28 protein-coding genes and 2 pseudogenes (2 of these 30 cut by a window edge) are annotated in these 57,671 nt (G+C 74.3%); 5 read left to right on the top strand and 25 right to left on the bottom strand.

The genetic code is table 11. The features are described from left to right. On the top strand, positions 1-753 hold the final stretch of the coding sequence (locus OG294_RS38910; protein WP_327071296.1) for an AfsR/SARP family transcriptional regulator. Its footprint begins 2,136 nt before the window's first position; only the last 753 of its 2,889 coding nucleotides appear in the window; its start codon lies beyond the left edge, outside the window; it ends in the stop codon at positions 751-753. Here the strand turns inward: OG294_RS38910 and OG294_RS38905 are convergent. The 7 genes from OG294_RS38905 to OG294_RS38875 all read right to left on the bottom strand — a co-directional run bounded on the left by OG294_RS38905 (position 656) and on the right by OG294_RS38875 (position 9,492). Next, on the bottom strand, positions 656-1,345 hold the full coding sequence (locus OG294_RS38905; protein ID WP_327071295.1) for a response regulator transcription factor: 690 nt from the start codon (positions 1,343-1,345) through the stop codon (positions 656-658). The genes OG294_RS38910 and OG294_RS38905 overlap by 98 nt on opposite strands. A 46-nt stretch (positions 1,346-1,391) precedes the next feature. Next, positions 1,392-2,117 carry a hypothetical protein gene (locus OG294_RS38900; RefSeq protein WP_327071294.1) on the bottom strand — a complete coding sequence of 242 codons (726 nt, stop codon included), beginning with the start codon at positions 2,115-2,117 and terminating at the stop codon, positions 1,392-1,394. After that, entirely contained in the window at positions 2,114-2,839 is a 726-nt protein-coding gene (locus OG294_RS38895) for a hypothetical protein (RefSeq protein ID WP_327071293.1), read from the bottom strand. The genes OG294_RS38900 and OG294_RS38895 overlap by 4 nt, the downstream gene beginning before the upstream one ends. A gap of 14 nt (positions 2,840-2,853) precedes the next feature. Further along, entirely contained in the window at positions 2,854-4,374 is a 1,521-nt protein-coding gene (locus OG294_RS38890; RefSeq protein WP_327071292.1) for a hypothetical protein, read from the bottom strand. A 21-nt stretch (positions 4,375-4,395) separates the two neighbouring features. Then, the gene (locus OG294_RS38885; RefSeq protein WP_327071291.1) at positions 4,396-4,671 is read right to left on the bottom strand and encodes a hypothetical protein; all 276 of its coding nucleotides are present in this window, start codon (positions 4,669-4,671) and stop codon (positions 4,396-4,398) included. Continuing rightward, positions 4,671-9,083, bottom strand: coding sequence for an FtsK/SpoIIIE domain-containing protein (locus OG294_RS38880; protein ID WP_327071290.1), 4,413 nt, complete (start codon positions 9,081-9,083; stop codon positions 4,671-4,673). The genes OG294_RS38885 and OG294_RS38880 overlap by 1 nt, the downstream gene beginning before the upstream one ends. Before the next feature lie 109 nt (positions 9,084-9,192). After that, positions 9,193-9,492: a WXG100 family type VII secretion target gene (locus tag OG294_RS38875; protein WP_327071289.1), complete on the bottom strand. Its 300-nt coding sequence runs from the start codon at positions 9,490-9,492 to the stop codon at positions 9,193-9,195. A 432-nt stretch (positions 9,493-9,924) separates the two neighbouring features. Here OG294_RS38875 and OG294_RS38870 point away from each other — a divergent pair, with 432 nt between their 5' ends. Beyond that, positions 9,925-11,292, top strand: coding sequence for an RICIN domain-containing protein (locus tag OG294_RS38870; RefSeq protein ID WP_327071288.1), 1,368 nt, complete (start codon positions 9,925-9,927; stop codon positions 11,290-11,292). Positions 11,293-11,421: 129 nt separating this feature from the next. Here OG294_RS38870 and OG294_RS38865 read toward each other — a convergent pair whose 3' ends face one another. The 8 genes from OG294_RS38865 to OG294_RS38830 all read right to left on the bottom strand — a co-directional run bounded on the left by OG294_RS38865 (position 11,422) and on the right by OG294_RS38830 (position 23,675). After that, complete coding sequence (locus tag OG294_RS38865; protein WP_327071287.1) at positions 11,422-13,101, bottom strand: beta-1,3-glucanase family protein; 1,680 nt, start codon at positions 13,099-13,101, stop codon at positions 11,422-11,424. Between the two features lie 299 nt (positions 13,102-13,400). Then, a complete protein-coding gene (locus tag OG294_RS38860; RefSeq protein ID WP_327071286.1) occupies positions 13,401-13,904 on the bottom strand; it encodes a hypothetical protein in 504 nt (167 codons plus the stop codon). Positions 13,905-13,948: 44 nt separating this feature from the next. Beyond that, positions 13,949-18,442 (bottom strand): LamG domain-containing protein, encoded by a 4,494-nt coding sequence (locus OG294_RS38855; protein WP_327071285.1) that lies wholly within the window; start codon positions 18,440-18,442, stop codon positions 13,949-13,951. A 286-nt stretch (positions 18,443-18,728) separates the two neighbouring features. Next, complete coding sequence (locus OG294_RS38850) at positions 18,729-19,166, bottom strand: large conductance mechanosensitive channel protein MscL (RefSeq protein WP_327071284.1); 438 nt, start codon at positions 19,164-19,166, stop codon at positions 18,729-18,731. Positions 19,167-19,196: 30 nt separating this feature from the next. Continuing rightward, on the bottom strand, positions 19,197-20,600 hold the full coding sequence (locus tag OG294_RS38845; RefSeq protein WP_327071283.1) for a copper resistance CopC/CopD family protein: 1,404 nt from the start codon (positions 20,598-20,600) through the stop codon (positions 19,197-19,199). Between the two features lie 5 nt (positions 20,601-20,605). Then, entirely contained in the window at positions 20,606-21,088 is a 483-nt protein-coding gene (locus OG294_RS38840) for a hypothetical protein (protein ID WP_327071282.1), read from the bottom strand. A gap of 90 nt (positions 21,089-21,178) precedes the next feature. Then, positions 21,179-21,892 (bottom strand): hypothetical protein, encoded by a 714-nt coding sequence (locus tag OG294_RS38835; RefSeq protein ID WP_327071281.1) that lies wholly within the window; start codon positions 21,890-21,892, stop codon positions 21,179-21,181. Between the two features lie 451 nt (positions 21,893-22,343). Next, positions 22,344-23,675: a threonine/serine exporter family protein gene (locus OG294_RS38830; protein WP_327071280.1), complete on the bottom strand. Its 1,332-nt coding sequence runs from the start codon at positions 23,673-23,675 to the stop codon at positions 22,344-22,346. Between the two features lie 280 nt (positions 23,676-23,955). On the opposite strand from OG294_RS38830, the gene OG294_RS38825 reads away from it, so the two are divergent. Beyond that, positions 23,956-25,662 (top strand): carbohydrate binding domain-containing protein, encoded by a 1,707-nt coding sequence (locus OG294_RS38825; RefSeq protein ID WP_327071279.1) that lies wholly within the window; start codon positions 23,956-23,958, stop codon positions 25,660-25,662. A gap of 83 nt (positions 25,663-25,745) precedes the next feature. Here OG294_RS38825 and OG294_RS38820 read toward each other — a convergent pair whose 3' ends face one another. Further along, positions 25,746-26,813 (bottom strand): chitinase, encoded by a 1,068-nt coding sequence (locus OG294_RS38820; RefSeq protein ID WP_442789392.1) that lies wholly within the window; start codon positions 26,811-26,813, stop codon positions 25,746-25,748. Positions 26,814-26,915: 102 nt separating this feature from the next. After that, positions 26,916-27,467 (bottom strand): annotated as a pseudogene (locus tag OG294_RS38815) (carbohydrate binding domain-containing protein); the annotation flags it as partial. 584 nt (positions 27,468-28,051) lie between these two features. On the opposite strand from OG294_RS38815, the gene OG294_RS38810 reads away from it, so the two are divergent. Then, positions 28,052-29,596, top strand: a complete 1,545-nt coding sequence (locus tag OG294_RS38810; protein ID WP_327071278.1) for an FMN-binding glutamate synthase family protein — start codon at positions 28,052-28,054, stop codon at positions 29,594-29,596. Positions 29,597-29,779: 183 nt separating this feature from the next. Here OG294_RS38810 and OG294_RS38805 read toward each other — a convergent pair whose 3' ends face one another. Continuing rightward, positions 29,780-30,325 carry a hypothetical protein gene (locus OG294_RS38805; protein WP_327071277.1) on the bottom strand — a complete coding sequence of 182 codons (546 nt, stop codon included), beginning with the start codon at positions 30,323-30,325 and terminating at the stop codon, positions 29,780-29,782. 260 nt (positions 30,326-30,585) lie between these two features. Next, positions 30,586-30,951 (bottom strand): hypothetical protein, encoded by a 366-nt coding sequence (locus tag OG294_RS38800; RefSeq protein WP_327071276.1) that lies wholly within the window; start codon positions 30,949-30,951, stop codon positions 30,586-30,588. A gap of 334 nt (positions 30,952-31,285) precedes the next feature. On the opposite strand from OG294_RS38800, the gene OG294_RS38795 reads away from it, so the two are divergent. Continuing rightward, positions 31,286-32,782, top strand: coding sequence for a S53 family peptidase (locus OG294_RS38795; protein WP_327071275.1), 1,497 nt, complete (start codon positions 31,286-31,288; stop codon positions 32,780-32,782). A gap of 390 nt (positions 32,783-33,172) precedes the next feature. Here the strand turns inward: OG294_RS38795 and OG294_RS38790 are convergent. The 6 genes and pseudogenes from OG294_RS38790 to OG294_RS38765 all read right to left on the bottom strand — a co-directional run. Beyond that, positions 33,173-33,406, bottom strand: a pseudogene (locus OG294_RS38790) (serine hydrolase); the annotation flags it as partial. 96 nt (positions 33,407-33,502) lie between these two features. Further along, complete coding sequence (locus tag OG294_RS38785) at positions 33,503-34,780, bottom strand: MFS transporter (RefSeq protein WP_327071274.1); 1,278 nt, start codon at positions 34,778-34,780, stop codon at positions 33,503-33,505. Continuing rightward, a complete protein-coding gene (locus OG294_RS38780; protein WP_327071273.1) occupies positions 34,777-35,325 on the bottom strand; it encodes a GNAT family N-acetyltransferase in 549 nt (182 codons plus the stop codon). The genes OG294_RS38785 and OG294_RS38780 overlap by 4 nt, the downstream gene beginning before the upstream one ends. 96 nt (positions 35,326-35,421) lie before the next feature. After that, entirely contained in the window at positions 35,422-35,625 is a 204-nt protein-coding gene (locus tag OG294_RS38775; protein WP_327071272.1) for an MbtH family protein, read from the bottom strand. Positions 35,626-35,705: 80 nt separating this feature from the next. Next, the gene (locus tag OG294_RS38770) at positions 35,706-55,667 is read right to left on the bottom strand and encodes a non-ribosomal peptide synthase/polyketide synthase (RefSeq protein WP_327071271.1); all 19,962 of its coding nucleotides are present in this window, start codon (positions 55,665-55,667) and stop codon (positions 35,706-35,708) included. A gap of 13 nt (positions 55,668-55,680) precedes the next feature. Beyond that, a protein-coding gene (locus OG294_RS38765; protein WP_327071270.1) for a non-ribosomal peptide synthase/polyketide synthase crosses the window boundary here: on the bottom strand, positions 55,681-57,671 show its 3' portion. Its footprint extends 15,781 nt past the window's final position; 1,991 of the gene's 17,772 nt are visible here — the last part of the coding sequence; its start codon lies beyond the right edge, outside the window — the gene reads right to left on this strand; the stop codon is at positions 55,681-55,683.

The following is a 57,671-nucleotide window of genomic DNA, read 5'->3' as shown; positions in this document are numbered from 1 at the left end:
CTCCTGGTCGCACTGCGCAGCGCCGAGCTGGCCGGGAACCGGCGGGCCCAGGCGCTCCTGCTGGGCGACCTGGGCGTGGCCCACACGCGACTGGGCCGTCACGGTGCCGCGGTGGACCGGCTCCAGCACGGCCTGCGCCTGCTGGCGGATCTCGACGACGACGTGCTGCGCACCGGTCTTCTGAGCAGTCTGGCCGCCGCGCTTCGGGGGGCGAAGGACTACACGGCCGCGCTGCCCCACGCCCGAGCGGCCCTGGACCTGGCGCACCGCGTCGGGTCGGGGTACCACGAGGCGCGCTGCCTCGACGTCCTGTGCGAACTGCACGCCGAAATGGGTGAGTTCGATGAGTCGTTACGCTGTGGCAGGCCCGGCCTGACCGCGGCGCGCAGCGGGCGCAACGTGCCGGCCGAGGCCAACATCCTGATCAGCCTGGGCGTGGCGGAACACGGGCTCGCCAACACCGGGAAGGCGCTGCGGTACCTGACGGACGCGCTCTCGCTGTCCGAGTCGGGCGGCGACCGCTACCACGAGGCGCTGGCCCTGTTCGCGCTCGCCCGGGTGCACCGTTCGGGCCCGGCCCGGCGGGCGACGCGCGGCCTGGCGGGCCGGGCGCTGCTGCGGCTGCAGGAGCTGGGGGCCGAGGAGACCGCCGAGGTCACGGAGTTCCTGCGGGTGCTGGATGCCGATCCCCCACCGGTGACGGCCGGGCGTCCGATGCGTCGCGCCGGGGATCGGGTGCGTCGCGCCGGATAGTCCCGCCTCGCCGGTGCTGCTGCCAGATCAGCACCGCCTCGACCCGGTTGCCCGCCCCCAGGGCTCGGAAGATCCGGTTGACGTGGTTCTTCACGGTCTTCTCGCTGACGTGCAGTCGCGCGGCGATCTCGGCGTTGCGCGCGCCGCGGGACACCAGGGCCATCACCTCGTGCTGACGCCGCGACAGCGCGGCCACCGGGCTGTCGGCCCCGGTGTCCGGCAGCGCGGCCAGGCGGGGCCGGGTCTCGGGGGCCGGGTCCTCGGCCACCGACCGGCCGCCGACCTCCACCACGCTCAGCCGGTACTCCGCGCACAGCCGGCGAGCGGCCCGCACACCGGCCGGGGCGACGGGGCCGGCCACCCGCTCCGGCGCGGTCGCCACGGCGGACCGGCCGGTGGCGGCCACGGCGACCGCTGCGACCGGCCCGGGTGCCGGTCTGACGGTGACCTCGACGTAGGGCATTCGGACGATGTCGACGGCCAGGTTCTTGCTGGCGAACACCTGCCGGATCTGGGCGAGGATGTCCGGGCTGGTGATGGCGATCCGCACGCAGGTGGAACCGGCCGGCACTGGGGTGGCGACGAGTGTCATACGCCCAGCGTGGCGGAGCCGGGTTCAGACATCCTTCAGGACCGGTTCAGACGGCGTTGGGGCTCGGCTCGCCGGACGGCGCGCCCTCCCCCGACTGCTGGGCCGCTTCGGACACCTGGGCGGCTTGGGCGACCTGGGCCAGCTGGTCGAGCACCTCGTCCTCGGTGGGGACGTCGGTGCGGTCCGCCCAGCGCAGCGTCGCCACGATCATGTCGAAGAGCAGCACGACGGCCTGGACCGGCTCGGCGGCGACATCGCCGTCGGTCAGCACGGTGAAGGTCAGCAGCCCCCACACCCCGGGCGCGTCGGGGTTGGACACGTAGTACGAGACCCGCCAGGACGGTGCCTTGCGCCGGACCCGACTGCTGTCGACGACCGAGGCCACCCGCACCGCCGGAGCGCCGCCGATCTCCAGATAGGTCCCCTCGGTCCCCGCGTCGGCGAGGATGGAGGCCAGCAGCTGTTCCGGGTCCTCGCTCTCGTCCTCGCCTTCGAGGACGGTCACCAGCATCGATCCGGGCAGCCGGATGCCGCTGAACTCCTGCAGCGGCAGGAACACCGAGCGAGCACTCTGCCGGGCGGCCTCGTCGGTCGCCTCGGTGAGCTCCTTGCGCAGCATCCGGCGCCACGGACCCGCCTTGTCCCGCGGCAGCGAGTCGGGCAGGTGGTGGCGGATCACGTCGTCGATGATCCGGCGGCGCAGCGTGGTGGTGTCCGGTGTGGTGGGAATCTGCACCCAGCCGTCGGGGAGGACGAGTTCGAAGTCGATCACGGCGCTCCCCCTTCGGCGGCAGCGACGAAGCCGAGGCGGGCCGGGCTCGCGTCGGCGGGAGCGCATTCGTCGGCGATCTGCTGCATCAACTGCTCGACTCCATTGCCGATCAAGGCCATCAGTCCCATCTCGAAGACGAGCGTGGTCAGCAGGACGTCGATGCCGACGCCCGGCGCGCCGCCGGTCGGCGGCACGTCGAGGCGGAGCGCGGCGTTGACGCGCGCGTAGGCGGCGCCCTCCGCGCTGCGGCACAGCGCGAACACCCGCAACCCGTCACCGATCGGGGTGGTCACGTAGTCGACGGCGGGCTCGCGTGCGTCGCCCTCCGTGCCGCGGGCCCCGACCAGGTGCATGAGGTAGTTGGGATCCCCCGCCACCGGCCCGGAGAAGTCCACGACGACCGGGACCGGCGCCCACCTGGGCCGGCCGCCCACGAACACCGCGCCCCAGGCCAGCCGGGACCAGGCGGGCAGCTGGTCCGCGCGTTCCAGCAGCCAGCGGGCGGCGTCCCGTCCCAGCAGGTCCGAGGTGAAGGGGAACTCCGCCCCGGCATCGGCCGGCCAGGCCGCGCGCGCGGCGACCAGGCCCTCGCCCGTCCACTGCTCGAACAGCGCCACCAGGTGCTCGGTCCACGTCTCGCGCTCCGGCTCGCCCGCTCCGAGGGCCGGCACCCACTCCCAGTGCCACGGCAGCCGGGTCAGCGCCAGCAGATCGTCGTTCATCGTCCCTCCCTCACTCACGTGGCGGGCACCTGGCCCGGCGGGTTGACCGCGGGGATCCAGCCCATCAGACGCCCGCCGGTGTAGATGAATCCGGCACCGATGCCGAACGCGCCGTTCAGGCCGCCCCAGGCGAACCAGAGCGGCGAGATGCCCCCGAGGCCGCCCGCCTTCATGATGGCCGCGAGGTCGAGGGGGCCTTTCAGACCGGTGATGATGCTCGCGAAGTCCTTGCCGAACTTCGCCGGATCGGTCAGCAGGGTGGCCCACATGTCGCCGGCGCCCTTGAGTTGGGCCCAGGCCGAGGCCCAGAACCCGGTGTCGGGGGTGATGACGCCGAGCTTGCCCAGCACCCAGTTGGTGGCCGGGTTGTTGAACCAGTCCGACAGGTTCTGCCAGTCGCTGGCCGCGTTCGGCGCCGGCTTCGGGAGCGGCCTGGAGAAGTTCGGGACCGGGCGGCCCGGCACGTTGCCCGGCGTGTTGCCCGGCTTCGGGAGCGGCCTGGAGAAGTTCGGGATGGGGCGCGGCGTGTTGCCCGGCCCGAACGGCCGGGAGAAGTTCGGGACACCACCGCCACCTCCGCCGCCGCCGGGTGGCCGCAGCGGCACCATCTGGATGTTGTTGCCCCCCTGGGTCACGATCGGCTTGGGCGTCTTGCCGCCGAGGGCGGCGGCGGCCTTGGCACCGGCGGACAGCCCCTTGCCCACCAGCGAGACGACGGCGCCGAGGCCCGCCATGCCCAGCCCGATCACCCCGAGGACGACGTCGACGACGCTGCCCTTGCCGTCGTGGTAGAGCACGACGTTGGCGATCAGCGTGACGGCGCCGGCCACCACTCCGGCGATGACCAGCACGTCCACGCCGGGGATGAGGATCGCGAGGGCGCCCAGGATCATGCCGATGATGGCGAAGATCTGGCTGATCTTGGCCATCACGGCGTCGAGCTTGTCCTTGTAGGAGTCGGTCAGCCCGTCGTCGTACCTCCTGGCGCTGACCGCGTCGCCGAAGCGCTTGCCGGCCACGTTGAGCGCGTCCAGCGCGTTGTTGAGCCGCGTCTTCGCCGCCGTCATGCTCGCGTTCGCGTCGGACTGGGCCTTGCTCTTGTCGGTGCCCTTCTGCTGCTCCGCGGGGGTGGTGGTGCCGTCCGAGCTCTTCTGCGGATCCGGCATGCCGTTCGCCTTGGTCTGGGCGTTCTTGGCCGCTTCGGCGTCCGTCAGCGCACCGGCGGTCTCGCTGAGCCCCTGGTCCAGGTCCGGCTCGTACTTGTTGATCTCGTTGGCGACGTCGTGGTACCGCACAGCGGCCTTGCTGAGTCTGTCGTTCAGCGAACTCGCCTCGGACTTCAGCCCCTGGACGTACTTGCCGGCGAGGCTGTCGCTGTTGGTACTGACGATCTGCTGCAGCTTGGCGGTCGCGTCGTCGATGGTCGTGGCGATGAGGGCGTAGCGCTTCTGTGCCGCGACCACCACGTCGGGGTCGGCGTGGACGGGGTCCGAGTCCCGGTCCAACGGCGACCAGTCGAGATGCCTGATGCTCATTCGGTCCTCCTTCCCGGCTCGTCAGCTCTGGAACGAGTCCAGCAGCTGCTGGTCTCCCTGCGTCCACGCGGCGTCGATCTTGGTCACCTTGTCGCGCAGGGTCTTCATGTCCTTGACCATCGCGTCGCGGTGGACGGTCCAGTTGTCGGCGAAGTCGCCCATCGACAGGTTGGCGTTGAGCTGACCCCAGAGCCCCTTGTCGTCGTTCTGGAAGTCCAGCGCCCCCTCGAACTGGCCGATCAGCGAGTTGAGGTCGTTGACCAGGTCCTGCAGGTCCTTCACCACGAGGTCTGCCATTACTGCTCCCGGTTGTCGTGGACGGGGTTGTCGTGGGCAGGATGGGCGGGCGGCGCGGACGCCGGCAGCGGGATCCGGGCGGGCAGCAGGCTGCCGCTCCCCAGATGCACCAGGGCCGCGCCCGGCACGACCCTGGCGGCGGTCTGCGAGCGGGACAGCCGCACACCCACCAGATCGCCGTCGCTCATGTTGGGCGGCGACAGCAGCACGCCGCGCCGGTTCTTCTTGACCTCCGCCTGCCAGCCGGAGAAGCCCGTCGCGACCGAGGCGACCTCGCCGCCGATGATCAGGCCCCGCCTGCTGCCGGAGGCCTTGCGGACGTAGGCCTTCAGCCAGTCCCGGCAGCGCAGTTCGCGCCAGGCCTCGGCATCGTCGACCACCAGCACCACCGGACCGTCGCCGGGGTCGAGCAGCTCGGCGAACTCGCTCTCGGTGGGTTCCTCGCTGGTGATGACACCGCGCACGCCGGCCCGCCCCGCGAAGCCGCGCAGCGGGGAGTTCATCGGGGCGCCGATGACCACCTCGGCCCCGCCGCGCAGCAGCGACTCCGTCATGACGCCAAGTGCCGTGCTGCGCCCGGACCGCGAGGGCCCGGCGACCAGGAAGGTCGGCTGATCGCCCAGCAGGTCGGCCCCGACCGGCTCCAGGTCGTCGCCGGCGACCCCGATCAGCGCCCACATCGGGGCCGGCGTCCCGACCATCTCCCACGCCTGCTCGAACGGCAGTTGGGTGGGCAGCACCGCGATCCGGGCCGGCCGCGCCGACTTCGCCACGCCCGCCTCCCGCTCGACGAGCCGGGCCGCCAGCGCGTGCACCGCGGCGACCTGGGCCGGGCCCGCCGGGTCGGCCGCCACCAGCGCGACCTGGGTCTCGACCGCGCTCACCGCGCGGTAGCCGCGCCCCGGCGGCAGGTTCTCCGGGATCTTCCGCGAGTTCAGCCCGGCCAGACTCGCATCGGTGCGGTCCGACAGCCGCAGCACCAGCTTGTCCTCGCACAGTGAGCTCATCCGGCCGCTCAGCAGCATGTGGTCGCCGGCGATGACCACGTGCACACCGGCGCTGGCGCCCTCGCGGTGCAGGATCTGGACCAGGTCGGTCAGCGCCCCGCTGTCGTACTCGCTCAGGGTTCCCATGAACCCCTCCCAGCGATCCAGCAGCAGCACGATGTGGGGCAGCCGCTCGCCCTCGTGCCCGGCCGCGCGCTGCTCGGCCAGATCGGCGAAGCCGCCCTCGCCGAGCAGTCGCTGACGGTTCTGCACCTCGGCGTGCAGGCGCTTGAGCAGCCGGGCGGCCCGTTCGGTCTCCGAGCGCTGCACCACCGCGCCGCAGTGCGGCAGCCTGGTGAGCGGGAGCAGGGCGCCGTTGCCGCAGTCGAGCCCGTACAGGTGCAGGTCGGCGACGCTGGAGGCGCTGGCCGCCGCCGCCGCGAAGGTGCGCAGGGCGGCGGAGCGCCCGGAGCGCGGGGCGCCGATGATGTGCAGGTGCCCGAAGGTGGCCAGGTCCACCGTCACCGGCTCCTGGCGCTGCTGCGCGGGCAGGTCCTGGACCGCCCAGGAGAACGACGGATTGCCCCGCGCACCACCGACCGGATCCACCGCCAGCTCGACCACCGGCGACAGCGGCAGCGGCGGCAGCCACGGCCGGCGCTGCGGGGCGATGCCCAGCAGGTCGTTGGCCTGCCTGATCGCCGTCACCAGGACCGACAGGTCGGTCACCTCGTCGGTCTCGGCCGCGCTCGGCGGGCGCTGCGGCGCGGGCAGTCCGAGGTCCAGCCACGAGACGGGCTGCAGGAACGGCGGCGCCGCCGCTGCCGCCCGGTCGGCCAGCGGGCGACGGCCGCCCACCCGGCCGGTCTGGAACGGGATCAGCGAGCTGTGCCCGAGCCTGGCGTAGGCCCGCCCCGGGGTCGCCGCCGAGATGCTCGCGGCCTCCCGCGCGTCGATGACATCGGTGCTCTCGCCGGCGTCGGTCACCCGCAGCGCGACCCGCAGGTTGGTGTTGGCACGGATCTCCGCCGAGACCACGCCGGAGGGGCGTTGCGTCGCCAGGATCAGGTGGATGCCCAGCGAGCGCCCGCGCTGGGCGACGTTCACCAGACCGCTGACGAAGTCGGGCAGCTCGCGCGCCATGGACGCGAACTCGTCGATGACGATCAGCAGGCGCGGGATGGGGGCCAGTTCGGGCCGGCGGAGGGCGTAGTCGAGGTAGTCCTCCAGGTCCTTGGCACCCGCGGCGGCCAACAGGTGCTCGCGATGGGTCAGCTCGGCGCCCAGCGAGGTGAGGGCCCGCTCGACCAGGTGCGTGTCCAGGTCCGTCACCAGGCCGACGGTGTGGGGCAGTTCGACGCAGTCCTTGAACGCGGCGCCGCCCTTGTAGTCGACCAGGACGAAGGTCATCGCGTCGGGGCGGTTGGCCACGGCCAGGGAGGCCACCAGGGTCTGCAGGAACTCCGACTTGCCCGAGCCCGTGGTGCCCGCCACCAGGCCGTGCGGGCCGTGGTTGACCAGGTCCAGGGCGAACGGGCCGTTGAGCGAGTAGCCGACCACGGCCTTGGTGCTGCGGCTCGACGAGCGCCACCGGGTGGAGATCGCGGCGGCGCTCGGGTCCTGGAGCCCGAGAACCTCCAGCAGACGCGCGGAGCCGGGCAGCGCGGCCTCGCCCTGGTTCTCGCTGACATCGCGCAGCGGCGCCAGCCGGCGCCCGGTCCCCGCGTACCAGCTGTCCGCCACCTCGTCCGCGAGGATGCCGTCGATCTGCGCGGCGCGCTGCCGGCGCAGGGCGGCCGGCCGCCCCTCGGCGCCGACGATCACGGTCGCGCACTCCTCCGGCAGGGTGCGCTCGTCGGCGTCCACGCAGATGCTGTGGACCCCGACCGCGGGCCCCTCCTGCAGGACCGTCACCACTCCGGGCAGCGCCCGCAGCCGTCGGGCGCCGTCCATCACCACGATGACGTCCGGGTCGGCGAGGGCGGCCCCGGCGCCGGCGTTGAGCCGCACCTGCTGGCGGGCGCCGATGAGCTCGACCAGCTCGGCGACCCGGTGGCCGAGCGTCTCGGCGTCCGCGCCCACCAGCGCCAGGGCCTGCTGCCCCAGCAGCGGACGGGTGTGCGGCAGCCAGGCCGCCCACTGCCACAGGGGCTCGCCCGCCGGGTCGGTCAGGATGTACAGCTGCACGTCGCGGGGGCTCTGCAGCACGGCGAGCTGGCCGACCAGCCAGCGTGCCATCCGGCGCGGCCATCCGTCCGGCCCCGCGACGCCGACGACTCCCGTCTGCGCGATGGAGAAGGCCACCGGGACGTCCGGCACCGCCCGCAGTTCGCGGTGGCGCTCGGTGCCTTCGCCCTCCTCCACGACGATCCGGGTGGGCAGGTCGGCGATGCCGACCCGGACCAGCAGGTGGTCCGGGTCGGTGCGGCGGCGTTCCCAGAGGCGGGCGCGTGGGCCGGTCGCGATGACGAGCAGTTCGGCCGGGTCCGGGCTCGCGGCGCGGCAGTCCAGGCGTTCCTGGTCCAGTGCCGCCGCGATCTCGGCCTCGGTGGCCGCCAGCTGGGCCTGGTACTCGGTCAGTTGCCGCCGGTACCCGAGCCGGCCCTGACGCCGCCCGGTGAACCAGTTCGCGACCATCATGACCGGCGACATCGCCGCCATCATCAGGAACATCGGGTTGTGCGTCATCATCGCGATCGCGCCGCCGCCGACGGCGGGCAGACCGGCCGCCACCCACGGCAGCGCGTTCTGGGCCGACGGCCTGGGCTGGACCGGCAGGCGGAACGCGGTGCGCTGCACCGGGGGGAGCAGCCGAGGGGGGCGGTTGTAGTCCAGGTACTCGCCGTCGTGCGAGGGTTCGACGACGGCGTCCGGGCGCAGCACCCGGTGCGCCTCCATGATGGTGTCCCCGACCAGGAGTTGGACCGTCTCCCGCCAGGGGACCTCATGGTCGGGCAGTGGGGCGCGGCCCAGCAGGGCGGCGGGGGCCAGAGCGCGAACGTGCACCGTGGCGTCCAGGGTCACCCGGACGACGGCGACCGCCGCCGCCGGGTCACCGCCCTTGGTGACCTGGGCACCGGAGCGGATGCGGTGCTCACCCGCGCCGAGGTACCAGACCCGTCCGGCGCCGACGCCCGCCACCACCCTGATGGTGACCAGGCCCGCGCGGCGGCTCGGCGCCGGGCCGGGCCGGCCGAGCCACAGGACGGTCCCGTCGTGGATCCCGCTGCCCGCCAGGGGGTGGGAGAGGTCGAGCAACTGATCGGCGAGATAGACCGCCGTCCTGGCCGGGTCGCCGGTCGGCAGGGCCTGCGACACGTCGACGCTGTCCAGCAGGTTCTTCACGACGTCGCGCAGGAGCGTGGTGGGATCGGCGTCCACGACCACGTCGGCCGACCAGTCCGGACGCCGGGCAATGGTGATCATCATGGGCATGGTCCCAACCCCTCAAGAGTCCAGGCGCCCCGCGCCGACGGCACGGCCGGCGCGGGGCGCGCGTACGGTGCCGGCCGGCTCGGAGCCGGCACCGGGCCGGCTACTGCTGGTTGAGGGAGCCGGAGAGCTGGGTGTCCATGTCCTGCATCGCGGCCACGGCCTTGTCGAGCCACTGCGAGAGCTGGTCCAGGGTCTCCATCGCCTGAGTGGCCGAGGTGTTGAACTCGGTGTGCACCTCGTCGAACTTGCCCGACGCCTGCTCGGTGACGAAGCCGTTGGTGGTCAGGTTGTCGACGATGCTCTTGCACTGATTGAGCTTGTCGTCGATGTCGGCCTTGTTGTTGCGCATCGTGGTCGCGGTGTCCGACATCTCCTGGTAGGTGACGTTCAGATTCGCCATGGTGTGTCCCTTCTGGTGTCGCCGAGCGTCCCGGTAGGCATCGACACGTTCGGCACGGACGTTCTCGATGCTAGGAAGGCACCCCGTGACGGTCCAGAACCCCCGCTGCGGCCGTGGGCCCAGGGGCCCACGGCCGCCAGGTGTCCGGCGTTGACACCTCCCTGACGGGTAGCCAAGGTTCGGGGAACACACCGAAAGGCCCCACCCGGCGGTCGGCGTGCGGCGTCTCCCGACGGGCCGGACACCGCCGTGGGGGCGGGGTGTCCACGACCACGACCGGCCACCCACAGCCGAGGAGACATGGTGACACTGCCGAGCCGATCCGCCGATCGCGTCCCTCGCCGCCGCAACTGGCTTGCCAGGATGATCAGTTCGCGCAGGGTTAAGCCGCGGTCGGCGTCGACCCCGCGGGCCGATCACGGTCTGTGGACCGTGGACCGGGTCGTGCGCGTGCTGGCCACCGCCTGCGACCGCGAGAACCGCGGCGTTCCGGTGGCCCACGTGATCGTCGTCGGGCCCGACACCGTCCGACTCCACCTGAAGACCCCCGACGAGCGGCCCCCCGCCGGGTGGACCGCCGGTCCCGACGGCCTGACCTGGCAGGCCCAGCTGCGCGGGCTGCAGAGCGCGAGCGTGGCCGAGTCGCTGCAGGAACCGTATCCACGGCTGGTCCCGCTCGGCACCACCCGTGAGGGCTTCGTGCTGCTCAACCTCGGTCAGGTGGGCGGGATCATCAGCCTGGAAGGCGACGCCCGACGGGCCAGGGCGCTGGCCGAGGACTGGACCCGCGAGCTCACCACGAGCCCGTGGTCACGGACCGTGCAGGTGGTCCGCATCGGGTTCACCTCCGGTAGCGCGGAGCGGTTCCGGTCGAGCGAGACGCCGGCCCTGGTCGACGGCGAGGCCACCCTGGCCGACCAGGACGGCGGGGTGGCGCTGCTGGCCGGCCTGCCCCGCGGCCGGGACCGCGAGGCCGTCTACCGGCTGGCCGACGATCCGCAGGGGCGCTGGTCGGTGGTCGTCCTCGGCCGGGTCGAGCATCCGCGCTGGCGCTTCACCATCGACTCCACCGGCGCCGTGGACACCGGCCTGCTGGACGAGCCCGTGACCCCTCGCCCGGAGTCGGCCTGGGACGCGCCCGCCCAGGAGGAGGCCGAGGCCGTCCCCCGTCCGGCCCGCTCCCCAGCCGGCGCGAGCGCACCCGAAAGCCCCCGGCGCGAGCGGCGGTTCACCCGCCGGTGGGCCGTCGTCGCGTCGGTGGTCGTCACCTGCCTGGTGGGCGGTGCGCTCGCGCTCACGCTGAAGGGCAACTCGACGCCCACCGCCCCCGTGGCACAGGCATCGGACAACCAGCGGGCATCACGCGGGACCACCACGCCGAAGCCGACGAAGAGCGCTGCGCCAACGGGCAGCGCCAACGCGACGGGCAAGGCAGGCAAGGCGGGCACGCTGGTGAACCCCGCCACCGGCAAGTGCCTCAGCGGATCGGCAGGGACGGACGGCACCCCGCTGGTCCTCCTGGCATGCGATGGCGACGCGAACCAGCAGTGGGACGTCGCCGCGGACGGGACGATCCGCACGAAGGGCCTCTGCATGGACGCCGCCTGGGGCGCCGCCACGGCAGGCACCGTCGTGCAGATCGCGGTCTGCAGCGGCAACCCCGCCCAGCAGTTCGCCCCCAAGGGCGACACCGTCTACACCACGCACGCCAACCTGTGCGTGGGCGAGGTGAACGGCGGCACGGGGATCCAGCTGCTCCCCTGCGACCAGAGCGGAGCCGAGGTCTTCAAGCGGTCCTGAACCGCCGCCCCACACCGCAGCCGAAGCCGATCAGGAGCTGCGCAGGGCCCCGGTCGATCCGGCCACCGGCGAAAAGCCCAGGGGCACGCCGGCCCAGCCTGCTGGGCCGGCGCACGGCGCCGCAGGGCCTCAGGTTGCGGAGAAGGTGAACCAGTGGATGTTGACGAAGTCGGAGGGCGAGCCGATGAAGGTCAGGTAGACGTCGTGGACCCCCGTGGCGGTGCCCGTCAGGTTGATCGGGACGGTCTCCCAGGACTGCCAGCCACCGGTGTCGGCGAGGTCGATCTCGGCGATCTTGGTTCCGGTCGGACTGTCCAACCGCACCTCGACCCCGCCACTGATCCCGGCGGCCGCGCCGGAGGCCAGGCGGGCCAGGAACCGCCTGGGTGAGGCCGCACCGAAGTCGAGGCCGGTGTAACCGAGCCAGCACCCGGCGTGGATCCAGCCGACGTCCTGGCCGCCCCCGGTGTCCGAACACGCCTCCGTCCGGGTGCCGTTGTGGGAGGTGCAGGAGGCTGCCTGGATGGTGCCGTAGGCGCTGACCGTGGAGCCGCCACCACCGCCGCCTCCGCCGCCGCTGGACCCGCCGCCGAAGGTGACGGTCCACGAGGTGGGTGCCGGGTCCTGGAGGTGGCCGTCGACCGGCGCACTGCCCGTCGGGCCCACGTCGTCGTAGGGGAAGGCGTACCCGATGCTGGCGTTGGCGTGCACCAGGCGGGCGTAGTGGTTGGTGATCGCGTTCTGGTAGTACTGACCGGCCGTCACCCCGCTGGGCTGCTGGGCGCCGTCGGACAGCAGCAGCGTGCTGCGGTTGAGCGCGGCGGACAGGCGGGCGGCGACCGCGCCGCGGGCGTCGCCGCCGGAGTTGTAGAGCGGACCGCTGGCGCAGCTGAAGATGTCGTCCGTGCTCGGTCTGGTGAACGCCACCCCGTCGGTGTTCAGGCCGGTGAAGGTGAGGACGTCGTTGCCGACCGTGCCGCTGAACGAGCCGAAGGCCGGGTTCTGGGTGTCGATGGTCAGCGGCGTGGACTGGAAGCGGGACCAGACCTGGTCCACGTAGGGGCCGAAGTAGCTGCCGAAGGAGACCGGCGTGTGGGTGGGGGCGAGCACGCGCAGGACGGTTCCGCTGCCGTCCTTCACCACCAGCTGGTCCCAGGGCGCACCGTCGACGGCGTGCTGCGCGACCAGTCCGCTCGCGAGGGCGTCCAGGGCCCCGGCAGGCAGCGGGCTGACCGCCTGACTGCCGGCCGCGCCGGTGCTCGCCATCGAGATGGGGGCGGCGACCAGGTCGACGTAGCTGATGTTGGCGTAGAGGTTGGCGGAGTTCCAGGTGAACTCGCAGAACGACCAGTCGGTCAGCCAGTTGGGGTCACTGGTACTGAACCCGGGCTCCACCAGGCCGGGTTGGCCACCGCCCACCGCCGGGTTCACGAAGAACTGGATCTTATTGCCGGAACTGAACCAGACCCGGCCGCCGCTGATGTACTGCGACAGCGCGAGGGTCACGCCCGCACCGCCCGAAACCCCCAGCGGGATGGAATAGTCGGGCACCGGCGTCAGGTTGGCGGCGGGATCGGCCAGCGCCTGGAACACGCCGTCGGGGCCGACGAACCCGGGGCGGTTCGAGCTGTCGGCGCCGGTGACGTAGGCGTAGACGGTGTCGCTGCCGGAGGTGTTGCGCAGCGTCAGCGGCAGGGTGGGGCCGGCCGCGGAGGCGACCGTGCCGAGTTCGGAGATGAGCAGTGGGGCGCCGAGCAGGGCGGCGGTGACCGTCCCCGTGGCAGTGAGCAGCTTGCGACGCGAGATCATCTGGATATCCCGTCCGGGGCAGGAACGACGTGGAGGTCGGCGACGGAGGCCGGCCGTCGCGGATGCTGCAGCGGCGTTCAATATGGCCCGGTGGCCCAGACCAGTCAAGTACAAGAACTGAAGATGCGCCAGGGAGTACGGTGGCCCGAGCTTCCATTGTTTGAAGTGTCATGCACGTCGATGGCGCGGCGTGGGCGCCGCGACAGACTCCTGCCTCCGTGCCTCCCCGGCCCGTCCCGGCCCCTCGGTCACCCCGAGCAGGAGGCCGCGGCACGAGGCCGCGGCACGACTGCCGATGGTCACGGACACAGGTGGACAGATTCCACCGCGAATGCGCTGTGGAGCGGGGCGTCCAGCTGGTCGGGGGTTTCGTCGGTGGTGAAGGTGAAATGCACCGAGACGCCCGCGAGGCCGGCTGGTTCGGTTTCGACGGTGAATTGCGGGAGGCTGTGCTCCTGGGGCAGGAGGCGCCAGGGCAGGCCCGCCTCGGAAAAGGCGGCGCGGAGCTCGCGGAAGGTGGTGGCGGGAGTGATGGTGCGGATTTCCCCGGAATGGGCGTCGGGGATTCTGATGGTGTCGTACCAGGTGCGGATGGAAACCTTGGTGATGACGTGGCAGGCGCAGGTCTCGACCACCACGTCGCCGTAGCTGAACCATTGGGGCCACGGCTGGTCGTCCGAGATCCGGCCGGATTTCCCGGGTGGACCGAGGCGGTCCGTCACGTCCGGGAACGAGCCCAGCGGGTGGATTCCGGCAATGCCGCCCAAGGCGCCGAATTCTGTCAGTACGGCCAGCATGTGCATGCGCCCATGATGCCACAGGGCATCATGGGCGCATACGCGCCGGGTCACATACTCTGAATGGCCTGGATCAGCTGTTCCAATTCAGCCGCTCGATTGTTGGCGCAGCCCCACGGGCCGCCCCAGGTGCCCGCCTTCTTTCCGGGGGTGTTGAACTGTTTGATGGCCTCCCGGGCGACCGCGACGATCTGGTCGCGTATTTTCCCGTCGGACTTGATGGCGTCGATCGTGGCGTTGATCTCGGCCGGGGTGGCGTCCTGCGGGGCGGGCCGGCCGACGATGCCGATGAGCTCGCCGGCGGCGTCGGTGAGCAGGCTGACCTCGGAGCCGTTCTTGAGGTTGATGTGCATGCCCTTGGCGCAGAAGTCCGCGTCCAGGACGGCCACCCGCTTGATGCCGCAGAACTTGGACTTCTTGGCGCGCGGTGCCATCGCCGCTGCGAAGGACTGCGGGTGCGCCGCCGCGCCGGCGACGGCTTCCACCGCGCAGTCGCCCACCTTGGCGGCGTCGATGATCTCGCGCAGCCGGTCGATGGTCAGGCGGGCCAGCCGGACCTCCTCGAGGAACTTGGTGATGCCCTCGGTGATCCGGATGATGGCCCGGCTGACCGCCGGGATCTTGCCCGCCACCTCGATCAGGGCGGCGACGTTCACCGCCGTCCACAGGCAGCTCTCGACGTCGCCGGAGCTGAAGCACTTCTCGGCGTCGGAGACCCCGAGCACGTCGAGCAGGATCTGGCCGCCGTTCTGCTTGACCCAGTCGAGGACGTCCTCGTTCGACAGCGCCATCGCCTGGTTGTAGTCGTCGACGCAGTCCTGACCGCACTGCGCCTGCAGCGCCGCCACCTCGTCCGGGGTCAGGCCCGGGACCTGGGTGGTGGGGCCGTTGACCTCGGCGGCGAGGGCCGCCTGGTCGTCCTTGCGCTGCTGGTCCTCGGCGGCCTTGGCGTCCGTGTCGGCCTGGGTCGCGAGGTTCTGCGCGTTGGCGGCGGACTGCTCCGCGGCAGTGGCGTCCTTGTCGGCCTGGGTCGCCGTGCCGCGGGCGGTGGCCGCGTTGCCCTCGGCCGTGGTGGCTGCCGCACGGGCCGCCGCCGCGTCCTGCTCGGACTGGGTCGCCGAAGCCCGGGCGGCGCTCGCGTCGGTGTCCGCGTTGCTGGAGGCCGCACTTGCGGCCATGGCGTCGGCGGCGGCCTGGTTGTTGTACTGCGCGGTGGCGGTGTCGGCCGCCTGGGCCGCGGTGGCCTCGGCCGCGGCCTGCGCGGCGGACTCCCGCGCCTGCTGCACCGAGACCGCGGCCTTCGCGGCGTCGGCAGCGGCGTTGGCGGCGAGCTGAGCGGCGGCCTTGGCATCGGCCTTGGCCTTGTCGGCCGCGGCCTGCGCGTCCTTGGCCGCCTTGGCGGCCTCGTCCGAGCGGGCCTTGGCCGCGTCCGCCTGCTGCTGGGCGATGGTCTTGCTGTCCTCGCCGACCAGCACCGCGAGCCCCGCCGAGACATCGGTCGCCCGGTAGGGCGTGCCGAGCGCGACGGCGGTGTTGCCGGCGTCGACCGCGGCGCTCGCCGCGTCGCGGGTGGCCGCGGCGTACTGCGCGGCTGCGTACGCCTGGCCGGCGGTACGGGCGCTGTCGGCCGCGGCGCGGTCCGCATCGACCCGGGCGGTGAGCGCGTCCTTGCGGGCGCCTGCCGCGGCGGTGACCGCGTTCTGCGCCTGCTGTTCGGCGTTCTTGACGTTCTGTGCGGCGGCGGCCGAGGCGTTGATCGCATCGGCGGCGGCCGCGTGGGCGGTCGCGGCGGCGGCGCTGGTGGTGGCCGCGTCCGCCTGGGCGGCGTCGGCTGCCGCACGGGAGCGCTGGGCCGCTCCGGTCGCCCGGGTGGCGTCGGCCCGGGCCGCGATCGCCGCTTGGCCGGCCTGGTCGGCGGCCGTACGGGCACCGCTCGCGGCGTCGGTCGCCTGGCCGGCCGCCGTGTCCGCGTCGTTGGCCGCCTGGCGGGCGTCCTGCGCGTCCGAGGTGCCCTGCGCGGCCGTGGCCGCGGTGTCCAGCGCCTTCTGCCGGGAGAGCGCCGCATCGCGCGCCTGCTCGGCGTCCGCCGCGGCGTCACGGGTGGCGGCCGCCTGCGCCTCGGCGTTCCGGGCGGCGCTCGCCTTGTCGGCCGCGGTCTGCTCGTCGGCCTGCGCCGCGTTCATCGCGGTGGTCGCGGCGGCCTGCTGCTGCTGGGCCTTGGCCTCGGCGGCCTCGGCATCCGCCCGGTGGGAGTCGGCCGACTGCCGGGCGGAGGCCGCGGTGGCGGCCTCCTGCTGGGCGACGGCCAGCTTGGCGTCGGCGTCCGCGGCCGCGCTCTTCGCGGTGGCCTCGGCCTGCTCGGCGGTGATCCGGTCGGCCTTGGCCGTGGCGGCGTTCTGGGCGGCCTGGCCGGCCTGCACGGCAGCGGCGGCGGCGGCATTGTGCGCCTGGTCGGCGGCGGCCTGCGCCGCAGCCCGCTGGAACTCCGCCTGGGCGGCGTGCGCCTGGGTGTCGATCAGGGCGTAGAGCGCCTTGGAGTCGGCCTGGCCGGTCGAGACCGCGTTCAGGGTGGCCTCGATCGCCTTGGCCGCCGACTGCGCGGCAGCCGCCGAGGCGCTGGTGACCTGCGCCGACTGCAGCGCGTAGGTCAGCCCGCGACCGTACGGCGTGCCGTTGGCCAGCGCGGTCTTCCCGGCGTCGGCCTGGGCGGCGGTCGCCTTGTCGGCCTGGGCCTTGGCGGAGGCGGCGGCCTTCTGGGCGATCGTCAACTGCGCCTGGATCGCCTTCTTGGCGGTCGCCATGGCGGCGGTGGCCTGGGGGAACTTCTCCGGCTTGGGGTAGAAGATGTTGCTCTTCGGCTGGCCCTGCCAGTACTTCTGGAAGAACAGCATCCGGCCGACGATGTACGCCTGACCCTGGGCCTCGTTCATCGCCGCGGAGGCGGTGCGCACGTCCTGGTAGGCCTGGGCGTCGGCGGCCACGATGTCGGCGCGCTGCTTGGCCATGGAGCCCTGCTCCGCCTGCCACTCGGCGCTCGCGGTGGCGACCACCGCGTCCAGCACGTGGTTCGGGTCGATCGGGTCCTGCGAGTCGCAGGCGGCCCACTGGGTCTTGAGGTCCTCGACCTCGGTGCGGAACTCGACCGAGCCGCTCGCCGGGGCCTGGGTCGGGAAGCCGCCGAACCGGATGAACCGGGCGATCTCGTACGCCGACCAGCTCTTGACCGCGCCGTCGCCGGCGTAGAAGTGGTAGAAGCCGTACGGGCTCTGCTCACTCGCCTGGTGCTGGTGGGCGATGCTGAGCGCCTGGTTCAGCGCGTCCTGGGACGGGCCGGGCGGGGGCGGCGGGTTGAAGTTCCGCTCGCCGGTGTCGAGCAGGAACTTCTGCATCGGGTCGAAGTAGTTCGGCGGGTTCAGGAAGGCGGTGTAGTCGTCGCCGAAGATGCCGTCGCCGAACGGCTTGGTCACGGTGCCCCAGGCGCCCGGGCGGGCGTTCTGGGCGCTGTCGACCTTCTGCTCGTCCTCCTTGTCCTGCTCCCGGGCGATGGGCAGCGGGCCGTAGCCCATGTACTGTCCGGCGTCCTGGCGCAGACCGGGCCGATCGCTCGCCAGGGCCTTGGCGGCCAGCGCCTTCACCTGCGGGCCGCCGGCGTGCAGCCAGCTGCCCGCGGTGCAGACGTCGTCGCGGTTGACGCCGTCCGGGATCGCGACGTTCGCGGCCTCCAGGTCGGGCAGCGCGCGCTGCCAGATCCGCACCTCGGCCATCTTGCCCGGGAAGTAGTCGGCGCCCTGGCCGGCCGTCAGGCCGCGGCCGATCTCCAGCTGCCCGGCGGCCTTCCAGCTCGCGGTGTGCGGGACGTCGGCGACCTTCACGCCGTTCACGTACAGCCGGATCTCGCCGGCCTGGGCGTCGAAGACGCCGGTCAGGTGGGTGTAGTTCCAGTCGTTGTTCGACGGGACCGGCACAGGTCCGCGGGCGGTGTCCCAGGTGGCCTGGTCCGCGTCGCTCTGCGGCATGGCGAACACCGGCGTGCCGTTCGGATCGATCCGCAGCGAGAAGCCGGAGGTCCGGCTGCCGTCCTCGGTGATCACCGACTCGGCCGCGCCGGCCTTGTTGGGCAGCACCCAGGCGGAGACCGTGAACGACTGGTCCGTGGGCAGCGTCAGCGGGACGGAGGCGTACTGGCTCCTGCCGTCCAGCTGGACGGTGCGGTGGGTGCCGCCGGGAAGGCCCCAGATGAGGGTGTTGTCGGTGCCGGGGTTGGCCGCGGCACCGTTGTGGTACACGGCGTTCGGGCCGCCGGTGATGCGGTTCGGGGCGGACTGGTCGGTGCCGTAGTCGAAGTCGTAGTGCGCCACTTCCCCGTTGACGGCGTAGCCGGGGCCGGGCGCCGGGTCGGCGCTGGTGGCGGCGGGGGCGGGCGTCGGTGCGGCCTGGGCCACCGACATGGTCAGCGAGGTCGCGGTCACCAGCGCGGTGAGCGAGAACACCCGGGCCAGGTTCCTGCGCGCCCGGGCAGGGCGGGGCGGAACTCTTCTGTGCATGTTGCTTGCCAACTCCTGGATGAATGGTCTCGGCGCCCAGGAGGAGGCCAGGTGTTCACCACGTGCACGTCGTCGTCCGACGCGCCGTCAGTTCATGGTCCGAGCAGGAAGGTACCGCCACCCCCGTAGGCGACGGAATCCTCCCACGTTCGCATACGTCCATGCCCCCGCCGGTCGACGGGGGCGCCACCCCCGCCGATCGGCGGGGGCAAGGGGAGGTCATGCACGCGGAAAGCGGAGGGCAGGCCGAGGGCGTGCCGTGCTCTGCGCAGAGCGGTGCATCCGCTCAGGCCGGGGCGCCCGTCGGGTTCAGGTCGGTGGCGCAGTGCCAGCAGCGGGTGGCGCCTTCCGGCAGGTCCTCGCAGAGGCACGCCGGGCAGGTCTTCAGCGGCTGAGGGGCCCCGAAGACAGGGACGCCCCGGCGGGCCTGGACGTGCTTGTACGGGACGACGATGAGGAAGTAGACGACCGCCATGAAGATGACGAAGTAGACGAGCGCGGCGATGAAGGCGCCGAAGTCCACGTAGGTCGCGGTGTTGCCCGCTTGACCGAGCTGGACGCCGAGGCCGACCGACTTGCCGCCCTGCGCCCGGGTGATGATCGGGTTGATGACGCTGTCGGTGAACGCCTTGATGAGCGTGCTGAAGGCGAGCGCGATGATCAGTCCGACAGCCACGACGACGACGTCGCCGCGCATCAGGAAGTTCTTGAAGCCCTTCAGCATGTGTGCCTCCTCGGCGTACCCGTGGTGTCGTCAAGGCCAGCTGATGGGATGCCCGGGGCGGTCACAAGCCCTGTCACCCGGACGGGTGACGGGCGGGCCCCCGGGCCCCGGACCTCGGGGACACCCCGCCACCCCCGCCGTCCCCGCCGCGGCAGCCGGGGTGTCACTGCCCGCCGGGGAGCGGGCCGGGGCGGTTGCGAGCAGCAGCACGGTGAGGAGGAGCAGCATGGTGACGCCGCCGAGTTCCAGCAGGAGCGCCCGCCGCAGGGCGAGCGGCCGGGTGGTGAGCCGGCGGCGGGCGAGGGCGGCGATCGCGAGGACGAGGGCCAGCACGGCGGCCTTGGCGATGAGCAGCCGGCCGTAGGAGGTGCCGGTCAGTGCGGCCGGACCGCTCACCTCGCGGAACGCCTGGTAGAGCCCCGTGGCGGCGAGCAGGCCCACCGAGCCCAGGGCCAGCCGGGAGAAGCGGCCGGCGACCGCCGTCAGCTCCACCCCCCGCGCGCCCAGCACGGCCAGCGTGAACAGCCCGCCCGCCCAGACCGCCATCGCCGCCACGTGCACGGTGGTGACCGCCAGGGCCAGCGGCACCAGCGAGCCGCCGGCCGCGTGGCTGGTCTGCGCCCAGGTGAGCGCGAGCAGCAGGGTGAGGACGGCCGCGCCCGCCGTGGCGGCCGCACCGCCGCGCAGCAGCGGCCCGCCCAGCGCCGCGACGAGCGCGAGCAGCAGGATCCGTGCCACCAGCGTCCGGCCCTCGTGGCTGGAGAGAGTCGCGGAGAGCAGCTCCCGGTCCGCGAGGCGGTCGAGCGACTCGCCCTGGGTGGCGGGCCCGTACGCGAAGAGCTGGAGCACCGTCCCGGCGAGCAGCACGGCCCACCCGGCGGACGCGGGCCAGCTCAACTCCCGCGCCCGCGCCGGGGCGTCGGCCGGCAGGCAGCGCAGCCGGACCGCCGCACAGCCGACCATGGCGGCCAGGCCCGCGAAACCGAGCCAGACCGCCAGGTCCTGCACCGCGTCGGTGAGCCGGTCCTCGCCGCCCCCGCCGAGCGCGGCGTTGCGGCTGGGCGCGCCGACCGAGAAGACCACCGCGCCGGCGGTGGTGTGCCCGTCGTCCACCGCGCTGACCCGCCAGTCGACCACGTAGCTGCCCTGCGGCCCGCCCGGGGCCAGCGGCACGGTGAGCGTGGTCCCGGTGGCCCGCACCGGACCGCTGTCGGCCCGCCGCCCGTCCGGGGCGATCACCCGGATCGAGCTCAGGCGCAGCGTGACCTCTTCGCTGAACTCCAGCTCCACCTGGCGTGGTTCGCCGCTGAGCACCGCGCCGTCCGAGGGCGTGGCCGCCACCAGCGCGGCGTGCGCGGCGGCCGGCCCGGCGACCCCGAGCAGCACCGCGACGGCGAGCAGGCCCGCCAGCAGCAGGCGGCGTACCCAGGCCATGGGGGTCAGTGGCATGAGCCGGCAGCCCGTCGCGCGGTCACGAGCCGGTCGACACCCGTACGGTAGGCGGTGAGCGAGGCGGCGTCCGGCACGAAGCGCCAACTGCCCAGGGTGTACACCACGGTGTTGCTCCCGCGCTGCGACCCTTGGCGCCAGTCCACCCGCACCGTGTCCTGGTCCACCTTGTCGCTCTGGTCGATCACGTACGGCACCCCGAGCGCGGGGCGGCACTCGGTGTTCAACTCCACGAAGTCGGCCTGGGTGATGGCCTGCTGGCCGGAGCTGTCCCAGAGCGACCAGGCCTGCGCCCAGCCGCCCCCGGCGAGCAGCCCGAACTCCTGCCTGGCCACCGACTCCGCCTGGAAGCTCTGCGGCACCGGCGGCGTCCCGGCCCGGGCCGGGCGCGCCGGTCCCGCGGAGCACCCGCCGACGGCGGCCACGGCCAGCCCCACCCCCAACAGTCGTGCGCACCAACGGCGTCCCACCATCGGCTGCCTCCTCGCTGATCGCAGGTCGGGGCCGGGTCCGGGGCGGGCGGACGCCCCGCCCCGGACCCGGCCCGTCGAACCGGACCGGTGTCAGTTGGTCAGCCGGTTGGTGCCGTAGTGCTGGATCAGCGCCTGGTTGGCGCTGAGGTCGAGGTCGGCGGTGAACTTCAGCGAGTCCCGGATCTGCGTCAGGGAGATCGCCGAGCTCGGGACGCCGCCGAGGCTGTAGGTGAAGGACTGACCCGGCGAGACCTGACGCTGCGTCAGGGGCACGTCGTGGAAGTCGATCCGGGCGATGTAGAAGGACGTCCCGTCACCGCGCGGCACCTCCAGGTAGTCCTGCTGGGGGTGGCCGTACTGCTGGGTCGCGGTGTAGCCGTGGTTGTCCGAGCCGGACGGCGCACGGAAGACCAGCACCGCGCAGTCGGTGGACAGCACCTCGTTGCTGGTGTTGGTGAAGACGAAGTTCCAGTTGCCGTAGTACTCGTTGCCGCTGAAGTCGACGGACTCCGACAGGCCCACGTTGCTGGTGAACTGGGTGGTCAGCGGCTCGCCGAGCACCGGGTTGGCGCCGCTCAGCGGGTAGTTGACGCCATTGGCGCAGCGCTCCAGCGGGGCGCTGTACTGGGAGGGCTGGCCGGTGGGGACGGCCTGGGTGAAGGTGGCCGGGCCCGCGCTCACCGCGGTCGTGGTGTTGGCGTCGGCGCTGGCGGGGCTGCCACCGGCGAACGCGGCGATACCGGTGAGCAGGAGGACGGTGCCGAGCGCGGCTCCCAACCCCTTCTTCGCGGACTGTCTGTGCATGGTGGATCGATCCCTTCGGTCGCGAAACGAGGGCGAACGACGACCCACGGCGTGGTGCCATGCACCGAGGGGCGCACCGGGGCCGCGGCACGACGGCCGTGACCCGGAACGACCTTGCTGCGCACCGGCTCGGAGCAGTGGGGGAACGCGGAGACGGCACGCCTTGGGACAGCCCGCCGGGGGCTCGCCTGTACGGTGGCACTCACCCGTTGCGCCCGTCAAGGGTCTGGACCATTGAGGTCCAGACCATTGGGTCTAGACCTCTCCAGTGAGACGGGCGACTCGCCCAGGGAGACCGGATTCCGGACAACTTCCGCAGAGATTCCATACGTCGACCTGAAGGTCGGCGCGTCAATCGAACGTTCACTCACGACCTGCGCCGACGTCCTCACCATCGGCCGGCCCGCGCGCATGACGCCGGGCCGGCCGGGCCGCTCGGGCCGCGAGGCGGTCAGGACGGCCGGTGCGGCCCCGTCCGGGTGAGGGCCGGCAGCGGGATCCGGCTGACCACCGACCCGATCAGGGTGCCGATCGCCACCCCGAAGACGGCGGAGGCGGCCGTGACCAGGGAGTGGGTGGCGTTGCCCACCTCGATCTGGGCGCTGTGCAGCAGGCCGAAGGAACCGGGGACCACGATCCAGAAGGCGGGCAGGTAGGCCACCCGCCAGGCCGGGCCGCCCGGCAGCCAGTGCGCGACGGTGGCCGCCGCCGCGGCGGTGACCGCACCGGCCAGTCCCCCGACGGCCGGGCCGTCCGAGCTGCCGACGGCGATCTGCACGGTGGCGGTCACCGCGACCACGGCGACGATCCAGGCGACGGCCCGCGGCGGCACGTGCACGTTGATCACGATTCCCAGCACGGCCAGGGCGACCCCGAGCGAGACGACCCACCAGCGCGCCGCCGGGACCGGGACGTCGGCGAGAACGGAGGTCGGCGTGCCGGTCGCCGCGGTGGCCGCCACCACCCCGGTCAGGAAGAGGGCGAGCTGCACCGTCCCGGAGACCAGCCTGGCCGCTCCGGCACTGGCGGCACCGGCGGCTATCTCCGAGAGCCCGGTCACCAGGAGGCTCCCGGGCAGCAGGATCGCCAGCGTCGCCACGATCGTGCGCAGCGGACCGTCGAGCAACGAGGCCCGGGCGGCCAGCAGCACCAGCAGCGCCACCAGGAAGCCGGCCGTGACCGGCAGCAGCGGTCGCAGCAGCGGCGCTCGGCGCGCCAGCATGGACAGCCCCGCCACGACGAGCGACCCGAACGCGGCAGCCACCACGTTCGCCGCCACCGGCTGCAGGTAGAGGCAGATCCCCACCCCGACCGGCAGCACTCCCAGGTCCGCGACCCAGGCCGGCCACCGGGCGGGCGTCCGGCGGATCCCGTCCAGGGCGGTCAGCGCACCGGGGCCGTCGAGCGCGCCGGCCCGCACGCGCTGCACCACGTCGAGGACCTCCGCCGTCTGCTCGAACCGCAGCGCCGCGCCGACCGGCTCGAACGCCGTCCCCTCGTCCGGGTCCATCGCGATGAAGAGCCCGGTCGTGAGGGCGGCGACCCTCACCTGCGGAGCTCCCAGCGCCCGCCCCAGGGCGGAGAGTTCCTCCTCGACGTCGTGCACGGGCACGCCGCCGCTGAGCAGCGCCGCGCCCAGGTCGAGCAACAGGCGCCGACGCGGATCGGCGGGAGGCGAGGAGCCGGCGGCGAAGGCGGGCAAGCCGGCGGCGAGGGCGGGCGGGCCGGCGGCGAAGGCGGGCGAGCCGGCGGGAGGGTGGGGATGCGGTGGTGCGCTGAGCATGGCGCATATCGTCCCATTCGTGGAGTCCGGGCCGCGAGGCGGTCCCCCCCCCCGTTACCTTCCCGCGCACGGTCGGCAGCGGGGCCGGCGCTCCCTCGGGGAGAGGGCGTGAAGAGTGTGGATACCAGCGGTGTTGTCCGATTGGAGCTGGTCCAGTCCTCTTGACGTCGCCCAGGGCAGGCGGTTTGGTATGTACCAACTCAGGCTCTGTCTGCGTTTCTCCTCCCCCCACCCCACCCCCACAGCGCCCGACGGGCGTTCCCGAAAGGGGTCCACTGCCATGCGTGTGGCAAGAATCGCCGGTTCCGTCTGCGCCCTCGCGCTGGCGGCCACCGGCTCGGTGGTCGCGCTGGCCCCCGCCAGCAGCGCGGCCGGCGCCACCAGCGTCTACTCCGTAGCGCCCTACGTCGACATGTCGAACAGTCAGGAAGGCCTGCTCGACACCGCCATCACGGCGCACGGCCTCAAGGCCTACACCGCGGCCTTCGTGCTGGGCACCGGCTGCAACCAGGTCTGGGGAGACACCCTCCCGATCGGCGCCGACTCCTTCACCGACCCGCTGATCGCCAAGGCGAAGTCCGAGGGCGCCTCGCTGATCGTCTCCTCCGGCGGCGCCTCCGGGGAACCGCTCGCCTGGACCTGCACCACCCAGAGCAGCATCGACGCCGGCTACCAGGCCATCATCAACGACTACGGCGTCACCCAGCTCGACTTCGACATCGAAGGCGCCGCCATCGCGGACACCGCCTCGGTGGCCCGCCAGATGCAGGCGATGAAGGACCTCAAGGCGGCCAACCCCGCCCTGCAGTTCTCGATGACGCTCCCGGTGCTGGCGAACGGCCTGACCGCGGACGGTGTCAACATCGTCCAGGCCGCCAAGAACGCGGGCATCAAGATCGACGTGGTCAACATCATGACCATGGACTACTACACCGGCAGCGGCACCGAGATGGGCCAGGGCTCGGTGGCCGCCGCCCAGGCCACGCTCGCCCAGATGCAGTCGGTCGACCCGAGCTACACCTACGCCAACCTCGGGATCACCCCGATGATCGGCAAGAACGACGACGGCTCCACCTTCACCCTGGCGGACGCCCAGACGGTGGAGAGCTTCGCCGCGCAGCACGGCGTCGGCCGTCTCGCGTTCTGGTCGATCGACCGCGACCAGCCCTGCAGCGGCACCGCCAACTCCCTGTCCACCTGCAGTGAGATCGGCCAGAGCAACCTGGCGTTCACCGACGCGTTCGTCCCGTACGAGGGCAGCGGCGGCGGGGGCGGCGGGACGACGAGCAGCGACTTCTCGCTCGCCGTCGCCCCGGGCTCGGCCTCGGTGGCCCAGGGCGGCTCCACCACGGCGACCGTGTCCACCGCGGTCACCGCCGGCAGCGCCGAGCCGGTCACCCTCTCCGCCTCCGGCGCGCCCTCGGGCGTGAGCCTCGCCTTCAGCCCGGCCTCGGTCAGCTCCGGCGCCGGCTCGACGCTGACGGCCACCGTCGCCTCCTCGGTGGCCGCCGGCTCCTACCCGATCACCGTCACCGGCACCGCGAGCACCGGAAGCCACAGCGCGACCTTCACCCTCACGGTCACCGGCAGCGGTGGCGGGGGCGGGGGCGGCGGCGCGCTGGCCAACGCCGGCTTCGAGACGGGCGCTCTGGGCCCGTGGACGGGTGGCGGCACCGTGGTCTCCAGCCCGGTCCACTCCGGCAGCTACGCGCTCCAGGTGACCCCCACCGCCGGCAGCACCGGCGAGACCGACCAGACGGTCACCCTCGCGCCCAACCACAGCTACACGCTGACGGCCTGGGTCCAGGGCCCGTACGCCTACGTGGGCGTCTCGGGCGGCGCGACGGCCAGCGCCTGGTCCAACGGATCGACGTGGAACCAGGTGACGGTCCCCTTCACCACCGGAAGCAGCGGCACGGTCACGGTCTACGTGCACGGCTGGTACGGCCAGGGCGCGGTGGACGCCGACGACTTCAGCCTGAGCTGACCCGCCCGCTGCCCGGCCGGCCGCCCCGGACGGGGCCGGCCGACCGGGGCCGGCCGACCGGGCGGCGGAGAGTCGACGGGACGTCAGCGGCCCTGGAGCGACTTGACGTTGTCGCCGAAGGTCCAGCCGAGTGAGCCGTCCCAGTTGAGCGACCACGTCATGAGCCCCTTCAGCGAACCGCCGAAGGCGTTCCACGACTGGCCGACCAGGCTCGGCGCCATGTAGCCGCCACCCGCGCCGGGTTGGGCCGGCAGGCCGGGCACCTGCTCGTCGTAGGGCACCTTGATGGTGGTGCCCTGAATGGTCAGGCCGTTGTTCAGGCAGGTGGTCTGCGCGGTGAAGCCCTGCACGGTGCCGGCCTCGTAGGAATCGCCGGAGCAGCCGTACATGCTGCCGTTGTAGTACTGCATGTTCAGCCACCACAGGTGCCCGTTGTCGGCGTACTTCTTGACGATCGGCAGGTAGGCGCCCCAGATCGACCCGTAGGTGACGCTGCCGCCGGTGACGTAGGCGGTTTCGGGGGCCATCGTCAGGCCGAAGCCCGCGGGCATCTGGGACAGCACGCCGTCGATGATCCGCTCCAGGTTGGCCTGCGAGGCGGAGAGCGTGTTGATGTCGCCGCTGCCGGCGAGGCCGGTCTCGATGTCGATGTCGATCCCGTCGAAGTTGTACTCCTTGAGGATCGGGACGACGGTCGCCACGAACCGGTCGGCGACGGTGCTGGAGCTCAGGTCGATGCCCGCGGAGGCTCCGCCGATCGACATCAGGATCGTCGCCCCGGCCGCCTTCGCCTGGCACATCTCGGCGGGGGTCGGGACCTTGACGTTGGTGTCCATGCCGTCCTGCCACTCGACGGTGCCGTCGGAGAGGATCACCGGGAAGGCGGCGTTGATGACGTTGTAGCCGTTCACGGCGATCCGGCTGTCCGTGATGGGGATCCAGCCCATGCCGGGGTGGACGCCGTTCGCGGCGCCGTCCCAGTTCTCCCAGTAGCCCTGCAGGACCTTGCCCGACGGCTTGGGCTTCGTGGGGCAGGTGCCACCGGTGGGAGGCGTCGTCGTCGGCGGCGCGGTGGTGGGCGGCGGCGTGGTGGGCGGCGCGGTCGTCGGCGGCGGCGGCGTGGTGGGGGGTGGCGGCGTGGTCGGCGGCACGGTCGTCGGGGGTGCCGTGGTGGGCGTGGGGCTGCTGCCGCCGGGGCCGGTGAGCGACACGTCGTCCGCGTAGTACGCGGGCTGCCCGTACCAGCCGTGCAGGTAGACGGTCACCGAGGTGGTGCTCGGACCCGTGGTGAAGGCGACGCTCAACTGACTGTACGCGGGGCTGTTCGGCGTCCAGGTGGACGGCGCGCTGGTGATGCCGCTGCCGGTGGCACCCAGGTAGACGTAGCTGCCCTGGACGTAGGCGCTCAGCGTGTAGGGGGAGTTGGGCTGCACGCTGACGGTCTGGGAGCACTGGGCGGTGTCCTGGCCGGTCGGCGTGGCCTGGAGCGCGGCGGCACCCGAGTGGACCGGACTGCTGACGATCGTGGCGGACCCGCTGGAGCACGTCCAGCCCGAGAGTCCGCTCTCGAATCCGGGGTTGGTCACCAGGTTGGCCGTGGTGGCGGCCCCGGCCGTGACGGAGCCGGACGCGACGACGCCCGCACCGATGACGGCGGCGGCGCTCACCGCGGCGAGGGAGCGCCGCCGGACGGCCGGCCCCTGCGCGGCGCGGCTGATCCGGTTCACCTGCGCCGCGCGCCCCAGGGCCGCCTGCCGGGGGCGGACATCGCCCGACGGACGTGGCGCGGTCGGCGCGGGCGACATGGGTGGCATGGGTGGCGTGGGCGGCGTGCTTGGCGCAGGTGCAGCGGGTGGAGCGGTCGGCGCGGGTGGCCTCCGACGGAACATGCTGGGCTCCCTTCCCGCCGAGCGCCATGGACAGGACCGACGCGTGGGGGCGTGACGCCCGGCTCTGGGTAAGGTGGGGACATGTGGGGCTGTGCCGGACCGGATCGTAGGAGCGACGGCAGAGCCCGTCAATAGGTCTGGACCACTGCGAGGGGTGCGCCCCCGTCGGGCAAGGGTGATCACCCCCGGTCGCCGACGCGCCGCGCCACGCCGAGCAGTCCGCTCCGGGGCGCCTGGACCCGGGTCGGTCGCGGCGTTGGCGCAGCGGCGGGCCGGGTGCGCGGGCGGGGCGCCGCGGACAGTCGCCCAACAGTTGGGACGCCCGGCCGGATCCCGGACCGGCCCCCTGATCACGGGCCGGTCCGGGGGGCCTCCTACTATCAGTTCGCATTCTTCGACGGACACTGATGCCCGCTTGGTCGTGTGCCGCCGTCCAACGCCCGACACGACACAGCGGCTCCACCGATGACGATGGGGTCGTGCATCCAGGAGGAACGTTCATGCACGCCCGGAAGATCGGCACGGCAGCCGCAGCAGCGGTGGCGGTTCTGGCAGCCCGCGACCTCATCCAGAAGAGGCACGCACTGCTCCGGAACTTCCCGGTGATCGGGCACGCCCGGTACCTGTTGGAGACGATCGGGCCGGAGCTGCGGCAGTACATCGTGACCTCCAACGAGGAGGAGCGCCCGTTCAGTCGTGACCAGCGCAGCTGGATCTACGCGTCGGCGAAGGAGGAGAACAACTACTCCGGGTTCGGCACCGAGGTCGACGTCGAGCACGTGCAGGGGCACGCCTACCTGAAGCAGCGCACGTTCGCCGGCACGCTGCCCGACGCGCACGACCCGCAGGCACCGCTGCCCTCGGCCAAGGTGCTGGGCGGACCGCGCGGGCGGGCCGAGGCGTTCCGGCCGGCGAGCGTGGTGAACGTCTCCGCGATGAGCTTCGGATCGCTCTCCGGCGCGGCCATCACGGCGCTCAACAAGGGTGCGGCGCTGGCCGGCACGATGCACAACACGGGCGAGGGCGGCCTCTCGCCGTACCACCGCAACGGCGGCGACCTCGTCCTGCAGATCGGTACGGCGTACTTCGGCTGCCGCAACGAGGACGGCACCTTCAACCTCGACAAGCTCAAGGACGTGGTCGCCGGCGCCCCGGTCAGGGCGATAGAGATCAAGCTCTCGCAGGGCGCCAAGCCGGGGCTGGGCGGGATGCTGCCGGGCGCGAAGGTGACCGAGGAGATCGCCGCCATCCGCGGCATCCCGGCCGGCAAGGACTGCGCCTCCCCGTCGCGGCACACCGCGTTCAGCGACGTCGACTCGATGCTCGACTTCGTCGAGCTGCTCGCCGCCGAGACCGGGGTGCCGGTCGGGGTCAAGAGCGCGGTGGGAGACCTGGGCTTCTGGCAGGAGCTGGCCACGCTGATGGCGCGCGGCGACCGTGGCGTCGACTTCGTGACGATCGACGGCGGCGAGGGCGGCACCGGGGCGGCACCGCGGATGTTCGCCGACTCGGTGTCGCTGCCGTTCCGGATGGGCTTCTCCCGGGTCTACGGCACCTTCGCCGAGCTGGGGCTGACCGACGACCTGACCTTCATCGGCTCCGGCAAGCTCGGCCTGCCGGAGAACGCCGCGGTCGCGTTCGCGCTGGGCGTCGACATGATCAACGTCGCCCGTGAGGCGATGCTGTCGATCGGCTGCATCCAGGCGCAGAAGTGCCACACCGACAAGTGCCCCACCGGCATCGCCACCCAGAACCCGTGGCTGGCCCGCGGCCTCGACCCGGCCTCGAAGGCCACCCGGGCCGCCGTCTACCTGCGCACCCTGCGCAGGGAACTGCTCAAGGTCTCCTCCGCCCTCGGCGTCGCCCACCCGGGACTCATCACGCCCGACGACATCGAGATCATGAACGGCGACTACGAGGCCCGCACCCTGGCCGGCGTCTACGGCTACAAGGAGGGCTGGGGCGAGCTCGGCCCGCACCTCGCCGACGAGATCACGGGACTCCTCTCCCCGAAGCCGGCCACCGGCTGGGCGCCGGCCGTCTGACGCGCCGACGGCGACGAGCCCCAGTGCTGCCCTGTGCTGCCCTGTGCTGCCCTGTGCTCCCGCGGGAGCACAGGGCAGCACAGGCGGTCGCGCCGATCGACCGGCTCGGGTGGCCCGCCTGCGGAGGCCTGCTCCCAGGGGCGCGGTAGGCGTTCCCCCCGTGCCCGCGCGGGCCGCTGCCCGTCAGTCCTCGATCGCCTCGGACAGGGCGTCGGTGATCAAGCGGGTGGCGAAGTCCCGGTCGTCGCCGGCGATCCGGTTGATGTGCTCCGCGAGCAGGACGGTGGTGGCCTCCAGGGGGTTCATCTCGGCCTCGGTCCAGGCTCCGTACTGCGCGCGCCACAGGTTGGGGCTCAGGCCGGTGCCGGCGGCGACGAGCAGGCCGACCATGGTGGGGATGACCTCGGGGCGGAACGTCCTGGGCATCATGCGCATCGTGGCCACCAGGGTGGGCACCACGTGCTCGACGATGTCCTGCTCGTGCTCCTCGCAGGCTCTGCGCAGCCAGCTCATGTACATGAAGATCAGCGTGCAGGCACCGTCGAGCAGGTCGTCGAACCCCGCCGGCCCCATGGACGCCGCGAACTGATCGATCATCCGCCGGTGTTCGGGGTCCGTTTCGGTCCGGCCCTCGTAGACGGCCTTGAGCCGGGAATCGATCACCATGAGCGCCGCGGCCACATCGCCGACAGGAGCGAACTCGGGGTCACAGGACGATGGCGAAGACACAGGACTCCTCCTCACGCGGCCACATTCGGTAGCGCGGCCTGTTCGTAGCGTAAGGCGCGGGGCGCCGGAGATCCGGCGAATCCCGAAGACGGCCCGTGCACCAACCACGCCCCCCGACCACGGCGCGGGAGGTCGGAGGACCAGGCCGCCACCCGGCGGCCCCCGCCACCGGACGGAAGCCAAGGGGTGGTCCCACAGCCCCCGTTGCGCCCCACACGCCCCCCGAGTGGCGAGTGGGGCTCGCTAGCGACGGGCGGCGCCTATCCGTCGAGGTAGTGGCGGTCCGCACCGGCGGAGGTGATGAAGAGCCGGCCCTCGCGGACCTGCCACTCGCTCGTCCCGTCGACTTCGTGGCCGACGAGGAACAGACCCCGGACCAGGTCCCCGTCGTCGTCGGACGCCGGGATCCGGGCGATCTCTCGGATCTGCTCCGCGAACCAGTCCAGGGCCGACGCGCGGATGTCGGCGCCGTAGAAGATGTAGCGGGTCCAGTTGATCTGCCGCCGCGGGGTGCTCCATCCGTCGAAGTAGTGATCGTCCGCGTGGGACGCCAGGACCTGCTCGACGGCGACGAGTTGCTTCTCGTCGCACTCCAGCCATCCTCTGACCGACACGTAGACGCCCATCGACCTGCCCCTTTCCGTCGTCGCCGGTCCTGCTGCGACAGCCTATGGGGCCACCCGGGAGGCGGGCGGCCCGAGGGTGCGCCGCGGGCCGGGCGATGGCGGCCGGGCGGCCGATGGCTGGCGGGCAGGGCTGTCGAAGGGTCAGGTGAGCGCTTCCTTAGGGAACTCTGTGGAAGTCCGTGATGTGGCATTTGCGCGTTTCGGGCTACCTAGGATCGGGCCAGGAGTCCCGGTGATCGTCCGAGCCCGGGCAGCTCGTACCTCTTTCCCGTCGACAGGTGGCACCGCTGCGGTGCCGCGTCGCCGGGCGACCCATCCGGCAAGGAGAACCGTTTTGTCGCACGCTCAGACGCCACCCAGCAAGCCCTCCCACCGGCGCTCCGCACTCAAGCGCCGCCTGCGGGTGGCCGCAGCGGGCTCCGGCGCGGCTGCCGTGATCGCCGGCAGCGTCATCGCGCTCAACGCCAACGCGGCGGTCACCGCCGGGAGTTCCCCGCACCGTGTCGCCCTCGGCACCGAGCAGTACCGCCAGGCCTGCCCGCCCGCCTCGCCCGGCCGCTACTCCTGCAACGCGCTGGTGCGCACCGACATCAAGCCGCACCTGGCCCGCGCCGGTGCCTCCCGGGCCGCCGGCAGTGTCGGCGGGTACGGACCGGCGGACCTGCAGTCCGCCTACAACCTGGCCTCGGCCGCCGCCTCCGGTGGCAAGGGGCAGACGGTGGCCATCGTCGACGCCTACGACGACCCCACCGCCGAGAGCGATCTCGGCGTCTACCGCAGTCAGTTCGACCTGCCCGCCTGCACCGCGGCGGACGGCTGTTTCACCAAGGTCGGCCAGGACGGCAGCGCCGGCGGACTGCCGCAGCCGGCGCCGGCCAACGACGACTGGACCGGCGAGGAGTCCCTCGACGTCGACATGGTCTCGGCCGTCTGCCCCAACTGCCACATCCTGCTGGTGGAAGCGAACTCCGAGAGCGGCAACGACCTGGGCACCGCGGTGAACACGGCCGTCCAGCTGGGCGCGAAGTTCGTCTCCAACAGCTACGGCGGCCCCGAGACGCCCGACGAGACCAGCGAGGACGCGCAGTTCTACCACCACCCCGGCGTGGCGATCACCGCGTCCTCGGGTGACTCCGGCTTCGGTGTAGAGTACCCCGCCGCCTCCCCGTACGTCACGGCCGTCGGCGGGACCGCGCTGACGAAGGCGGACAACGCGCGCGGCTGGACCGAGGCGGCCTGGGCGACCTCGGCCAACGAGGGGGCCGGCTCCGGCTGTTCCGGCTTCGAGAGCAAGCCCGCGTGGCAGCAGGACCAGGGCTGCACCAAGCGCACCGTCGCCGACGTGTCCGCCGTCGCCGACCCGGCCACCGGCGTCGCCAGCTACGACACCTCCAACGGCAACGGCGGCTGGAACGTCATAGGCGGCACCTCGGCCGCCGCCCCGGTCATCGCCGCGACCTACGCCCTGGCGGGCGCCCCGGCCGAAGGCACCAGCCCGGCCGCTTATCCGTACGCGCACACCGACGCGCTCAACGACGTCACCTCCGGCGCCACCACGACCTGCACGCCGAACTACCTGTGCACCGCCGGCTCGGGCTACGACGGGCCGACCGGGCTCGGCACGCCCAACGGGACCGGCGCCTTCGCAGCTGCCGCCTCCGGCGGCGGAACGGGCGGCGGCGGGACGGGTAACGGTGGGACGGGTAACGGTGGGACGGGTAGCGGTGGCACGGGCAGCGGCGGCACGGGCGCAGGAACCGGTGGCGGCACCGGCGACGGCGGGACTGACGGCGGGACGGGCGACGGCGGTACCACCGGCGGGGCGTACTAGCTCTTCTGACCGGCCGACCGGGCACCGGCCATCGCGAGCCCCGGCCGCATCGTAGGACCAACTGCACGGAGGGCGTCCGATATCGGGCGCCCTCCGTGCAATTGGTCCGGTCGGGTCGCGCCGGCCGGTGGGCAGCAGGGCGTCGCGGATCTCCGCGCGTGCGCACCGGGCGCCGGCACGCGGGCGAGAAGGGCTACGGCGTGGAGGGGTCGCGGTGGTGGGGCAGAAGGTCTGGTTGAGCAGGGACATCACGGTGGGGACGAGGGCCGCGGACTTCGCCGGGTCGTAGGGGGTCACCGAGATCGCGACCTGGCGGGTGCCGGCGCGGTTGCCGAAGACGTCGCCGCAGGACAGGGTGGTGCGCATCAGGCCGAGGCCGTACTGGGAGGGCGGGTCGGCGTCGGCGGGGACGGTGCTGGTCATCTCGGCGAGCTGGGCCGGGGCCAGCAGGCGGCCGCCGAGCAGGGCGGCGTTGAACCGCGCCAGGTCGTCGGTGGTGGAGATCATCTCGCCCGCCGAGCCGGCCACCGAGGGATTGCGGTCGGTGATGTCGGCCGGCCCGGTGGCCAGTGGCAGGTAGCCGTGGGCGTGCGGGCCCGGGATCGAGGTGGCGGTGCCCGGCAGGGAGGTGTGGTGCAGGGAGGTGTGGTGCAGGCCGAGCGGGCGCAGGTGGTTTGCGGCGAACGGGGAGCCGTGAACCCCTGGGGTGTTCCCAGGGGCTCACGACGGGCGGGACATCGACCTGATGCCGCTGCTGAAGGTGGCCACCAGGGCGGCGACGGCCACCAGGAGCGGGAAGGCGAGCAGGGCGGTGCGGCCCGCGACGTGGGCCAGCAGGACGCCGGCCAGGGCGGGGGCGAGCGCCGCGGTGGAGGTGGCGGCCAGCAGGAGCAGGCTCACCACGCGGCCCTGCAGGTGGTCCGGGGTCACGGCCGCCTGGTAGCCGAACAGGGCGGCGTTGGCGGTGGGGCCCAGGAAGACGGCGGCGGCCAGCGGGACCGCGGTCGCGATGCTGGTGGACAGCAGCACGCTCAGCGCCATCAGGGCGGCGGCCGACCAGCAGATCAGCGTGATCAGGGTCGGCAGGCGCATCCGGCGCTGCAGGGCCGGTGCGGCGGTGGCCCCGAGGAGGCCGCCCACGGCGACGACCATGCCGACCAGGCCGACCAGGGCCGGGGAGAGTCCGGAGCGCCGCAGCGAGATGGTCATCGCGAAGATCATGCCGGTGAAGGCCATGTTGAGCGGGGCGGCGATCACCAGCAGGGCGCGCAGGAAGGGGTTGCCGAGGACGAAGCGCAGCCCCTGGCGCCCCGCCCCGCCCGCGGTGCCCGGGGCCGGGGCGGAGCCCGGTGCGGCGGCCGGTGGGCGGGGCTGTTGCAGGGGCCGGCGGATGGCGGAGACCGCCACCAGGGACAGCAGGAAGGTGACGGCGTTGCCGAAGAACGGCAGTGCCCGGCCCAGGCCGAACAGCAGGCCGCCCAGCGGCGGCCCGGCCAGCGAAGTGCCGTACGCCCGCGCCTCGTTGCGGGCCACCGCGGTGACGATCTGGTCGGTGCGCACCAGGCTGCGCACCGCGGCGTGTTCGGCGGTGCTGAACAGGGCGGTCGCGGCGGCGCTGACGGCCACGACCGCGAGGATCACCACGAGGTGGGCGTGGCGCGCCTGGATCGCGCAGGCCAGCAGCGTGAAGAGGACCAGCCGCACCGCGTCGCAGAGGATCATCAGCCGGCGCCGGTCGAAGCGGTCGACCAGGATGCCGGCCGGCAGCCGGCAGGCCATCGTGACGGCGAAGCCGACCGTGCCGACGAAGCCGGCCTGCTCCGGGGAGCCGGTCAGCTGGAACACCAGCAGCGGCAGGGCCAGGTCGGCCATGGCGCTGCCGGTGTCGGACAGGCACTGGCCGGTCCACAGCAGGTTGAAGGCGCGGTTGCGCCACAGGCCGGGCAGCCGCTCGGCCGGTGGCGCCTCATCGGTAGTGCCGACCGGTGCCCCACTCATGCCGGCTCCGTGGTGTTGATGACCAGCATCTTCGTCACCGAGCCGTCGTCGCCGACCACGTCGCGCAGGTGCCGGAAGCCCAGCCGCCGGCACATCGCAAGGCTCGCGGTGTTCTCCGCGCCCACCATTCCGTAGGCCTCCTTGAGTCCGAGATTGTCCGCCGCGTGGCGCAGCAGTCCGTGCACCACCTCGGTGCCCAGTCCGCGCCCCCAGTACTGCGGGGCGAGGGCGGCGACGAGTTCGTGGCCCTCGACGTTCCCCGTCTTCTTGACCTCCGCGTGGCCCGCGTAGGCGCCCTCCAGCCACAGGCCCCACACGTCGAAGAGTCTTCTGGGGTACACGTCGGTGAGGATCGAGCGGAAGACCATCCGGATCTCCGGTTCGGGCGCCCGCTCCTGGCCCATCCAGCGGCACACCTCCTCGTCGCGCAGCAGGGCGACGAACACGTCCTCGTCCTGCTCGCGGTAGGGCCGGAAGGCCAGGTGCTCGGTGCGCAGTTCGGGGGTCAGGATCGCGGTCGGGGTCGGGGTCGGGGTCACGGTCATGATCGGCTCCTCGGAGGCGGAGTGGGAACAGGGGCGGGCGGGGCGCCGGACAGGTCCTGGGTGGCCGGCGCCCCGGTGGGAGGTCGGGCTGCCGGGTCAGGCTCCGGCGTTCTCCATGCGCTCGCGCAGGCTGCGCGGACGCATGTCGGTCCAGACCTCGTCGACGTAGGCGCAGCACTCCTCCTCGGAGCCCTCCTTGCCGACGGGCTGCCAGCCGGCGGGCACCTCGATGGCCAGCGGCCAGAGCGAGTACTGCTCCTCGTCGTTGCGCAGGACCTGGTAGCGGGTGTTCTCGTCCATCTCGGGTTCCTTCGTCGTCGGTGGGTCATGGCTGAGGCGGGTGGCGGGGCCGGGCGGGGCCCGGGTGGGCGGGGGCGTCGTCACCGGCCGCCCCGGGCGTGGCGGGCGATGTGGCGCAGCGCCTGGGCGAACTCCTCGGCCACCCGCCGCACGTCCGCCGTGGCGTGGACGGCGGGGCGGTGGTGCCAGGTGAAGGCGAGGCGGCCGTGCTGGACGGCGCCCACCACCTCCACCAGGTGCGAGCCGCCGTCGCGGGGGTCGTGGTCCCGTCCGAAGGAGCCGTGCTCGGTACGCACCAGCGCGCCCTCGGCGACCTGGGGACGCGCGTCCCACTGGCCGAGGTAGTTGAAGACCACCTGGCCGTGCGCGGCCCCGGCCAGGCGCTCGCGCACCTCGGGCGTGCCGAAGGTGCGCAGCGCCCCGAAGCCGAGCCCGTTGCCCGGTACCGCGCGCAGCTGGCGGCGGATCGACTTCACCAGGGCCCGCCAGTCGCGGTCGGGGCCGAGGTCCTCGGGGGCGGGCACCTGGAAGGCGACCGGGTAGACGGTGGTGAACCAGCCCACCGTGCGGGACAGGTCCACGCCCTCCAGCAGGTCCTCGCGGCCGTGCCCCTCCAGGTCCAGCCGGACCCGCTGCTGTCCCCGCCAGCGGGCCAGCGCCAGTGCGAGTGCGGCGAGCAGCACGTCGTTGACCCGGGTGCGGTAGGCCGCCGGCGCCGCCCGCAGCAGCGCCTCGGTGTCCTCCTGGCCCAACTCCACGGTGACCGTGGCCGTTTCGGCGGGCACGGTTCCCGCCGGGGCGCCTTCGGGGGCCGTCTCGGCGGCCACCGCCTGCTCCCAGTAGGGCAGTTCGTGGTCCAGGCCGCCGCCTGCGACGTGCGCGGCGAGTCCGAGTGCCCACTGCCGGAAGGAGGTGCCGCGCTCCCCCAGTGCGATCGCCCCGCCCCGCACGGCCTGCTGGTAGGCGCCCTCCAGGTCGTCGTGCAGCACCCGCCAGGAGACCGCGTCCACCACCAGGTGGTGGGCGACCAGGAGCAGGAACGCCGGCTGGTCCGGATCGCCGGTGAACAGGGCCGCGCGCAGCAGCGGACCGCCGGCCAGGTCGAAGCGGGTGTGCAGCTCGTCGGCGGCCTTGGCCATGGCGGCCTCGGCCTCCTGGGCGGTCTGTCCGCTCAGGTCGTGCTCGACGAGGAGGTCCGCCACCGGGGCCGGCGGCGGGTTGAACTGCTGCCAGCTCCCGTCCTCGGCACGGGTGTAGCGCATCCGCAGCGCGTCGTGGTGCTCCAGCAGCGCCTGCAGCGCGGCGGCGAGGGCCACCGGGTCGGGGGCGGCCTCCAGTTCCAGCAGCATGGACTGGTTGAAGTGGTGGTGGGCGGCGCGCGGGGAGTCGAGGAACCACTGCTGGATGGGGGTGAGCGGCACCTCGCCGCTGACCGGGCCCTCGCCCCCGCGTTCGGGAACGCTGCGCACCACGGCGGCCAGCTCGGCCAGGCTCTGGTGGGTGAACAGGTCCCGGGTGGCCAGGTGCAGTCCCTCGCGGCGCAGCCGGGAGACCACCTGCATGCTCAGGATGGAGTCGCCGCCCAGCACGAAGAAGTTGTCGTCGAGACCGACCTCCGCCACCCCCAGCACATCGGCCCAGATGCGGGCGACATGGCGCTCGGTGTCGGTGCGCGGCGCGCGGCGCGGACCGCCGGCCGCCGCGACGGGACCGGGCGCGGGCAGGGCGCGCCGGTCGGTCTTGCCGTTGGGCGTCAGCGGCAGGCTCTCCAGCGGCACGAACTGCGCGGGGATCATGTGGGGCGGCAGCAGGTCGGCCAGGTGCAGGCGCAGTTCGGTGACCGCCAGAGCCTCCGACGGTGCGGCGGCGCTCTGCTGCGCGGGGACCACGTAGGCCACCAGCCGACCCGGGACCGGGGCCGCCCCCTCGCCGGTCGCCTCGGTGTGCACCGTGACGACGGCATCGCGCACCAGCGGGCTGCGGCGCAGCGCGCTCTCGATCTCCCCCGGTTCGATCCGGAATCCGCGCAGCTTGATCTGCTCGTCCACGCGCCCGGCGAAGCGCAGCTCGCCGTCGGCGTCCCGGCGCGCGAGGTCGCCGGTGCGGTACATCCGCTCGCCCGGTGCGCCGTAGGGGTCGGGGAGGAACCGCTGGGCGGTCAGGCCCGGGCGGCCCAGGTAGCCGCGGGCCAGGCCCGGCCCGGCCACGTACAGCTCCCCCACCACCCCGGGCGGCACCGGGCGCAGCGCCGCGTCCAGCACGTGGGCGCGGGTCGCACCGCTGGGGCGCCCGATCGGCGGGGTACCGGTGCCCGGTGCGAGCGGGCCGGTCCAGGTCGCCACCACCGTGGCCTCGGTGGGCCCGTAGGAGTTGACCATCCGCCGGCCCGGTGCCCAGGTGTCGACCAGGTCGGCCGGGCAGGCCTCGGCGCCCACGATCAGGGTGCGCAGCTGCGGCAGCGCCGCGGCCGCCTGCGGATCGACGGTGGCCAGCGCCGCGGGCGGGATCAGCGTGTGGCTGATCCGCCGCCCGGCCAGCACCTCCGCCAGCCGCTCGCCCACCAGCGGGCCCTCCTCGCCGGTGACCAGCGCGGCGCCGCTGAGCAGTGAGACGCACAGTTCGAGGACCGAGGCGTCGAAGCTGGGCGAGGCGAACTGCAGGACCCGGTCGCCGGGGCCCACCGCGTACTGCTCGGCGCCGGCCGCGGCGAAGGAGGCCAGGCCCCGGTGGGTCACCAGTACGCCCTTGGGCGTGCCGGTCGAGCCGGAGGTGTAGATGACGTAGGCGGGGTGCGCGGGGGTGAGGGCGGTGGTGCGGTCGGCGTCGGTGGGCGCCTGGCTCGGTCCGTCCTGTGCCCACACCTCGCCGGGGTCGTCCAGCAGGAGGTGGGCGCGGGCGTCCTGCAGCATGAACTCCCGGCGCTGCGCCGGGTACTGCGGGTCCAGGGGCAGGAACGCCCCGCCCGCCTTGACGACGGCCAGCTGCGCCACCACCATCTCCGCCCCGCGCGGCAGCGCCAGCGCCACCAGGCGCTCGGGGCCGACCCCGCGTCCGATGAGCCGGTGGGCCAGGCGGTTGGCCGCCTGTTCCAGCTCGGCGTAGGTCCACTGCCGCTCGCCGTCCAGCAGTGCCAGCGCCTGCGGGGTGCGGGCCGCCTGACGTTCGAACAGCTGCGGCAGGGTGGCCTGCGCCACCGGGGGGAAGCTGCCCCGGGCCTGCTCCAGCAGGGCGGGCAGGTCCTCGCCGGGGGCCAGCGGCAGCGCGCCCAGCGGGCGTTCGGGGTCCTGCGCGACGGCGGTCAGCAGGGCGGTGAGCTGGGCGGCCATCCGCTCGGCCGTGGCCGCCTCGAACAGGTCCGTGTTGTAGGTGATCAGCCCGTGCAGCCCGCCGCCGTCCACCTCCGCGAACTCCAGGGTGAGGTCGAAGGCGGCCTGTTCCACCTCGGTGTCGACCTCCGTCACCTCGAGACCCGGCAGGTCGAGATCGGCCGCCGGGGTGTTCTGCAGCACCACCATGACCTGGAAGAGCGGACTGCGGCTGGTGTCGCGCAGCGGCTGGACCTCGTCCACCACCCGCTCGAACGGCACGTCCTGGTGCGCGAAGGCGTCCAGCACCGTCTGGCGCACCCCGCCGAGGAACTCGGCGAAGGAGAGGTGGGGCTCGGCCTGCGCGCGCAGCACCAGGGTGTTGACGAAGAACCCGATCAGGGCTTGCGTCTCGGCGCGCTCGCGGCCCGAGGTGACCGTGCCCACCGCGATGTCCGAGGCTCCGCCGAGCCGGGCCAGATAGGCCTGGGCGCAGGCGACCAGCGTGGTGAACACGGTGCAGCCGCGCTCCCGGCCGACCTCGGCCAGCCGGCGCGCCAGCGGGGCGGGCAGCTCCAGCCGGGTGGTGGCGCCGTTGCTGGTGCGCACGGCCGGGCGCGGCCGGTCGGTGGGCAGGTCGAGCGGCTGGATCCCCGCCAGGTGCTCATTCCAGTAGGCGAGTTGCTCCTCGCCGCCGGCGGCACGGGCGGTGCGCTGCCAGTGGGCGTAGTCGGCGTACTGCACCGCCAGCGGCGGCAACGCGGCCTCGGTGGAGCCCGTTTCGGCGCGGTAGAGGTGGGCCAGGTCGCCGAGGGCGACCGAGGTCGACCAGCCGTCGGTGACGATGTGGTGCACGGTGAGCGCCAGCACGTGCTCGTCCTCGGCCGACCGCACCGCGGTGGCGCGCAGCAGCGGCCCCTCGCGCAGGTCGAAGGGCCTGGCCCGCTCCTCGGCCAGCAACCGGCGCAGCGCGCCGTCGCGTTCGCCTCCGGGCAGCCGGGACAGGTCGTGCAGCGCCAGCGGCAGCTGCGCGGGCGGGTGGACGATCTGCACGCCGTGGCCGTCCACGCTCTCGAAGGTGGTGCGCAGCGACTCGTGGCGGGCCACCAGGGCGCTCAGCGCCGCGCGCAGGGCGCCGAGGTCCAGCGCGCCGCGCAGGCGCAGCGCGAGCGCGGTGACGTACTCCACCCCGCCGGGGGCGAACTCCTCCAGGAACCACAGGCGTTGCTGGGCGTAGGACATCGGCGAGGCCGCGCCGTCGCGTGCCACCGGGACGATCGCCGCCTGCGCGCGCCCGCTCTGCTCGGTCAGCAGCCGGGCCAGCGCGGCGGGCGTGGGGTGGGTGAAGACCGCACGCGGGGTGAGATCGGTGCCGAACACCTCGCCCAGCCGGGAGGCGAGCCGGATGCTGAGGATGGAGTCGCCGCCGAGCCGGAAGAAGTCCTCCTCCACCCCCGGCTCCTGCCCGCCGAGCACCTCGGCGAAGACCTCCACCGTGCGGCGCTCGGCCCCGGTGCGCGGCGCCACCCGCTCACGCCCGGCGGCGGTGTCCGAGGGCGCCGGCAGGGCCGCACGGTCGACCTTGCCGTTGCCGGACAGCGGGAGGGCGGCGAGCGGGACGAAGGCGGCGGGCACGAGGTAGTCGGGCAGCAACCCGGCGGCGAACGAGCGCAGTTGCTCGGCCTGCTGCCCCGCCGGGCCGACCACGTAGGCCACCAGCCGCTTGCCGCCGTGCTCCTCCTCGCGCACGACCACGGCGACGTCGCTGACACCGGGGTGCGTGGCGAGCGCGGCCGCCACCTCGCCGGGCTCCACCCGGAAGCCGCGGATCTTCACCTGGTCGTCCACCCGGCCCAGGAACTCCAGCATGCCGTCCGCCCGCCGCCGGGCCAGGTCGCCGGTGCGGTACATCCGGGCCCCGGGCGCGCCCAGCGGATCGGCCAGGAAGCGCGCCGCGGTCTGCCCGGGCCGGCCCAGGTAGCCGCGCGCCACCCCCTCGCCGGCCACGAACAGCTCGCCGACGCAGCCCGGCGCGACCGGCCGCAGCCGCCCGTCCAGGACGTGCACCCGCTTGTCGTCCAGCGGGTGGCCGATCGGCACCACCTCGGGCACCGCCGCCGCGTCGGTCAGCGGGTGGGCGGTCGCGAAGGTCGTGGTCTCGGTGGGCCCGTAGCCGTCCACCACGCCCAGCCCCGGGCAGGCGGCCATCACCCGGCGCACGGCCGCGCCCGGCACCACGTCACCGCCGGTCCACAGCCGGCGCAGCCCCGCGAAGCAGTCGGGCGCGTCCTGGGCCAGCAGTCGGAAGAGTCCGGCGGTCAGCCACAGCGCGGTGAGCCCCTCACCGGCGAGCCGCCGCAGCAGCGCCGCGTCCACCGGGCCCTCGGGGGCCACCACCACGCAGCCGCCGGTCAGCAGCGGCGCCCACACCTCGAAGGTCGCGGCGTCGAAGGCCACCGGCGAGTGCAGCAGCACCTGGGCGCACACGCCATCGGCGAAGCGGCTGTCGGTGGCCAGCGAGGCCACGTCACGGTGGCGCACCGCCACGGCCTTGGGCTGCCCGGTGGAGCCGGAGGTGAACATCACGTACGCCAGGCGGTCGGGGTCGAGGGGCCGGGCGGGCGGCGCCGGCGGCCCGGCCTCCCCGCCGCGCGCGGCGGTGACCCGGGCCGCGGTGACCTCGGCCGCGGTCAGCCGCACGGTGGCGCCCGCCTGGGCGAGCAGGGCGCCGCGCCGCTCCTCGGGCGCCCGGCCGTCCACCGGCAGGTAGGCGCCGCCGGCCTTCAGCACGGCCAGTTGGGCGACGACCAGCTCCGCCGAGCGGTCCATCAGCAGCGCCACCCGTCCCTCGGCGGCCAGCCCTCCGGCCAGCAGCAGGGCGGCCAACTGCTCCGACCACAGGTCGAGCTGACGATACGTCAGCTCCTGCTCACCCGCGCGCACCGCGAGGGCGTCCGGGGTGCGGCGGGCCTGCTCGGCGAAGAGCTCCACCGGGCTCGCCGGGGACGCTGCGCGGGTGGTGGTGTTCCAGGACGCCAGCAGCGCCCGGTCGGCGGCGGTGAGCGGCTCCAGCCGGGCGAGGTCGCCGTCGCGGCGGTCGTCGAGGCTGTCGGCGATGGCGGTGAGCAGCACGGCCAGGCGCTCCGTCGCCGCCTGCACGGTGGCACGGTCGAACAGCGCCGGGTCGTAGGCCAGGTCGAAGCCGAGCCGCTCGGCCAGGTAGGCGCGCAGGCACCAGGCGAAGGTGGTGGCGTCCTCGGCGCGCACCTCCTCGACCCGCACGCCGGTGCGGTCCGCGACCGACTCGTCGACGGGGTAGTTCTCGAACACCACCATGCTGTCGAACAACGCCTCACCGGCGGGCACCTCGCCCAGTGCCTGGATGCGGGAGAGCGCCAGGTGGTCGAAGCGGCGGCTGTCGCTCTGCCCCTCCTGCAGCTCCCGCAGCCAGGCGCGCACACTGCCGCTGTCCGGGATCCGCACCCGGGCCGGCACCGTGTTGATGAACATGCCGATCATCGACTCGACGCCGGGCAGTTCGGCCGGGCGCCCGGAGACGGTGGTGCCGAACACCACGTCCCCCACCCCGCCCGAGCGCGCCAGCAGCAGCGCCCAGGCGCCCGCCAGCACGGTGTTGACGGTCAGTCCGGCGCCGGCCGCGCTCGCCCGAAGGCGCTGCGAGAGCTCCTCGTCCAGCTCGTGGTGGACGGCCGCGACGGAGCGGGCACGGTGCGCCTGGCCCGGCGGGCGGTCGTAGGGCAGCGGGGTGCGCGCGGCGAAGCCGGCCAGCAGCTGCGCCCAGTGGGCCTCGGCCGCGTCCTGGTCCTGCTCGTCCAGCCAGCGCAGGAAGTCCGCGAACGGCCGCCGCACCAGCCCGGGAACGGGCGCACCGCCCAGCAGTGCGCCGTACTGCTCGCACACCTCGGTGAGCAGCTGACCGCTGCTCCAGCCGTCCAGGATCAGGTGGTGGGTGGACCACAGCAGCAGCACCTCGTCGCCGGGCAGCGCCGCCAGGGTGAGGCGGGTGAGCGGGGCGCGGGTCAGCTCCATCTCCGTCGCCGCATCGGCGGCCAGCAGCCGCTCGGTCCGCGCCGCCCGCTGCTCGGGCGAAAGGCCGCGCCAGTCCAGCTGGGCGATCGGCAACTCGGCTTTGCTGTGCACCAGTTGGACCGGGTGCGGCAGCTGTCGCCAGTGCACGCTGGTGCGCAGCGCCTCGGTGCGGTCGGCCACCTGCTGCCAGGCCGCGGCGAACGCGTGCGGGTCGGCCACGCCCGACAGGCGCACCACGATCCGGTCCACGTAGGCGCCCTCGCGGTCGAGGAGGCCGTGGAAGAGCATCCCGGACTGCAGCGGGGTCAGCGGCAGCACCTCGGCGACCTCGCGCCCGTCGCCGACCAGGGCGTCCAGCCGGTCCTGGGCCAGCGCGGCGAGCGGGAAGTCGGACGGGGTGCGGCCACCGGCCCCGGGGGCGGCGCAGTGCGCCACGATCTCGCGCAGCGCCGCGCACATCTCCTCGGCCAGCCCGCGCACGGTGGCCTCGTCGTAGACGGCCGACGGGTAGGTCCAGCCCAGCTCCAGGCGTCCGTCCTGGACCACCCCGGTGATCTCCAGCAGGTAGGGCCGCACCTCCTCCGGGTCGCTGTCGCGCCCGGCCCCGGGCAGCGTGGCGCGGTAGAGGCCCTCGGCCTCCCCGGAGGTGCCGGCGGCGTCGAACCGGCCGTGGTAGTTGAAACCGACCTGCGGGGCCGCCGAGGGCACGCCCTGCGGCAGCAGGTGGCGCAGCGCGCCGTGGCCGAGTCCGTGCAGCGGGACGGCGCGCAGCTGTTCCTTGACCGAGCGCAGGGTGTCGTGCCAGCCCGCCTCGGGGGCCACCCGCAGGGCGAGCGGGAACTCGGCGGTGAACCAGCCCACCGTCCGGGAGAGGTCCAGGTCCGCGAAGAGGTCCTCGCGGCCGTGCCCCTCCATGCCGATCAGCACGCTCTCGCGCCCGCACCAGCGGGCCAGGGTGCGGCCCAGGGCGCTCAGCAGCACGTCGTTGACCTGGGTGCGGTAGACGGCCGGGACCTGGCGCAGCAGCGCCTGCGTCGCCTGCTCGTCCAGGGTGACGCTGACCGTGGCCGCCGCGCCGTGGGTGTTCGGGCCCGGCCGGCCCGCGGGCAGCGCGGCGGGAGCCGCGGCGGTGCGGGTCCAGTACGGCGCGTCCGCGGACAGGCCGCCGGCGCGGGTGTGCTGCTCCAGCCGGGTGGCCCAGTGCGCGAAGGAGGTTCCCGCCGGGGGCAGTTCGGCGCTCCCGCCCGCCGCGGCCAGGCGGTGGGCCGCCGCGAGGTCGGCCAGCAGGATGCGCCAGGAGACGCCGTCCACGGCCAGGTGGTGGATGGTGAGGACGAGCTGGCCCGGCTCCCGCGCGCCGCGGTCGAAGAAGAGCACCCGGGCCAGGCGGCCCGCGGTGGGATCGAGGGCCGCCTGCGCCTGCTCGGTGGCGCGCTGCACCTCGGCCTCCAGGGCGGCGGGGTCGAGGCCGGCCGCCTCGTGCCGGGTGAAGACGCCCTGCGGCGCGTGGTCCAGCACCTCCTGGTACCAGCCGTCCTCGCCGCGGCGGAACCGGGTGCGCAGCGCGGCGTGGCAGCGCAGCACGGCCGCCACCGCCGCGCCGAGCGCCACGGGGTCGGTGCCCAGGGCGAGTTCGAGGCGCTGGGTCATGGTGAAGCGCAGCGCGTCGCCCGGGCGGCGGGCGTCCAGGTACCAGTGCTGGATGGGGGTGAGCGGGGCCTGACGGGGCGCCGGCTCGGCGCCGGGCACCTGCGCGGTGGCCACCTCGCCGACCCGCAGCGCGAGTTCGGCCACGCTCTGGTACCGGAAGACGTCCTTGGTGGTCAGGGCCAGCCCGGCGGCCCGGGCCCGCGAGACGATCTGGATGCTGAGGATCGAATCGCCGCCCAGCGCGAAGAAGTTGTCCTGCGCGCCGACCCGGGCCACGCCCAGCACCTCGGCCCAGATCGCGGCCAGCGCCTCCTCGGTGCCGGGGCGCGGCGCCAGGTAGGCGGTGGTGGTCTCGGGCCGGTCGGGCGGTGCGGGCAGCGCGCGGCGGTCGGTCTTGCCGCTGGTGGTGCGCGGGATCCCGGTCAGCGGCACGAACGCGGCGGGCACCATGTGGTCGGGCAGGGTGCGCCGCAGCCGGGCACGCAGTTCGTCGGCGGGCGGCACCCGCTCCCCGGCGGGCACCAGGTAGGCCACCAGCATCAGGCGCCCGGCGTGCTCACGGGCGATCACCGTGCAGTCGGCGACCTCCGGGTCGGCCAGGACGGCGGCCTCCACCTCCCCCGGCTCGATCCGGAAGCCGCGGATCTTGACCTGCTCGTCGACCCGGCCCAGGAACTCCAGCCGCCCCTGCGCGTCCCAGCGCGCCCGGTCGCCGGTGCGGTACATCCGCGCCCCCGGCGGCCCGAAGGGGTCGGGCAGGAAGCGGGCGGCGGTCAGGCCGGGCCGGTTCAGGTAGCCGCGGGCCACCTGCGCCCCGGCCAGGTGGAGCTCCCCCGGCATCCCCGGCGGTACCGGCCGCAGCGCCTCGTCGAGCAGGTGGGCGCGCAGGCCTCCGCCTGGGCGGCCGATCACCGGGCGTTCGGGGCTGTCGGTGCAGCGCCCGTAGACGGCGTCGACCGTGCACTCGGTGGGCCCGTACATGTTGTAGGCGGTGACGCCGAGGCCGGCCGCCGCGCACAGCTGCTGCCAGGCGGCGGCCGGGACGGCCTCGCCGCCCACCAGCAGCAGCCGCGGGTGGTGACGGCCGGGCGCGAGCAGCCCGGCGGCGGTGAGTTCGCGCAGGTAGGAGGGGGTGACGTTGACCAGGTCCAGGCGCCTTTCGGCGATCTGGGCGCAGAAGGCCTGCGGGTCCAGCCGCACCTCCTCGTCGATCAGGTGCACCTCCTGGCCGAGGGCCAGCAGCAGCGCGCCCTCCCAGCTGGTGTCGAAGGAGAACGAGGCGCTCAGCGCCATCCGCAGCCGGTGCCCGTCCGCGGTGTGCGGCTCGACCAGCGAGGTGCGGTGGTCCAGGCAGAGGTTGACCAGCTGGCGGTGCTCCACCAGGACGCCCTTGGGCCGGCCGGTGGAGCCGGAGGTGTAGATGATGTAGGCGCCGTGCTCGGGCAGCAGCGCCCCGGTGCGGTCCGCATCCGTCAGGTCGTGGGCGGGCAACTGCTCCCACGGCACCTCGCGCAGGCTCTCCGCCGTCAGCACGGTCTGCGGCCGGGCGTCCTCCAGCAGCAGGGCGGCCCGCTCGGCGGGCAGCTCCAGGTCGACGCAGAGCACGGTGGCGCCCGCCTTGAGCACCGCGAGGAGCGCCACCACCGCGTCCGCGGTGCGCGGCAGCCGCAGGGCGACCACCCGCTCCGGCCCCGCTCCCAGGCCCGCCAGGTGACGGGCGAGCCGGTTGGAGCGCTCGTTGAGGGCCGCGAAGTCGAGGGCGGCGTCCCGGGCCACCAACGCGGTGGCCCCCGGGGTGCGGGCCGCCTGGGCCTCGAAGAGCGCGGGGAAGGTGGCCCGGCTTGCGGGCAGCGCCGGGCCCCGCCCCCAGGCCAGTACCTGCTCCTGCTCATCGGCCGTCATCAGCGGCAGGGCGCCGACCGCGCGCTCCGGGTCCTCGGCCACCGCCGCCAGCAGGACCTGCAGCCGGGCGGCCAGGCCCGCGATGCTCGACGCGTCGAACAGGTCGGTGTTGTACTCCAGGTGCGCGGTCAGGCCGCCGTCCTGCTCGACGAAGTCGAAGGAGAGGTCGAAGGTCGCGCCGCGCACCGGCACCGACACCGGTGCCACGGCCAGCCCCGGCAGCCGGGGTGCCTCGGCGCCCAGGTTGTGCAGGGCCACCATCACCTGGAACAGCGGCGTGCGGCTGGTGTCGCGCTCGGGCTGCAGCGCGTCGACGACCTGCTCGAAGGGCACCTCCTGATGGGCGAACGCTTCCAGCACTGCGGTACGCGCCTGCGCCAGCAGCTCGCGGAACGACGCCTCGCGGCGCACCTGCCCGCGCAGCACCAGGGTGTTGACGAACATGCCGACCACGTCGTGCAGTTCGTGCCGCTCCCGGCCCGAGGCGACGGTGCCGACCGTGACGTCCGGCTGGCCGGCCCAGCGGGCGAGCAGCACCTGGCAGGCCGCCAGCAGGGTCATGTAGAGCGTGGCGTCGGCCTCCCGGCCGCGCTCGCGCAGCCGGGAGGTCAGCTCGGCGGGCAGCGTGACGGTCAGCAGCGCCCCCGCGCGGGTGCGCACCGCAGGGCGCGGCCGGTCGGTGGGCAGCTCCAGCGGCACCAGACCCGCGAGCGCCCGGCGCCAGTGCGCCAGGTCCGCCTCGGCGCGCTCGGTGCGGGCGCGCTGCCAGGCGGCGTAGTCGGCGTACCGCACGGGCAGCGCGGGCAGCACGGGTTCGCGCCGCTCGCAGGCCGCCGTGTACAGCTCGCCCAGGTCGCGGCCGAGCACCGCCATCGACCAGCCGTCGGTGACGATGTGGTGCACCGCCAGCGCGAGCACGTGCTCGTCCGCGGCCAGCCGCACCAGGCGGGCGCGCAGCAGCGGCCCGGCGGCCAGGTCGAAGGGCGTGGCGGCCAGGCGCTCCAGCAGCGCCTCCAGCGCCGCCGGGTCGTCCCCGGTCAGGTCGTGGAGCGTCAGCTCGACCGGCCGCGGCGGGTGCACCAGCTGGCGCGCCCGGCCGTCCTGCTCGGCGAAGGTGGTCCGCAGCGCCTCGTGCCGGGCCACCAGAGCGGTCAGGGCCGTGCGCAGCGCCTGCCGGTCGAGTCCGCCGCGCAGACGCAGCACGGACAGCGTCGTGTACTCGGTGCTGCCCGGCTCGAAGCGGTCCAGGAACCAGAGCCGCTGCTGGGCGTAGGACAGCGGCACCTCGGCGCCCTCGTCCACCGCGGGGATGACCCCCGCGGCGTCCGCGCCGACCGGGCCGGCGAGGGCGGCGGCCAGCTCCGCCAGCACCGGGTGGCTGAAGAGCAGCCGGGGCGAGACCTCGCCGCCGAAGGCCGCCCGCAGCCGGGAGGTGACCCTGATCGCCAGGATCGAGTCACCGCCGAGCGCGAAGAAGTTGTCCCCCGCGCCGACCTCCTCGGTGTCCAGCACCTGCGCCCACGCCTCGGCGACCAGGTGCTCGGCGCGGGTGCGCGGCGCGATGTGCTCGGGGCCGGCGGCGAAGCCGTCGGGCCCCGGCGCGGGCAGGGCGCGCCGGTCGAGCTTGCCGTTGACGGTCAGCGGCAGGGCCGCCATCGGGACGTAGGCGGCGGGCACCAGGTAGGCGGGCAGCAGCCGTTCGAGGTGGGCCCGCAGCTCGGCCGCGCCCGGCGGCGTCGGGCCCTCGCCCACCACGTGGGCCACCAGGCGGCGGGTGCCGGCGCCGTCCTGGTACACGCCGACGGTCGCCTCGCGCACGCCCGGGTGGGTGTGCAGCGCGGCCTCGATCTCGCCGGGCTCGATCCGGTAGCCGCGGATCTTCACCTGCTGGTCGGCCCGCCCCAGGTACTCCAGCGTGCCGTCCGCGCGCCAGCGCGCCCGGTCGCCGGTGCGGTACATCCGGCTGCCCGGCGCCCCGAACGGGTCGGCCACGAAGCGGGTGGCCGTCAAGCCCGGGCGGTTCAGGTAGCCGCGCGCCAACCCCTCGCCCGCCACGTACAGTTCGCCCACCGCGCCGGCGGGCACCGGCGCGCGGTCGGCGTCCAGCACGTACACGCGCAGGTCGGCGATGCCGGTGCCGATCGGCCCCGGGCCGCCCGCGGCGGCCGTCGCGGCGTCCAGTTCGGCGTGGGTGACGTGCACGGTGGTCTCGGTGATGCCGTACATGTTCACCAGCCGCGGCGCGTCCTGCGGGTGGCGGGCGTACCAGTGGGCGAGCCGGGTCACCTCCAGCGCCTCGCCGCCGAAGACGACCGTGCGCAGCGCCAACCGGTCACCGAGATCGGGGTGTTCGGCGTCCGCGCGGATCAGCGGGTAGAACGCCGAGGGGGTCTGGTTGAGGACGGTGACCTGCTCCTCGGCCAGCAGGCGCAGGAAGTCCTCCGGCGAGCGGGCGGTGTCCTCGGGCACCACCACCAGCCGACCGCCGTGCAGCAGCGGGCCCCACAGCTCCCAGACCGAGAAGTCGAAGGTGTAGGAGTGGAAGAGCGTCCACACGTCGTCCGCGCCGAAGCCGAACAGCCCCTGGGTCCGGTCGAACAGCCGCACCACGTTGGCGTGCGGCACCACGACGCCCTTGGGGCGGCCGGTGGAGCCGGAGGTGAAGATCGCGTAGGCCGGGCTGTCCGGCAGCGGCCGGTGCGCGGCGGGCAGCGCGGCGGCCGGGCGAAGTGCCAGGTCGGCCCGCACCTGCGCCTCGTCCAGTGCCACCACCGGGACCGCGCTGCTGCCCGCGAGTTGCGGTGAGAGCGCCACCAGCGCCACCGGCCGGGCGTCGTCCAGCAGCTGGGCCAGGCGCTCGGCGGGCAGCTGCGGATCCAGCGGCAGATAGGCCGCGCCCGTCTTGAGGACGGCCAGCACCGCGACCACCTGGTCGACCGAGCGCGGCAGCGCGAGGGCCACGAACCGCTCGGGCGCGGCGCCGAGTTCGGCCAGCCGGTGGGCGAGCCGGCCGGCCCGCGCGTCCAGGGTCGCGTAGTCCAGCCGGTCCTCGCCACAGCTGACGGCCGGGGCCCGCGGGGTGCGGGCGGCCTGCGCCTCGAAGAGGTCCACCAGGGTCCGGGCGGGCCGGCCCTGCGCGGTGCCGTTCCAGTCCACCAGGATGCGGCGCCGCTCCTCCTGGCTCGTCCAGGCGAGCGCGCGCAGCGGGCGCTCGAGGCCGTCGGCGAGCCCGGTGAGCAGCAGGCAGAGCCGCTCGGCCAGGGTGCGCACGGTCGCGGCCTCGAAGAGCCGCGGGTCGTAGGCGAGGTCGAAGCCCAGCACCTCGCCCTGGTAGGCGCGCAGCACCAAGGGGTAGTTGGTGGCGTCGTGGGAGGAGACCTCGGCGAGGCGCACACCGGAGTCGGCGGCGCGGCCGGCGTCGAAGGGGTAGTTCTCGAAGGCGACCATGCTCTCGAAGAGCGCGCCGCCCGAGGGCACCTCGCTGAACCCGGTCAGCTCGGCGAGCGAGACGGCGGCGAAGCGCCGGGCCTCGGCCTGCGCCTGCTGCAGCTCGGCCAGCCAGGCCGCGGCGGTCCGCGCGCCGTCCACCCGGACCCGGGTGGGCAGGGTGTTGATGAACATGCCGATCATCGACTCGACGCCCGGCAGGTCGTCCGGTCGACCCGAGACGGTGGTGCCGAAGAGCACGTCCGGCTCGTCGCTGTAGCGCGACAGCAGCAGCGCCCAGGCGCCCTGCACCAGGGTGTTGAGCGTCAGCCCGGCCTGCCGGGCGGTGCGGGCCAGGCGGGCGGAGGCCTGCTCGGAGAGCGCGGCCGTGTGCACCCCGGCCGACCGGACGGCCTGCTCGGGGCGCCGCGGGTGGTCCGCCGGCAGCGCGGTCACCGTGGCGAAGCCGTCCAGCACACCGCGCCAGTGCGCGCGGGCGGCCTCGGTGTCCTGCTCGGCCAGCCAGCGCACGTAGTCGCCGAACGGGCGGCGCACGGCGGGCCGCACCGGGGTGCCGGCGGTCAGGGCCGCGTACTCCTCGAACACCTCGGTGAGCACCTGGGCCAGGCTCCAGCCGTCCAGGATCAGGTGGTGCGAGGTCCACAGCAACTGGACCTGTTCGTCGGGCAGGTGGACCAGGGTGAGGCGCATCAGGGGTGCGACGGCGATGTCCAGGCCCTGGGCAAGGTCGGCGGCGCGCAGCGCGGCCAGCTGCTGCGCGCGCTCGCCCGCACCGGCCGCGCGCAGGTCCAGGTGGACCACCGGGACGCGCACCTCGCGGTGCACCACCTGCAGCGGGACGGGCACGCCCTCCCACACCACCGAGGTGCGCAGCGCGGGCGTGCGGTCGGCGACCCGCTGCCAGGCCGCGGCCAGCGCCGCGGGGTCGCCGACGCCCGCCAGGAGCAGGGCGGCCTGGTCGACGTAGACGTCCTGCGCGTCGCCGACCAGGCGGTGGAAGAGCATGCCCTCCTGCAGCGGGGTCAGCGGCAGCAGGTCCGCCACCTGCCGCCCGTCGCCCACCAGCCGGTCCACGGCCGCCTGATCGAGGCGGGCGAGCGGGAAGTCGGAGGGGGTGCGTCCACCGGCCCCCGGGCGGGCGCAGTGCTCGACGACGGCGGCCAGCGCGGCGGTCATCGCGTGCGCCAGGGAGCGGACGGTGGCGGTGTCGTGCACCTGGTCGCTGTAGTGCCAGGTGATCTCCAACTCCCCGTCGGCCACCACGGCGGAGATGTCGAGCAGGTGGTCCAGCGGCTCCTCGGGGTCGATGTCGCGGCCCGGCACCTCGCCGGCGGGGGCGAAGTCCCCGCCGGCGGCGGCCGTCCACTGGCCGTGGTAGTTGAAGCACACCTGCGGCAGCGCGGCCCGGCCCAGCGCGCGGGCGTCGGGGTGGGGCGAGCCGAGGCGGGCCAGCGCCTCGTAGCTGAGGCCGCGCCGGGGCACCGCCCGCAGCAGCTCCTTGACCGTCTTCAGGGTGGTGGCCCAGTCGGGGGCCACCGTGAGGGTGACGGGGTACTGGGAGGTGAACCAGCCGACCGTGCGGGAGAGGTCCAGGTCGGCTGCGCCGAGCTCCTCGCGGCCGTGGCCCTCCAGCGTGACGGCCACCTGGTCGGTGCCCGTCCAGTCGGCCAGCACCCGGCCCAGCGCGCTCAGCAGCACGTCGTTGACCTGGGTGCGGTAGACGCCGGGCACCTCGCGCAGCAGCGCCTCGGTGGTGGCCCGGTCGACCCGGGTGCGCAGGGTGCGCACCGAGCCGGCCAGCGGGGTGCCGGGACGGTCCACCGGCAGCGGGGCCACCGCGGCCCGGGTCTGGGCGGTCCAGTGCGGCAGGTCCTCGTCCAGGCCGCCGGCCCGCACGTGTGCGGCCAGGGCGTGGGCCCAGTCGGTGAACGCGGTCTGCTCGGGGGCAAGGCTCACCGGTCCGCCGGCCACCGCCTGGCGGTAGGCGCCCGCCAGGTCGGCCAGCAGCACCCGCCAGGAGACGCTGTCCACGGCCAGGTGGTGGGCCGTCAGGAAGAGCCGGGGCCGGGCCCCGTCCGGCGCGGGCAGCAGGACGGCGCGCAGCAGGGCGCCGGTGGCCGGGTCCAGCTGCGCGCGGGCGGCGTCGGCCGCGGCGGCGGCATCGGCAGCAGCAGCGTCGGCGTCGGCGGCCGGGTCGTGCCGGGTCAGCAGGCCGGTGGCCGCGCCCGCGCCGGGCTGCTGCCGCCAACTGCCGTCCTCGGCGCGGGTGAAGCGGGTGCGCAGCGCCGGGTGCGCGGCCACCAGCGCGTGCAGCGCCTGCGCCAGGGCGCGCTCGTCCAGGTCGTGCGGCAGGTCCAGCAGCATCGACATGGTGAAGTGGCGCAGCGGTCCGTGGGTGGCGAGGAACCACCCCTGCACCGGGGTCAGCGGGGCCGGGCCCTGCTCGCGCACCCGGGGGGCGGGGGCCGGGTCGGCGGGGCGGCGGGCGGCGGCGACCAGGTCGGCGACCGTCTGGTGGCGGAAGACGTCGCGCGAGCTGAGCTGCAGGCCCGCCGCGCGGGCGCGGGAGACGGCCTGGATGCTCAGGATCGAGTCGCCGCCCAGCTCGAAGAAGTTGTCGGTGACGCCCACCCGGGCCACCCCGAGCACCTCGGCCCAGATGGCGGCCAGGGTCTGCTCCTCGGGGGTGCGCGGCGCGGTGAACTCCCGCTCGTGCGCCTCGGCCCCGGGGTCCGGGGCGGGCAGCGCGCGGCGGTCCAGCTTGCCGCTGACGGTCAGCGGCAGCGCCGGCAGCGCGGTGAACGAGGAGGGCACCAGGTGGTCGGGCAGCACCCGCCGCAGGGCCGCGCGCAGCTCGGCGGCCGACGGTGCGGCGCCCGCCGTGACGGGCACGACGTAGGCCGCCAGGCGCAGGTGGCCGTGGGCGTCGGGCAGCGCGAGGACGGCGGCGGCGGCGAGCTCCGGCAGGTCGAGCAGGGCCGCCTCCACCTCGCCCGGCTCGATCCGGTGGCCGCGCACCTTGACCTGGTCGTCCGCACGCCCCAGGTACTCCAGCTGCCCGTCCGCCGTCCAGCGGGCCAGGTCGCCGGTGGCGTACATCCGGGAGCCGGACGGCCCGAACGGGTCGGCCACGAAGCGGGCGGCGGTCGGCCCCGGCCGGTTCGCGTAGCCGCGGGCCAGCTGCGCCCCCGCCAGGTACAGCTCCCCGCTCACCCCGGGCGGCACCGGCTGCAGCCGGTCGTCCAGCACGTACGCCCGCACACCCGGCAGCGCGCGCCCGACCAGCGGGCGGTCCTGGTCCGCGATCCGGCAGGCCGCCGCGTCGACGGTGCACTCGGTGGGGCCGTAGAAGTTGTAGGCGGTCACCCGCGGGTGACCGGCCAGTTCGCGCCACAGGGCCGGGCCCACCGCCTCGCCGCCGAGCATCAGCACCCGCGGGCAGTGCCGGGGGTCGCTGAGCAGCCCGGCGGGCAGCAGCTGGCCCAGGTAGGTGGGCGTCAGGTCCAGGAAGTCGATGCGGTGGCGCACCACGTACTCCACCAGCGCGCCCGCGTCCATCCGGGTGTCCTCGTCCACCAGGTGCAGCGGGTGGCCGTCGGCCAGCAGCAGCACCCCCTCCAAGGAGGTGTCGAAGGAGAAGGAGGCCGTCAGCGCCACCCGCAGCGGGCCGCCGCCCGCCTCGGCGACGAAGCCCGCCCGGTGCGCGGCCAGCAGGTTCAGCATCGCGCGGTGCTCCACCGCGACGCCCTTGGGGCGGCCGGTGGAGCCGGAGGTGTACAGGAGGTAGGCGGTGTTCGCCGGGCGCAGCGGGGCGTGGCGCTCCGCGTCGCCCGGGTTCGTGTCGGGGGCGGTGGCGGGCACCGCGGCCAGCGCCTGCTCGTCGAGCACCAGCGCCGGGCGGGCGTCGGCCAGCAGGTGGCGCACCCGTTCCTCGGGCAGCGCCCGGTCCAGCGGCAGGTAGCCCGCGCCGGCCTTCCAGACGGCGAGGATCGCCACGACCAGGTCGGCGGTGCGCGGCAGCCGCAGCGCCACCAGCTGCTCGGGGCCCGCGCCCCGGGCGATGAGGTGGTGGGCGAGCCGGTTGGCGCGGGCGTTGAGGGCGGCGTAGTCGAGCCGCTCGTCGCCGGCGACCAGGGCCAGGGCGTGCGGGTCGGACGCCGCCCGGCGCTCGAATAGTTCGGGGTAGGCGATGGACTCGACGGGCAGCGCAGGGGCGTGCCGCTCCCGCGTCAGCTCGCGCACCTGCTGCGCCGAGAGCAGCGCCACCGTGCCCAGCGGGCGGTCCGGTTCGGCGCTCGCGCCCGCCAGCAGCCGCAGCAGCTGGTCGGCCATCCGCTCGGCGGTGGCCGCCTCGAAGAGGTCGGCGCGGTACTCCAGCAGGCCGGTCAGCTGCTCGCCGTCCGGCACGAACTCCACGCTCAGGTCGAAGGTGGCGGCCTGGCGCGGCACGTCCACCGGCGAGACGGCCAGGCCCTGCGGGGCGCCGGCGGCGGGCGGCGCGGGGTGCAGCAGCACCATCACGTCGAACAGCGGGTTGCGGCCCGCCTCGCGGGGCGCGCCCACCGCCTCGACCAGCCGCTCGAAGGGCGCCTCGCCGTGTGCGAAGGAGTCGTTGACGGTCTCGGCGCAGCTCGCCAGCAGGGTGCGGAAGGAGTCGGTGGACGCGACCGGGGTGCGCAGCACCACCGTGTTGACGAAGCAGCCGACCGCCCGTTCCAGCTCGGTGCGCGCGCGTCCGGGGGTCAACGAGCCCACCGTGATGTCCTGTTGGCCGGACCAGCGGGCCAGCAGCGCCTGGGTGGCGGCCACCAGCGCGGTGTGCAGCGTGGTGTGCTGCTCGGCGGCCAGCTCGCGCAGCCGGGCCACCAGCGGCGCGGGCACGGTGAAGCCGTGGATCGCCCCGGGTCCGGCCTCCTCGCCGCGGCGCGGGTGGTCCAGCGGCAGCGCGGGTGCCATCGCGCCGGCCAACTGGTTCTTCCAGTAGGCGAGATGACCTTCCAGTCTGGCACCGGAGAGCTGCTCGCGCTGCCAGGCGGCGAAGTCCGGGTACTGCGTCGCCACCGCCGCGAGCGCCGGCTCGGCGCCCCGGGCGAGCGCGTCGTAGGCGGTGCACAGCTCGTCCAGGACCACGCCCATCGACCAGCCGTCGGTGACGATGTGGTGCGCGGTCAGCAGCAGCACGTGCGAGCCGGCCGGCTCGCGCACCAGCAGCGCCCGCAGCACCGGGCCCTGGCAGAGGTCGAAGGGGCGCGAGTACTCGGCCAGCAGGGTCGCGTCCAGGGCCTGCGGCCCGGTCAGTTCCTGGACGGGCAGCGGCAGCGGCTGCGCCGGGTGGACGGTCTGCGCCAGGCGGCCGTCACTCTCCTCGAAGGTGGTGCGCAGCGCCTGGTGGCGCTCCACCACCAGCGCCAGCGCCCGGGCCAGCGCCTCGCGGTCCAGCGGCCCGGTGAAGCGCACGGCGACGGCGCTGTTGTAGCGGGGGTCGCCGGGGCTCAGCCGGTCCAGGAACCACAGGCGCTGCTGGACGAAGGAGAGCGGCAGCGGGCGGGTGCGGTCGGCCTGCGGGATGCCCCGGCCGGCGGTGGCGGCACCCTCGCCGCCGCCGGTGCGTCCGGCCAGCCGGCGGCGCAGCGCCTCCTGGAGGTCGGCGGGCAGGGCCGCGGCGCGGTCGCGCTTCGAAGACGTCATGGTCGTCCGTTCCTCACCGTTCGTCATCGTCGTGGTCGCCGTGGGCGGCGGCTTCGAGTTCGCTGAGCACCTGGTCCTCCACCAGCTCCGCGAATGCGGCCACCGTGCGCGAGACGAGGACGTCGCGGGGGGTGAGCGCGAGCGCGAAGGCGTCGTTGGCCCGGGAGGCGATCAGCAGGGCGCGCATGGAGTCGCCGCCGAGCAGGAAGAAGTCGTCCGTCACGCCGACCGCCGTCGCCAGGGTCTCGGCCCAGATGGCCGCCACCGCCTCCTCGGTGGGCGTGCGCGGTGCCAGGTGCTCGGCCGGCTCCGCCTCGGCGGGGGTGGGGTCGGGCAGCGCCGCCCGGTCGGTCTTGCCGTTCTCGGTGAGCGGGAACCGCTCCAGCACCGCGAACGCCGAGGGGACCATGTAGCCGGGCAGCGAGCGGGCGACCAGCGCGCGCAGCTCGGCGCCGCCCGGCTGCTCGGCGCCCGGGACGGCGAGCAGGTGGGCGACCAGGCGCGGCTGCCCCGTGTCGTCCTCGCGCACGCTCACCACCGCGTCCACGACGCCCGGGTGGCGCACCAGGGCGGCCTCCACCTCGCCCGCCTCGATGCGGTGGCCGCGCAGCTTGAGCTGGTGGTCGGTGCGGCCCAGGTAGTGCAGCTCGCCGTGGGCGTCGCGGCGCACCCGGTCGCCGGTGCGGTACATCCGGGTGCCCGGTGCGCCGAACGGGTCGGCGGTGAAGCGGGTGGCGGTCAGGCCCGGGCGGCCCAGGTAGCCGCGGGCCAGGGCCGCCCCGCTCAGCCACAGCTCCCCCGGCACGCCGTCGGGCACCGGGCGCAGCCGGGCGTCCAGCACGTAGGCGCGGGTGCCGGGCAGCGGGCGGCCGATCGGCGGCGCGGCGCCGTCGGCCAGCAGCGGCGCCGACCAGGTGGCGACCACGGTGGCCTCGGTGGGCCCGTAGGAGTTGACCATGCGGTGGTGCGGGGCCCAGCGGGCCACGAGTTCGGCGCCGCACGCCTCCGCGCCCACCACCAGGGTCTTCAGGGCGGGCAGCGTGCCCGCCGCCTCGGCCGCCACGGTGGCCAGCGCGGCCGGCGGCAGCAGGGTGTGGGTGATGCGCTCCTCCCGCAGCACCTGGGCGAGTTGGGCGCCGAGCAGCGGGCCGGGAGCCGGGATCACCAGGCGGGCGCCGTGCGGCAGCGACATGCACAGCTCCAGGACGCAGGCGTCGAAGCTGGGCGTGGCGAAGGCCAGCACCCGGTCCCCCGGGGCCACCTGGTAGTGCGCGGCCTCGGCCGCGGCGAAGGCCGCGAGCCCACGGTGGGTGACCAGCACGCCCTTGGGGGTGCCGGTCGAGCCGGAGGTGTAGATCACGTAGGCCGGGTCGTCCAGGTCGAGCGGGCGCCGGCGGTCCGCGTCGGTGGGCCGGTGGTCGGGCACGCCCTGCGGTGCCGCGAGCAGCTCGGCGACCTCCTTGGCGTCCAGGGTCAGCGCGGGGCGGGCGTCCCGCAGCATCAGCTCCACCCGCTCGTCCGGGTAGCCCGGGTCGACGGGCAGGAAGGCGGCGCCCGCCTTCGCCACCGCCAGCTGGGCGAGCACCATGTCCGCCGAGCGCGGCAGCAGCAGGGCGACCAGGTCGCCGGGGCCCGCGCCGCGGGCGATCAGGCGGTGCGCCAGCCGGTTGGCGTGCCGCTCGGCCTCGGCGAAGGAGAGCTTCGGCCCGGCGCCGCTCAGCGCCACCGCGGCCGGCCACCGGTCGACCGCGGCCTCCACCAGCGCGGGCAGGGTGGCCGCGGGCGCCGGGGCGAGCGGCGGGCGCGCCGTGCCGCGCAGCAGGTGGGCCCGCTGCTCGGCGGGCAGCACGTCGAGGTCGTCCAGGCGCGCCGTGCCGTCGCCGGCGGCCAGGGCGGTCAGCGTGTGCAGCAGCTGGCCGGCCAGCGCTTCGGCGGTGGCCGGCTCGAAGCAGCGGGCGTCGTAGCCGAGTTCCACGCTGAGCCGGTCACCGGGGGAAATGACCA

Source organism: Kitasatospora sp. NBC_01302 (assembly GCF_035976515.1).
Classification (GTDB): Bacteria; Actinomycetota; Actinomycetes; order Streptomycetales; family Streptomycetaceae; genus Kitasatospora.
This window is presented reverse-complemented; position numbering and strand designations above follow the sequence as displayed.

What these genes read in the sequence shown, in the direction of transcription:
- OG294_RS38905 (WP_327071295.1), bottom strand. Translation starts at nt 1,345, where the DNA reads ATGACACTCGTCGCCACCCCAGTGCCGGCCGGTTCCACCTGCGTGCGG.
- OG294_RS38895 (WP_327071293.1), bottom strand. Translation starts at nt 2,839, where the DNA reads ATGAACGACGATCTGCTGGCGCTGACCCGGCTGCCGTGGCACTGGGAG.
- OG294_RS38890 (WP_327071292.1), bottom strand. Translation starts at nt 4,374, where the DNA reads ATGAGCATCAGGCATCTCGACTGGTCGCCGTTGGACCGGGACTCGGAC.
- OG294_RS38885 (WP_327071291.1), bottom strand. Translation starts at nt 4,671, where the DNA reads ATGGCAGACCTCGTGGTGAAGGACCTGCAGGACCTGGTCAACGACCTC.
- OG294_RS38880 (WP_327071290.1), bottom strand. Translation starts at nt 9,083, where the DNA reads ATGATCACCATTGCCCGGCGTCCGGACTGGTCGGCCGACGTGGTCGTG.
- OG294_RS38875 (WP_327071289.1), bottom strand. Translation starts at nt 9,492, where the DNA reads ATGGCGAATCTGAACGTCACCTACCAGGAGATGTCGGACACCGCGACC.
- OG294_RS38865 (WP_327071287.1), bottom strand. Translation starts at nt 13,101, where the DNA reads ATGATCTCGCGTCGCAAGCTGCTCACTGCCACGGGGACGGTCACCGCC.
- OG294_RS38860 (WP_327071286.1), bottom strand. Translation starts at nt 13,904, where the DNA reads ATGCACATGCTGGCCGTACTGACAGAATTCGGCGCCTTGGGCGGCATT.
- OG294_RS38855 (WP_327071285.1), bottom strand. Translation starts at nt 18,442, where the DNA reads ATGCACAGAAGAGTTCCGCCCCGCCCTGCCCGGGCGCGCAGGAACCTG.
- OG294_RS38850 (WP_327071284.1), bottom strand. Translation starts at nt 19,166, where the DNA reads ATGCTGAAGGGCTTCAAGAACTTCCTGATGCGCGGCGACGTCGTCGTC.
- OG294_RS38845 (WP_327071283.1), bottom strand. Translation starts at nt 20,600, where the DNA reads ATGGCCTGGGTACGCCGCCTGCTGCTGGCGGGCCTGCTCGCCGTCGCG.
- OG294_RS38840 (WP_327071282.1), bottom strand. Translation starts at nt 21,088, where the DNA reads ATGGTGGGACGCCGTTGGTGCGCACGACTGTTGGGGGTGGGGCTGGCC.
- OG294_RS38835 (WP_327071281.1), bottom strand. Translation starts at nt 21,892, where the DNA reads ATGCACAGACAGTCCGCGAAGAAGGGGTTGGGAGCCGCGCTCGGCACC.
- OG294_RS38830 (WP_327071280.1), bottom strand. Translation starts at nt 23,675, where the DNA reads ATGCTCAGCGCACCACCGCATCCCCACCCTCCCGCCGGCTCGCCCGCC.
- OG294_RS38825 (WP_327071279.1), top strand. Translation starts at nt 23,956, where the DNA reads ATGCGTGTGGCAAGAATCGCCGGTTCCGTCTGCGCCCTCGCGCTGGCG.
- OG294_RS38810 (WP_327071278.1), top strand. Translation starts at nt 28,052, where the DNA reads ATGCACGCCCGGAAGATCGGCACGGCAGCCGCAGCAGCGGTGGCGGTT.
- OG294_RS38800 (WP_327071276.1), bottom strand. Translation starts at nt 30,951, where the DNA reads ATGGGCGTCTACGTGTCGGTCAGAGGATGGCTGGAGTGCGACGAGAAG.
- OG294_RS38785 (WP_327071274.1), bottom strand. Translation starts at nt 34,780, where the DNA reads ATGAGTGGGGCACCGGTCGGCACTACCGATGAGGCGCCACCGGCCGAG.
- OG294_RS38780 (WP_327071273.1), bottom strand. Translation starts at nt 35,325, where the DNA reads ATGACCGTGACCCCGACCCCGACCCCGACCGCGATCCTGACCCCCGAA.
- OG294_RS38775 (WP_327071272.1), bottom strand. Translation starts at nt 35,625, where the DNA reads ATGGACGAGAACACCCGCTACCAGGTCCTGCGCAACGACGAGGAGCAG.
- OG294_RS38770 (WP_327071271.1), bottom strand. Translation starts at nt 55,667, where the DNA reads ATGACGTCTTCGAAGCGCGACCGCGCCGCGGCCCTGCCCGCCGACCTC.